A 55383-nucleotide genomic window follows, 5' to 3' on the forward strand; every position below is an offset into this window, starting at 1 on the left:
CGCCGTGGACGTGCAGGTCCACGAAGCCGGGGACGACGGTGTGGCCGGTCAGGTCGAGGTCGCCGGGCTCGGTCTCCCCGCCGCTCGTGCCGTTGGCGCCGTTGGCGCCGGAGGCGATGGCCGCGATCCGGGACCCTTCGACGGCGAGGCGGAAGCCCTCGACGACGCCGCCGGGCAGGACGAGCCGGGCGCCGGCCAGCGTGATGCGGTCCGTGGCGATCGCGACCTCCTCGGCGAATGCTCATAGATGAGCGAAGCGGGCCGATTATAAGCACGATCGAGCATGATGCATCAGTCTTGTGGAACGTCACCGTCTTCGGGCAGTCCGCGGGCGCCACGCTCACCTGCGCGCTGCTCGCGACGCCGGAGGCCCGCGGACTGTTCCGGCGGGCGATCGTCCAGAGCGGCAGCGGCACCGGCGCGTTCACCCCGGAGCAGGCGCGGCGGGTCACCACCGCCGCGGCCGCCGAGCCGGGCGTCGGACCCACCGCGGAGGGGTTCGCCGCGGTCCCGGACGAGCGCTTCCTGCCCGTGCTGCCCGCGCTGACCGGACTCGGCCTGCGCACCGACACCGCCACGGACCCGCTGGCCGGGCTCAGCCCGCTCGGCCTGGTCCTGCCGGTCCAGCCCGCGGACGTCCTCGCCGCCCTGCGCGCGGCACGGCCGCACGCCACCCCGGGCGAACTGGGCTCCGCCGTGCTCGCGCACGCCCTGTTCGAGGCCGGGACGACGCGCCTCGCAAGGGCCCACGCCCGGATCTCGGGCGGCCGCACCCACCGCTACTCCTTCGGGTACCGCTCGACGGCCCTGGACGGGCGCCTCGGCGCGGCCCACACCGTGGAACTGCCCTTCGTGTTCGACCTCGCCGACGAGCCCTGGCTGCACGGGTACGACGGCCTGCTCGGCCCGGACCCGGCCCTGGCCGGGCTCGCGGCCCGGGTGCACGGTGCCTGGACGGCCTTCGCCCGGACCGGCAGCCCGGGCTGGGCCGCGTACGACCCCGAGCACCCGGTGGCGGAGCCCCTCGGCGGCTGAGCACCCGCCCGCCGCCGCGTCCTAAGCTGGACGGCATGGGTGTGCCCCTGACGACTCCCGGCGGTACGGCGGCCGATGCGGCCGGCCTGGCGGTGCTGGTGCGGCTGCTGGCCGGGCGGGGGGTGGTGGTGCTCAGCGGGGCCGGGCTGTCGACCGAGTCCGGCATCCCGGACTACCGGGGTGAGACGGGCAGCAGGCGGCGCGGGGCGCCGATGACCTTCCAGGAGTTCACCGGGAGCGCGACGGCCCGGCAGCGGTACTGGGCGCGCAGCCACGCCGGGTGGCCGGCGATCGCCGGGGCCGAGCCCAACGCCGGGCACCGGGCGGTGGAGCGGCTGCGGCGCTCGGGGCACGTGTCGGCGGTGATCACCCAGAACGTGGACGGCCTGCACCGCGCGGCCGGCACCCGGACGGCGGTGGAACTGCACGGCGGGCTGCACCGGGTGGTGTGCCTGGGGTGCCGCCGGACCGGCTCACGGGCGGAGCTGGACCGGCGGCTGGAGGAGTTGAACGCCGGCTTCCGGGACGGCCCGGCGCGAGCCAACCCGGACGGCGACGCCGAGTTGGCGCCGGAGCTGGTGGCCGCCTTCCGGGTCGCCCCCTGCGCCGCGTGCGGGGGAGTGCTCAAGCCGGACGTGGTCTTCTTCGGTGAGAGCGTGCCCGAGCCGCGGGTCCGGCGCTGCTTCGAACTCGTGGACGCGGCCCAGGCATTGGTGGTGCTGGGCTCCTCGCTCACGGTCATGTCGGGGCTGCGCTTCGTCCGCCGGGCCGCCCGCGCGGGCACGCCGGTGGTGATCGTCAACCAGGGCGCGACCCGCGCGGACGAGCTGGCCGCCGCGAGGGTCGGCCTGCCGCTGGGCGCGGTGCTGACGGAGGCGGCCCGGCTGGTCAGGGCTTCGTAGCGAGAGTGTGCAGGGAGGCCTTGAGGGCGGCGGTGAACCGGTCCCGGGTGGCCTGGTCGACCAGGTCGAGGGAGAGGTAGGGGTTGAGGTCCTCCAGCTCGACCAGCAGGAGTCCGCCCTCGGGGGTGCGGCAGGCGTCCACCCGCTGGATGCCGTGCTCGACGGTGTTCCAGGCGATGAAGCGCCGGGCGAACTCCAGATCGGCGGCGCTGGGTTCGTACGGTTCGAGGCGCCAGCGCCGGTCGGGGTCGGGGGCGTGCAGGGCGTACTGGAAGGCGTCGTCGACGAAGTAGAAGGAGACCTCGTAGGCGAACCGGATCAGTGGCTGGACGAGGACGTCCTCGTCGTACGCGACGGTGTCGAGCTGCTCGCGGGGGACGATCCGCAGGCCGATGGAGTCGGCGCCGAGCTTCGGCTTGACGACGTACTCGGGCACCACGGGCAGCCGGCCGAGGTCCTCGGCGCGGTCGACGGTGGGGATGACGGGGTACCCGGCGGCGGTGAGGTCGAGCAGGTACTGCTTGCCGGCCATGTCGGCGCGCCCGGTCAGCTGGGTGTACACCCGGGCGCCGCGCTCCAGTGCCCGGCTGCGGAACTCCTCATACTCGGCGCGGTAGTTGAGCACCGGGCCGCTGTTACGGACGAGGACCACGTCGAAGGCGTCCAGCAGCCGGGCCGCGTCCAGCGGGTGGCACAGGGCGACGTCGAAGTCCTCGCGCAGGCGGGCGGAGAGCTGGATGTCCTCGTCGCAGTAGCGCCGCCCCCGGGCCTGGTAGGCGAGGTCGGTGACGAACAGGACGCGGGGGCGGGCGGCGGTCATGGCTCTCCTGAAGATCATCTGAGCAGCTCAGCCTACTGCGCGCCGGGTCGCGACCTGTCGCGCCCCTGACCAGACCTGCCCGCGACCTGGCCTCGACCTGGCCTACGGGTGGCTACGGCGGGGTGCGGCGGCCCCGGGGCGGTCGGGGCACACGGGGGTGCTCCCGGCCGTCCGGGCGCCGGGTGGGTGCCTCCGCCACGGGGATGCGCGGCAGCGCGTACGGGTGCTGGTCGCGCAGGTACCCGATGAGGTGCTCGCGCAGCCGGCAGCGGAGTTCGAAGGCGTCGCTGCCGTCGGCCGCCGTGGCCAGCACCCGGACCACGATGGTGGTGGGGGTGGTGTCGACCACCTGGAGGGCGCTGCCCTGGCCGTCCCACAGCTCGCTCTTGGCCAGGTAGTCCTCGAACTCCCCGCGCAGCAGCCCGACCGGCGCGTGGTGGTCCAGGTGGAGCAGCGCGGTGCCGGTGATCCGGCTGGAGCGGCGGGACCAGTTCTCGAACGGGCGACCGACGAAGTAGGACATCGGCATCATCAGCCGCCGCTGGTCCCAGGTCTCTATCACCACGGCCGTCAGGGTGATCTCCTCGACCGTCCCCCACTCACCGGCCACCACCACGACGTCGCCGATCCGGGCGAGGTCCCCGAAGGCCAGCTGCACCCCGGCGAAGACATTGGCGAGGGTGCTCTGCGCCGCCACACCCGCCACCACGCCGACCAGCCCGGCGGAGGCCAGCAGGCTGGTGCCGACCCCGCGCACCGCCGGGAAGGTCATCAGCACCGCGCCCAGCGTCACCAGGGCCACCACCGCCTGGCAGATCCGGCCGAGCAGACTGGCCTGGGTACGGGCCCGGCCCGCCCAGGCCGGCTCCCGGCGGTACACGGCCAGCCGGGCGGCGCCGTCCACCAGGACCGCCACCAGCCGGCCGCAGAGCCAGCCGCCGGCGGTGATCGCCAGGATCACCGCGAGGTGCCGCAGCCCGTCGCGGACGGCGGGCGGGGCGGCGATCCACGGCTGGGCGGCGGAGAGCAGCAGGCAGGCGGTCAGCGCCAGCACCGGGTGGCGGCACCGGCGCAGCACGTCCGGGACGCCGCCGGCGCCCCACGGGGCCGACAGCCGCCGGGCCACCAGCTGTACGGCCCGGTCGAGGCCGAAGGTGAGCAGGGCGGCCGCGACGCCGACGACGGCGAGGCGGAGCAGGCTCCACCACATGTCCTGCCGTCTCCTTTCCGCTTCGGGGTTCGGGGGGCTCCTGTGGTCCGGGCCCTAGTCGGGCGGCTCGACCGGGTGGGGGTGGCCCGGGTGCGGGGTGGCCGGTTCGGGGGCCGGTTCGGGGGCGGGCCGCGGGACCGGCGGGAGGACGGGCGAGCCGGGCGGGGGCGGCGGGTCGGGCACCAGCGGCGGGCCGGCGGGCCGCGGCGGCGCCGGGGGTTCCGGGGTCGGGGGCGGGAGGCCGGGTTGGGCGGGGGCGGTGTTCATGGGGGAGCACTCCTCTCGGTGCGGTGCGGTGCGGTGCGGTGCGGTTCCGCGTGGCGCGGATCCCTGCGGTGGTGCGGTGTCACGCGGCCAGCAGGTCCCTCAGGCCGCGGTCCCAGTCGAGCCGTTCGTGTTCCTGCCCCGGTGGGACGAGCCGCGTGGTGGCGGCCAGGAACTGGGCGACCGCCTCGGTGGAGGCGGCGAGCAGGGCCACGCCCTCGTCGCCGGCGAGCGCGATCAGCACGCGGGTGTCGTCGAACGGCGTGACGTGCACGTCCCCCTCACCGGCGGGCGCGTCCAGGCCGGCGAGCAGCAGGTCGCGGGAGAGCGACCACACCGCGTGCGGCTGGTAGGAGGTGAAGTCCAGCTCCGCCGCGTGGGGCTGGTCGGCGCGGTAGGACCAGTCGACGGCCAGGTCCCGGCTGCGTTCGTCGCCGGTGATCAGTCGCATGGTGATCCGGGTGGTGAGACGTTCCATGGAAGGGTTCCCCTTTCCCGGGTTCTTCGGGCGGGGACGGCCGCCGGGCCGTCCCCGCCCGCTCGTCTGTGGTGCCTGTCGGTCTGTCGGCCTGTCGGGCCCGTTACGGCTCGGGTGCCCCCGATGCCGGGGTTCATGCCCCCGGATCGGCGTCCGGTCGCTCGCTCCGCTCGACGTGGTCCTTGAAGTCGTTCAGGTCGTCGATGACCCGGCGGTCGACGAAGCCGAGCGCCTCGGCGAGGTGCGCCCAGAGCCCGTGGGGTTCGACCTCCAGCTGGAGCATCACCCGGGTGGTGCGGTCGTCCACGTGGTGGAAGGTCACCACGCCGCTGTGCCGCACCGGGTCGGCCCCGCCGTCCCAGGCGACCCGCTCGCCCTCCACCACCTCGGTGGTCACGGCCCGGAACTCCCGTCGGCCGCCCGCGGTTTCGACCACCCAGCTGCTGTTGCCGTCGCCGGAGACGTCCACGCTGACCACGCCGCGCATGAACTGGGGGAAGTCCTCGCAGTGCACCCAGCGTCGGTAGACCTCGCCGAGCGGTGCCGCTATCTCGACCGATTCCTCGATCCGTCCCATCGTCCGGTCCTCCTTCTCCTCGGCTCTGCCGTCCTGCACCCGGTCCGGGTGCCCCGTTCCCCGCCGGACATGCACGGCGGGCGGCAGGCGGCACCGCCGCACCGTCCGGGTCGTTCGTTCACGCAATCCTCACAACGGGAACCGACATGGAATCGGCCAGGGCGGGTACCGGGGGACGGACCGTACGCCGAGGGGAAAGGACCGACATGGCCACGACCAGTGACGAACTCCTCCACCGTGGGACAGCCCCGGCTCCGGACGGGGCCTCGACGGTCGACGCGTCCGGCGCCGACCGGGCCGCCGTCCGGGGGCTCCCGGGACACCCGGAGCTCTTGGAGCTCCTGGAGCTCCCGGAACTCGCCGACATCGAGGACCCGCGACAGGTCGCGCCCAGTGACGCGCGCGAGCTGACCCGCCTGCTGCTGGCCCGGCTCGCGACGCTGGAGGAGGGCACCCGCGCGTACTCGTACGTGCGGTCCACGCTGATCGAACTCAACCTGTCGCTGGTGCGGTTCGCGATCCGCCGGGTCGGCAACCGCCGCGAGCCCGAGGAGGACCTGATGCAGGTCGGCTCGGTCGGCCTGATCAAGGCGATCGACCGCTTCGACCCCGACCACGGCGCGGAGTTCGTCACCTTCGCGCTGCCGACCATCCTGGGCGAGATCCGCCGCCACTTCCGCGACTCCACCTGGGCCGTGCACGTGCCACGCCGCCTCCAGGAGCTGCGCATCACCCTCGCCAAGGCCCGCGACGTGCTGTTCCAGCGCCTGGGCCGGGCACCGACCGTGCCCGAGCTGGCCGAGCACCTCGACCTGACGGAGGAGCAGGTGATCGAGGGGCTCGCGGCCGCCAACGGTCACACCGCCGGGTCCCTGGACGCCCCCGCGACCGACGGCGAGGAGGACCCGGGCCCGCTCGCCCAGCGCCTCGGCGAGGAGGACCCGCGGTTCGGCACCCTGGAGAACCTGATCGTCCTCAAACCGCTCGTCGCCGCGCTGCCGGAACGCGACCGGCTCATCCTGGCGCTGCGCTTCGGCGAGGAACTCACCCAGTCCCAGATCGGCGCCCGACTGGGCCTGTCCCAGATGCACGTCTCCCGTCTCCTCAGCCGCATCCTGAAGAGCCTGCGCGCTGGCCTCACCGCCGACTGACCGGGTCGGTGGCCGGGCGGCCGGCCCGGCCACCCGGCCACCGACCCGGTCACACGGTCACCAGGAGCACCCACGACACCGCGCACGCCACCCGCGCCCGGGCCGCCCGGCCCACGGCCTGGCCCTGGGCCGGGTGGCGTGCGTAGTCTCGTGGAGCACACCCGTAGAGGGAACACGACGACGATGCCAGCCGAGAAGACGATGCCCGCAGAGAACGAGTCCGTGACCGTGCCGCCGACCACCACCCCCTCCGACCCCTCCCGGACGGGCGCCCCGTCCGGGCCCGACCTGGTCGTCCACACCTGGCACACCGACACCCGGGCCGCCGTCTGCGCGCTGGCGGGCGACCTCGACATCGAGACCCTGGCACCCGCCCGGGCCGCCCTCGACGAGCTGGTGGAGCAGCGCCCGCCGCTGCTCGTGGTCGACCTCGCCCGGGTCGACTTCTGCGACTCCTCCGGACTGAACCTGCTGCTGCAGACCCGGATGTCGGCCGCCGCGGCGGACATCGCCCTCCGGCTCGCGGCGCCCTCCGGCACGGTCCGGCGGCTGCTGGAACTGACCTGCACCGACACCGTGTTCGCGCTCCACCCGTCGGTGGACGCCGCACTCGCCGCACCCCGGTGACCGCCATGGCCGGCCGATGACACGCATAATTCGTCCGTGGTCGGGAACCGAGCAGACGAAGTGGAACACAGCGCCGGAACCGAGCGCGCCGGAACCGAAGGGGAGATCCCGCACATGACGACCAGCCGGGCCACCCTGGACGGCGACCGGCCGTGCGCCGGCCCCACCCTTCCGCCCGGCGGCCAGCGCCGGAGGCTGCACCTGGCCGGGCTGCCCAAGCCCGTCGCCCGCGCCCGGGCGTACACCGCGCAGGCCGTCGCCGACTGGTCGTGGCCGATGAGCGAGGCCGGCGTCGGGGACGACATCGTGCTCCTGGTCGCGGAACTGGTCGCCAACGCGATGCTGCACGCCGGCGGCCCCGTCGACCTCGTCCTGGACGCCTCCGAGGCCCGGTTGCGGATCGAGGTCAGCGACCGTTCGACCGACCTGCCCGAGCCGCGCCGGCCGCACCGCCCGGGCCTGCCCGGCGGGCACGGGCTGTTCATCGTGCAGAAGGCCGCCACCCGGTGGGGCGCCGTGCCGCACGACGACGGCAAGACGGTCTGGGCCGAGATCGACGCCCGGCCCGCGCGGCCCGGCGGCTGACGCCGACGGCGCCTCCCTGGCGTCACCTCGCATGACGGCGCCTCGCATGACGGCGCCTCGAACGCGCCATCGAATGGCGCACGGCCCGCGGGCCGACCGTTCGCCCGCGATGCGACTCTCGCCGAGGACGGGGGCCGACGGGCGTCCCGGTGTGCCGGGACGTCGGGCCGGGGGAGGCCGGATCCCGCCCGGCCGTTCCGGCCTCACACCACGAGGACCGCGAGGACCGCGAGGGTGGCGGCGCGGTGGAGGGCGTGGTGAATTGAGCTGCCGGGGTGTCAGGTTCCCGGTACGATCTGCGGGTTCGAGCCGGGCTGTACAGGTGGGACATGGGGGACGGGGTCGTGGCGGGAACCATCACGTTGTGGGTGTTCGGGCTGCTCTGCTTCGTGGTGGCGTTCGCCAAGGAGGCCGCGAGCGGGGCGGGGATCAACCTGCCCGGGCCGAAGAGCGGGGGCGCGCGGGTCGGGGTGGTCGCGGTCGGGGTGCTGGCGCTGCTCCTGGGGACGGCGGTCCGGCCGCAGGGCGGCGAGCCCGTGGCGCCGGCGGCGAACCCGGTGTCGAGTGCGCCGGCGGCCGGGCCGACCGGTGCGGCGCCCGCGCCCGCCACCGGTGCCGCCACGGCCGTGGCCACCGCCGCGCCGAACCCGCCCGCGCCGTCCTCGGCCGGGCCCGCCGTGGCCTGGAGCGGCCAGGTCGCCATCACGATGGAGGGCGGGGCCGACTTCGACCTCACCCCGCCGGGGCGCCACCCCGGGTTCCCGCAGGGCATCTACGCGACCGGGTTCAGCGCGACCTCGGCCATCCTGTACGACGAGATCCAGAACGACCACGACAGCTTCGGCATCTGGACCGGCCAGGCGCCGCCCTCCGGCGCCGCCTGCTCGGACTGGGCCGCGAGCCACCCGGGCACCTCCGCGCACGTGAACGTCGGGTCGCTGGTCTGTCTGAAGTCCCCCGGTGGCCGTACCGCCCTGATCAAGATCGACTCCATCGAACCGGCGGACTACCAGCTGGAAGCCACGGTGACCGTCTGGTCCGGCTGAGGGCCGTGAAACCGAGGGCCGTGAAACCGAGGGCTGCGAAGCCGAGGGCCATCGAGCGGACGGTCATGAATGGGCAATGTCTGGCGGGCGCGCGGTGTGCTTGACCGGTGTCCCCGGTGAGCTGATCTAGATTGCCCGACCATGAGCGAAAATGTCGGATTCAGTCGTCGATCGATGCTCAGGGCGATCCCGGCCGCCGTCCTGCTGGTGGCGTCCGACGGGATCCTCTCCCGGCGGTACGCCGCGGCCGCGCCCCTCCCCTTCCCGCAGCCGGCCGTACGGACCGCTCGACGGGTGCCCGGCGGCCCGGGGGCGGTGCTGGAGGAGACGCTCGACGTGCGGTTCACGGACACCGACGTCCCCGGCCACGGGACGGTCCACACCCGCACCTACAACGGGACGATCCCCGGCCCGACCCTGCGGGTGAGCGCCGGGGACACCCTGCGGCTGACCCAGGTCAACGGCCTGCCGCCGAACGCACCCCACAGCGGGGACCACAACCGGCCGCACGGCTTCAACAGCTTCAACCTGCACACCCACGGCCTGCACGTCGACCCGACCGGGGACGGCGACAACGTGCTCCGGGTGTTCGCGCCGCGCACCGCCGAGGAGGTCGAGGCCGGCGCCCCGGAGCCGCGGTACGTGACGACCATCGACATCCCGGCCGACCACCCGGCGGGCACCTTCTGGTACCACCCGCACCTGCACGGGGCCACCTCCACCCAACTCGTCGGCGGGATGGCCGGGGTGCTCATCGTCCGGGGCGACGTCGACGAGGTGCCCGAGATCGCGGCGGCCGCCGACCTCGTGGTGTGCGTCAACGAGCTCAGGCTCAAGGACGGCGAGGTCCCCGACTTCTCGTCCGGGAACGCGCTGGCCGCCGTGCCGCCGGTGCTGACCGTCAACGGTGCGGTCAACCCCACCGTCACCCTGCGCCCGGGCGAGGTGCAGCGCTGGCGGCTGGTCTGCGCCACCGCGTTCACCGCGCTGCCGCTGCGGCTCACCGGGGGCGGGCAGGACCAGACCCTCCACCAGATCGCCCAGGACGGCGTGACCTTCCCCGCCGTGGTCGCCACCGACACCGTCCGCCTGAGCATGGGCAACCGGGCCGACGTCCTGGTCCGGGGCGGCGATCCGGGCAGCTACGAACTGCGGGCGGACGGTGTCGCCGAGCCGCTGATGACGGTCGAGGTGACGGGCGAGCCCGTCGACCCGCCGATGGACCTGCCGACCGAGCTGCCGGCCGGCAAGCCCTTCCTGGACGAGAGCGATCTCACCGACCCGGACGCGGAGCGCGAGGTGGTCTTCCACGTCGACCCCAAGGTCTTCACCGGGCCGTTCGCCAACGCCTTCCGGATGCTGGGCAGCCACCCGACCCCCGCGGCCGACCCGGGCGGCGACCTCACCCGGGACGTGGCCTACGGCCTGTTCGACCCCGGCTACGTCAACCACACCCTGGAACTGGACACCGTCGAGCGCTGGACGCTGCGCACCGACGAGACCAGCGCGGCCTTCCACCACCCCTTCCACCTGCACACCAACCACGTCCTGGTGACCCACCGCGACGGCGTGCGGCTGGACCCGCCGGTCTGGCAGGACACCGTCGACCTGGCTGGCGGCCGGCCAGGGGAGACCGTCACCTTCCTGGTCCGGTACGAGGACTTCACCGGCCGGGTCGTCGCCCACTGCCACCAGCTCCAGCACGAGGACCTCGGGATGATGCAGGTCGTGGACTACGTCGAGTCGAGACGGCCCGGCTGCTAGGGCGGGTCCGACACGCGCCCTGCGACACGGGTACCCCGCCGCCCGATCGGCGGCGGGGCAGCGGTGCGTCAGCGCCCGGAGTGGGCCGGGGCGGGGTGAGCCGGGGCGCCCGGGGCCGGGACGGCGGCCCGGCGGGCGTGCAGGACGGCGGCGCCCAGCGGCAGCGGGGAGTGGCCGAGCAGGTGGAGCCCGGCGTCGGCGAGCAGCCGGGCGTAGTGGTCGGCGCGGCGTTCACGCCCGCCGGTGTTGCACATCATGTGGACGTCCCACGCGGTGGCCAGCGAGGCCGAGCCGTCGTCGGGCAGCAGCCGTTCGACGATCAGCAGGTCGGCGTGGGCGGGCATGGCGCGGGCGCAGTGGCGCAGGATCTCGGCGCAGCGCTCGTCGTCCCAGTCGTGCAGCACCCGGGACAGCAGGTAGACGTCCGCCGTGCCGGGGACATCCGCGAAGTCGCCCGGTACGTAGCCGCAGCGCCCGCCGAGCCCGGCGGCGTCGAGCCGGTGGCGGGCCGCCTCGACGGCGTGCGGGCGTTCCAGCAGGGTCCCGTGCAGCCCCGGGTGGGCGGACAGCAGACGGCCGAGCAGTTCGCCGTTGCCGCCCGCGATGTCGACGACGGTGCCGGCGGTGCCGGCGGCCGCCGTGATGACGGGGTGGGCCGGGAGCGGGTCGAACATCCGGGAGCTGGCGGCCATGGACTGGTCGAAGAGCTCGGCGAGTTCGGGGTCGCGGGCGAAGTGGTCGAAGTGGTTCTCGCCGAAGAGGTGGTCGAAGGCGGCCCCGCCGGTGCGCACGGTGTGCTCCAGCTCGGCGAAGGAGCGGTAGAACGGTCCGCCGTACATCAGCGCCAGCGGCCGCATCGAGCCGGGGGCGTCGGCGCGCAGCAGCGCGCCGGTGCCGGTGAGCCGGTAGCCGTCCTGGTCCTCGGCGACGATGCCCAGCATGGTGAGGTAGCGCAGCAGGGTGGTCAGGCTCTGCGGGTGGGCGTCGAGCGTGGCGGCGAGGTCCGCCGCCGTGGTGCCGGTCCGGGTGTCCAGGGCGTCGGGCAGCCCGATCCGCGCGCTGACCGCCAGGGCCTGGGTGGTCCAGGCGCCGGTCAGTTGCTGGAGCAGGGTCTCGGCGGAGTGCTGGGCGGGGTCTTGGCCCAGGTGGTCGGCGAGCACCGCGCGGTGGTCACCGTGGGCGTGCAGCTCCACCCGGCGGTAACCGGTGCGGGCGCGGGTGGGGGCGGTGAAGTAGAGGACGGTGGAGTCCTCGTGGGGGTTGTGGCCGCCGCCGTCGGGGGTGGCGCCGTGTCGGGCGAGCAGCGCGCACAGGCCGCGCAGCGCCAGTGGGTCCGGGTCGGTGACCTCGAAGGCGAGGTGCGCCTCGTGGTCGTGGGCGCGTTCGTGGTCGGCGAGGTCGGCGAGGTCCGAGCCGGGCGGCACGGTGAGGGCGAACACCTCGACGGTCCGCTCGCCGCCCGGGCCGGGCACCGGCGGGCGCAGGATGCTGACGTCGAGGTCGGCCTCGGTGCGGCCGTGGCGGCGGGCCAGCCGGCCGCGGACCACCACGCTGGGCTGCGGGGGTGCATCGAAGTCCAGTCCACAGGCGGCGAGTTGGGCGTGGAGTGTGGCGGCGTCCGGGGGCAGGAGGAGGAGGGCGGCGTGTGAGAAGCGGCAGCGTTCGGCCAGGGCCCGGCGTTCCGGGCCGTCGAGACCGGGCAGCAGGAGCGGGAACAGGTCGGCGGTGTCGTGCTCCCTGACGAAGTCGGCGGTGGCGCGCAGGCGGGCCGTGTCGTCCGGGGGAGTCGCGGTCATGGGAGGAGTCCTCGTTCCGGTGGGCGGGCCGGTCAGATGCCGACGTAGTTCTCGGCGAACCAGTCCTGGTGGGTGCGTGAGGTGCGCAGGGATTCGACGCGCGAGCGCCGCATGGATTCGTGGAAGAACGATTCCCCGTCCGGTCCGGCGGGGGAGTGCAGGAACTGGATCATCCAGTGGGCGAAGTCCTGGGCCCGCCATATGTGGGCGAGGCAGCGCGCGGAGTACCGGTCGAGCGCCCGGGAGTCGCCGTGGGCGAGGTCCTCGATCAGTGCCTCGGCGAGGAGTTCGGCCTCCAGGACGGCGAGGTTGGCGCCCTTGGCGGCGGCGGGGGCGGGCAGGCTCGCGGCGTCCCCGGCGAGCAGCAGCGAGCCGTGCCGCAGCGGCTCGATCACGTCGGACTCCAGGTCGATGACGGTGCGTTGGACGATCCGGCCGTGGTGCAGCGGCCCGTGTTCGGCGGTGCGCATCCGCAGGTCGAGTTCGGCCCGGATCCGTTCCTCCGGCCAGGCGTCGGCCGGGGTGCCGCGCTCGTACTGGAGGTAGTAGCGGGTGATGTCGGCGGTGCGGGCCATGTGGCCGGCGAAGCCGGCGGGGTGCATCGCGTAGCCGACGGCGTCCATGCTCGGGGGCGCCTCGGCGAGCAGGCCGAGCCAGCTGACGCCGTGGTCGCGGTGGTACCGGCGGGTGCCGGCGGGCAGGGAGCGGCGGGCGGCGCCGTGGCGGCCGTCGCAGCCGGCCACGTACCGGGCCGACCACCGGCCGGGGCGGCCCTCGGCGTCGCGGACGGTGACGGTGGGGCGCGGGCCGGCGGCCTCCTGGACGGACTGGGCCTCGGTCTCGAAGGCGATCCGGCCGCCGGCGTCCAGGTAGTGGGTCAGCAGGTCGGTGACCAGGTCCTGCTGGGGGTAGACGGTGTGCTGCTCGCGGCGGCCGAGGGCGCCGTAGTCGAGCCGGAAGCTGCCGTCCTCGGTGCGGAACTCGCAGACGCCGTGCGGCCGGCCGTGCCGGCGCAGGCCCTCGGCGAGGCCGTGGCGGTCCAGGACGCGGACGGTGTTGGCGGCGAGGAAGCCGGCCCGGGCCCTGGTCTGGACGTGGGTGCGGTCGGCGCGTTCGAGGACGACGCAGTCGACCCCGGCGGCGTGGAGGAGGTTTCCGAGGGTGAGTCCGGCCGGTCCGGCGCCGAGGATGACGACGTCGGCGGTTTCCAGGACTGTTGGGCTTGTCTGACGTTCGGTCACAGAACGGTGAGCTTAGCCACCGCCGGATACATCGAAGCGCCGGAATAGCTCGGATCGGTGAATAGGGTGATGATCTTCACCACTCCTTTGCGGGGTCGGGCAGTTCGGCGGCAGAGGGGGTGCCCCGGTCGGCGGGGCGGGTTCGGGGCGGACGGGCTGCTCGAAGGTGATCGAGGATGCGCACTATTGCGCACTGTGCGAGAACTGGACTATAAATCGAGCATCTTCACGCACGATCGTGCAGTCCCGCGCAGGAGGACCTGATGGCCCACGTCGACGAAGAGATCGCCAGCCAGCCCGAATGCTGGCAGCGCGCCCTGGAACTGACCCCGCGCCACCTGCCCGATCCCGGCGAACGGGTGGCCGTCCTCGGCTGCGGCACCTCGCTCTACATCGCCCAGGCCTACGCGGCGCTGCGCGAATCCCTCGGACTCGGCGAGACCGACGCCTTCGCAGCCTCCGAGTTCCCGGCCGGGCGCCGCTACGACCGGGTCGTCGCGCTCTCCCGCTCCGGCACCACCACCGAGGTGCTCGACGCCCTCGCCGCGCTGGGCGCGACCGAGACGGTGGCGATCACCGCCGACCCGCGCACCCCGATCGGCGCCGCCGCCCGCCACCTGGTGCCGCTGGAGTTCGCCGACGAGCGGTCCGTCGTCCAGACCAGGTTCGCCACCACCGCCCTCGCGCTGCTGCGCGCCCACCTGGGCGCCGCACCGGCGGACCTGCCCGCCCAGGCCCGTACGGCGATCGACGCCCCGCTGCCCCGAGGAGCCCTGGAGGCGCGGCAGTTCACCTTCCTCGGGACGGGCTGGGGCTGCGGGGTGGCGAACGAGGCCGCGCTCAAGGTCCGGGAGGCCTCCGCCTCCTGGACCGAGTCCTACCCGGCCATGGAGTACCGCCACGGCCCGATCAGCGTCAGCGGCCCGGAAGGCCTGGTGTGGTTCCTCGACGCCCCGCCCGCCGGGCTGGTCCAGCAGGCCGAGGCGACCGGGGCGGCGGTCAGCGTGCCGCGGCTGGACCCGCTGGCCGAACTGGTCCGGGTCCAGCGCCTGGCCGTCGGCCTCGCCGTCCGGCGCGGCCTCGACCCCGACCGGCCGCGCCACCTCACCCGCTCGATCGTGCTGGACCAGCCGTGACCGGTCGTCCCGGGGCGCACCCGCCGGAGCCCGGCGGCGGTCGCCGGTGATCCTCACGGTGACGCTCAACCCCGCGCTGGACCTCACCTACCGGCTCGACGCCGTCCGCGAGCACGCCGTCAACCGGGTGGCGAGCGTCCGCCGGCAGGCCGGCGGCAAGGGCGTCAACGTCGCCCGGGTGCTCGCCGCGCTCGGCCGCACCGCGATCGTCACCGGCCTGGCCGGCGGACCGAGCGGCCACGCCCTGCGGGCGGACCTCGCCGCCGCCGGGCTGCACGACGAACTGGTCGAGGTCGCGGGGGAGACCCGCCGCACCGTCGCGGTCGCGGACGACCGGGACACCACCGTCTTCCTGGAGCCCGGACCCCCCGTCACGGCGCCCGAGTGGCGGCGTTTCCTGGCCCACTACGAGCGGCTGCTGCCCGGCACCTCGGTCGCCGTGCTCTCCGGCAGCCTGCCGCCCGGACTGCCTCCGGACGCCTACGCCGTCCTGATCGAACTGGCCCGCTCCCACGGAGTGCCGGCCGTGCTCGACGCGGACGGGCCGGCGCTGCTGCGGGCCCTGCCCGCCGGGCCGGCCGTGGTGAAGCCCAACGCGCCCGAACTCGCCGCGGCCACCGGCACCGAGGACCCGGTGCGGGGCGTCGAGCGGCTGCGCGCGGCCGGGGCCGGTGCGGTGGTGGCCTCGCTCGGCCCGGACGGCCTGCTCGCCGGCACGGCCGAGGGCACCTGGCGGGCCCGCCCGCCCGAGGCGCTCTCCGGCAATCCGACCGGGGCGGGCGATTCGGCGGTCGCCGCGCTCGCCGTCGGCCTGGCGGACGGGACGCCCTGGCCCGAGCGGCTGCGGCAGGCGGTGGCGCTGTCCGCGGCCACCGTGCTCGCCCCGCAGGCCGGCCGCTACGACGCCGAGGCCTACCGGCGGCTGCTCGGCCTGGTCCGGATCGAGCGGCTCGACCCGGAGCGGGCCGAGCCGCCGGCACCGCGGTCGACGCGGCTCCGGTCCGCACAGCTCCAGTCCGTAAAGCCGCAGTCGGCACCGCCCCAGTCGGCACCGCCCCAGTCGGCACAGCCCCAAGGAGAACCGTGACCCTCGTCGGAACCGGAGAGATCGTCGGGCCCGCGCTGCGCGGCGGCCACGGCGTCGGAGCGTTCAACGTCATCCAGCTGGAGCACGCCGAGGCGATCGTCGCCGGGGCGGAGGCGGCCGGGGCGCCGGTGGTGCTGCAGATCAGCCAGAACGCGGTGCGCTACCACGGCGGCCTGGCACCGATCGGCACCGCGACGCTGGCGGTGGCCCGGGCCGCGGCCGTGCCGGTGGCGGTCCACCTGGACCACGCCACCGAGCGGTCCCTGGTGGAGCAGGCGCTCCGGCTGGGCTTCGGCTCGGTGATGTTCGACGCGTCGGTGCTGCCGTACGAGCGGAACGTGCGCGCCACCGCCGAGGTGGCCCGGGTGTGCCACGACGAGGGGGTGTGGGTGGAGGCCGAGTTGGGCGAGGTCGGCGGGAAGGACGGCGTGCACGCCCCGGGGGCCAGGACGGATCCGTCGGAGGCCGCCGGATTCGTGGCGCGGACCGGGGTCGACGCGCTGGCCGTGGCCGTCGGCACCTCGCACGCCATGCTGACCCGCACCGCCGCCCTGGACCTCGGCCTGATCGCCGAGCTGCGGGCGGCGGTGCCGGTGCCGCTGGTGCTGCACGGCTCCTCCGGGGTCGCGGAGGACGCGCTGGCGGCGGCCGTCGCCCACGGCATGACGAAGATCAACATTGCCACCCACCTCAACAAGGCCTTCACCGAGGCGGTCCGCCGCCGCCTCGCCGCCGACCCCGCACTGGTCGACACCCGGGCGTACCTGGGCGACGGCCGCGAGGCGGTGACCCGGGAGGTGGCCCGGCTGCTCGGCGTCCTGACCGCGCCGCGGCGGGTCGACCCGGCCGCCGTCGCCCCCTGACCCCCCGAGCCTCTCTGAGCCCCGCTGAGCCCCGCTGAGTCCCGCTGAACCGCTCTCCCGCGAACCCCTCTCCCGCCTCCCGCGATGAGCGGTCCGCTGCTCGGAGCTGCTCGTACGACCGTCGACCGGGGCTGAACTACACTCCGTCCATGCTCAAAGCTGATCGCGCCGCCAGGATCGTGTCGCACATCGCCGAGGCGGGGAGCGCGGACGTGCGGACGCTCTCCGAACTGCTCGGGGTGTCGGACGCGACCGTGCGCCGGGACCTGCAGGAACTGCAGGACCAGGGACTGCTGCAGCGCACCCGCGGCGGCGCGGTGACCGGGGCCGTCAACCTGGAGATCCCGCTGCGGCACCGGGGCGACCAGCAGCAGGAGGAGAAGCGCCGGATCGCCCGGGCCGCCGCCGAACTGGTGCCGGACGGCGCGGTGGTCGGCCTGACCGGCGGCACCACCACCACCGAACTGGCCAGGGTGCTGGCCGAGCGCGGCAACCTCACCGTGGTCACCAACGCCGTCAACATCGCCGCCGAGCTGATCGTCCGCCCCGAGGTCCGGCTGGTCGTGATCGGCGGCCTGGCCCGCTCGGCGAGCTACGAACTGGTCGGCCCGGCCGCCGAGCGGATGCTCGACCAGTACCACCTCGACCTCGCCTTCATCGGCGTCGACGGGCTGACGGTGCGGCAGGGCTGCACCACCCACGACGAGATGGAGGCCCAGACCGACCGGGCCTTCCTGCGCAGCAGCGCCCACACCGTGGTGCTCGCCGACCGCACCAAGGTCGGCCGGGTCACCTTCGCCTCGATCTGCCCGCTCACCGATGTCCACGACCTGGTGACCGACGCGGGGCTCCCGGACGCCCAGGAGCAGGCGATCGCCGAGTCCGGCGTCCGGGTGCGGCGGGCCTGAACCGCCCCGGGCGGACCTGAACCACCGCGTGGACGGGGCGTTCGGCCCCGGCACCCAGGCCGGGGTGACGTCCTTCCAGTCCTCGGCCGGGCTGCCGGCCGACGGCGTGGTGGACGCCCGCACCTGGAGCCGGCTGCTCGCCTGGCCTTCGCGCCGGTGACCGGTCCCGCCCGTACGGAGCGGGCCGGTCACCGGCGGTTCCGGCACCCGGCCCGCACCCCGCCGGTACCAGGCCCGCACCCCGCAACCCGCACCCGGCCCGGTACCGCGCCGGCGCCCCGCCGGGCCGTCCCGGAGCCGTCCCCGCCACGTCTCAGGCCCGTCTCACCGCCGTCCCGGGCGTCCCCGGAGTGCCCGGGACGTCCCCGGTCTCGCCGATCTGCTGGCGGGACGGCCGACCGCCCCCGAGAGTGGGCGGCACCAACTGATCACCCGACAGGCACCGGAGGGGATGGGAAGACCGTGAAGAAAACCTCGGCCCTGCGCGCACTCGCCGCGGCCGTACTGGCCTTCGTCGCACTGGCCCTGCTGCCCGCGCAGGCGCAGGCACTCGACGCCACCACCTGGATCCAGCGCAACCTGGTGGGCATCGGCTACCTGGCGAGCAGCGGCGTCGACGGCAACTACGGGCCGCAGACCACCGCCGCCGTCCGCAGCTTCCAGCACGACAACGGCCTCGACGAGGACGGCGTCTACGGCGCCCGCACCGAACTCGCCCTGCACAACAAGGTCGCCGAGGTCCAGCGGGTGGCCGGCTCGGGCGCGGACGGCGCCTACGGCTCGGGCACGACCAGCGCCGTCAGCAACTGGCAGCACGCGCACAACCTGAGCAACGACGGCATCGCCGGCCCGGCCACCATGAACGCGATGGGCGTCGCCCGGACGGTGCAGATCACCGCCCAGTGGAAGTTCCCCAGCCACGGCTGGAGCGTGAGCGGCCAGTTCGGCTGCCTGGACCAGATCTACGTCCACGAGAGCGGCTGGAAGGTGTACGCCACCAACCCGTCGTCCGGGGCGTACGGCATCCCGCAGTCGCTGCCGGGCGACAAGATGGCCAGTGCCGGCTCCGACTGGCAGACCAACCCGGCCACCCAGCTCCAGTGGGGCCTGGACTACATCGCGAGCCGCTACGGCGACCCGTGCTCGGCCTGGAGCTTCTGGCAGGCCCACAACTGGTACTGACGGGGGCCGGCGCCATCGGCCTTCCAGGGTGCTCTGACGGCCCCTCACAGGGCCTGACGGGCCTCCCGTACCGCCCTGTTCGGCGTCTTCCCGTGCCGACTCCTCGAAGGAGCACGTTGTGAACAGCTCTTCCCTCGACCGCCGCGCCCTCCTGCGCTACGGCACCGGCGCCGTGGCCGCCGCCGGGCTCGCCGCGGTCGCCAACATCGGGTTCGCCCGCCCCGCGGCCGCCTACGGCTGGTCCGGCAACCTCGGCCAGGGCTCCTCCGGCTCGGCCGTGGTCGAGCTGCAGATCCGCGTCGCGGGCTGGGCGGCGGACTCCGCCTCGCAGACCTACGTGTCCGTGGACGGCTCGTTCGGCCCCGGCACCGCGGCCGCGGTGCGCCGGTTCCAGGCCGCCTACGGGCTGAGCGCGGACGGCGTGGCCGGCCCGCAGACCTTCGGCGTGCTCAACTCGCTGGAGAAGTCGGACGGTTCCACCGCGCACTTCAACTGGTCCGAGTTCACCAGCCACGACGGCTCGGGCTTCGGCGGCGGCAACGTCGGTGCCGACGAGGTCAAGGAGAACGTCCGCCGCACCATGTACAAGCTGGAGGCCCTGCGGAAGAAGGCCGGCGACCGCGCGGTCACCATCAACTCCGGCTTCCGCAGCACCGCGTACAACGCCTCGGTGGGCGGGGCGGGCAACTCCATGCACACCTACGGGGTGGCGGCCGACACCGCGGTCTCCGGCCTGTCGACGCTCGACGTCTACCGGATCGCCGAGACCTGCGGCTTCTCCGGCCTGGAGACCCACACCGTCTCCTGGCAGCACGTGGACAGCCGGATCGAGCACTCCAACTACGGCTCCGGCTTCTGGTGGTGGCAGGACGGCGTCGCGTAGCGGCGAGCGCCCACCGAGAGCGGCACCGCGCCCTCCCCACGGGGCGCGGTGCCGCTGTCCTTGTTCGTGGTGCCGTGTACCTGTGCCGCTGCTGCGGCGGTCGGTCAGACCTCTCGGCGCAGGCCCCGGCGGCCGGCGGCGGCCAGGACCCCGCCCGCGCCGAGTGCCAGCGAGACCAGGGCCAACCCCCGCAGCAGGGCGGCCTCCCGGCGGTGCGGGCACTCGGCGTGCGCTTCCTCGGTCGGCCCGCTCTCGGTCGGCCCGATCGCCGGCGGCCCGCTCTCGGTCTGGCCGTTCTCGGTCGGCCCGCTCTCCGGCGACCCGCCCCCGACGGGCCCGTCGGCCGGGCCGGTGCCGGGCGCCTCGACGCCGGGCGCGGGGGTGCCCGGGGTGAGGAGCGTGACGCGCCGGCTCTCCGCGAGGTGCCAGAGCTCCAGCAGGTGCTCGACATCGCCCCCGCAGACGGACGCGATGCTCTGCACCGCGTCCCGCGGGGGGAACTGCTTCCCGTTCACCCAGCGCTCCCACGAGGACTTCGCGTAGTGGGTGCGTTCACTGAGCCGGACGTAGGTGAGGCCGGACAGGTTCTTCAGCGACTGCAACTCGTCGGCGAGCCGGTCGGCAGGTGATGGTGATGTGATTCCGGACGCGTGGTGGCGGCCCATGAGGTTCTCCCCGAACTTCCTCTGAGATGACCGTTGTGGTGCGTGAGTCCCGTTGCACCGGGGCGCCCTCGTCTGCTTCGACTTCTACGAGGTCTTTGCCCGGACCAGACCCGGTGTTGACTTCAGGGCACCCGGCGCGGCCAACTCTGCGCGATCGTGCCTCGATGTTCGACCGTCTCCGAAGGTTCTGAGACGATGCGCCTCGTCACCAGGCCTCTGAGCTGGGAGTTGGGACGCCAGGGTGGAGACGGTTGAGACGATCGTGTGGGCGCGGTGGGAAACTGGCGGGGGCGGAGGGGAGAACGCGACTAAACTGATCATCCTAAAGAAGATGAGTTCTTGTCTGCCGCCGACCCGCCAGAGGTGCCCCCCACGATGAGTCAGTCCTGGAAGCCGCTCCCTGACGACCTCTCGGAGCCCGCCCGGCGTCTCGCCGAGGAGCTGCGAGCGGTCAAGGACGCGCACCGGATCTCGCTCGCCGAACTCGGCAAGCGGACCTACCTCAGCAAGGCCTCCTGGGAACGCTGGCTGAACGGCAAGCGTCTGATCACCTCCCAGGCACTGGACGGCCTGATCGCCGCGGTGGACTGCGACGCCGTGCTGCTGACCTCCCTGTTGCGGCAGGCCGAGGCCGCCCGCGACGCGAGCGAGTCGACCGGGCCCGCGCCTGCCTCCCCGCCCGCACCCGTAGCCGCACCGGCGTCCGCGTCCGCGTCCGCCGCCAAGCCCGTCCCCTTCCCGCTGCCCGTCCCCGCCGCGCTGCCGGTGGCCGCACGCCTCGCCGGGTGGCGCCGGCCGCAGACCCTGATCGCCGTCGCCGCCGTCGCGGTGCTCGTCCTGGTCGCGGGCCTCTACGTGCACGGCCGCGGCGGCGACAGCAGCGCCGCGGCGGCGACCGCCGGGCGTCCGGCCACCACCCCGACCGCGACCGCGGTGAGCACCAGCGCGCTGCCCGCCCGGCTCTGCCAGGGCCTCGGCTGCGCCGGCAAGGACCCGGCGGCCATGGGGTGCGAGGCCGACGACCGCACCCTGCTGACCGGCAACATCGGCAAGGTCGTCCTGTACGTCCACTACAGCCCCCGCTGCCGGGCCGCCTGGGCGGGGATCACCGACGGCGCCCCCGGGGACACCGCCACCATCACCACCGGCGCCGGCGGGCAGGAGACCGCCCTGATCCACTGGGGCTTCGACAACTACTCGATGATGGTCGACGCCGCCGCGCCCGACACCACCCTGCGGGTCTGCGGCCACCAGCAGGACGGCGACGGCTGCACCGGACTCGTCACCGACCCCGCCGGCGGCGCGAGCGTCCTGGTCCCGCCCACCCCGGATCCGGCGAGCGCCACCCCGAGCGCGACCCCGACCTCCTGAGCCGCCCCGACCTCCTGAGCCGCCCCCGGAGGGCCCCGGCGGCCGGGGCCCTCCGGGGCCGCTAGACGAAGTTCTTGTCGATGAGCATCTGCAGCACGTTCACATGGAAGTCCGGGAAGTCCATCGGCACGATGCCGAACCGGGCCCGCTGCCCGGTGCGGGCGTTCAGGTACGGGTAGACGGCGCGGTCCATCAGGGTCTGGGAGCTGGTCTTGGGCCAGTAGCCGCCGGCGTAGCTGAGGAAGTTCACGAACATCCTCGGGTAGGTCGGATTGAGGAAGGCCTTGTCGAACTGGGCGACGATGTCCCGGCCCTTCTCGCCCAGCGGGTCGAGTCCGCTGATCTGCCAGACGTCCTGGGTGTCGAACCAGTCGTTCTGGCCGCTGGACCAGCCGATCAGGCCCCACGGGTTGGCGAAGTCGGCGATCAGCACGACCTTGCCGCGGGCCGCGCCCAGGGTGGGCCAGCCGTAGAGGTGGAACAGGGCGCGGTAGCCCAGGTCGTCCAGGTAGTGGTTCACCCGCCGCTGGAACTCCGTGTCGTCCAGGGCCTGGCCGCCGGCGTGCTCGTTCCTCAGCCGCATCAGGACCGTCTCGCCCGGGTGCGCCTGGAGGAAGGACCGGCACTGGTCGAGCACGTCCTGGAGCCGGAGGTGCTGGTAGGCGTCGGCGTGGTAGATCCCCAGTTCGTCGGGCGCCCCCTCCAGGCCGTTGCAGCGGATGTCCAGGAAGCGGACGCCCTCCTGCAACTGCTGGGGCAGGCCCCAGTTCTGGGTGTGCGACCACTCGGTGCCGTACCAGGGGTTCTGGCAGCAGGAGTCGTGGGTGCCGGGGACGGTGAGGTCGAGCAGGGACAGGTTCCCGTCCAGCCGGCCCATCCAACTGTCCGTCGCCAGCCCGCCCGGGGTGGTCGAGGTGCCCGACGCCCGGGCGGCGGATGGCACCCCGAAGAGGCTCCCGACCGCGGCCGCACCACCGGCCCCGGCGCCCCACCTGAGAAGATCACGACGTGCGATGCCCATGGACCGGCTCCCTCTGCTCCGCGCGCGGCTGTGACGACTTGACCCGACACTCCTCGAACGAGCCCGCCGCGTCAACGGGTTCAGCGCGGCGCCGGCTCCCGCCCGTCCGGGCCGACCACCAGCCACCAGGCCGGCAGCTCGATCCGCTCGCCGTCCGGGGTGAACTCGGTCAGGGACAGCGGCAGTTCGCCGGAGGTCAGGACGGTGAGGCCGGCCGAGCGGAACAGCCCGTCGAAGGCCGCGTCGGCCACCTCGGCGGGGGCGAGGCCGTGGGCGAAGACCGGGCGCAGCTTGGCGGGCGGCCCGGCCGGGGACTGGGCGAGCTCCCGCAGGACGGCCTTGGCGGCCTCGGCCAGTTCGACGACGAAGGCCCGGCCGCGCGACCCGAGCAGGGTGGCGACGGCCTCGGCGACCGGGCCGCGGTCGGCCGGGTCGCTCTGGTGGATCACCCCGCGCACATACACGTCGGCGTCGCCCAGGCGCTCGTGCAGGGCCCGGACGGCGGCCGGGTCGGTGGCGTCCAGCTGGGCGAACTCGGCCTGGCCCGACCGGTCCTGGCGCCGGGCGAGCCCGACGGCGGTGTCGGAGAGGTCGACCCCGACGGCCCGGGGGAAGTGCTCGGCGAGGAAGCGGGTCTGCCGGCCGTTGCCGCAGCCCAGGTCGACCACGGGCAGCCGGGGCTCGCTCAAGTAGGGCGCGAACAGGGCGAGGTGGCGCTCCGCGGTGAGGGCCGGCTCGGCATCCCAGATCACCGAGCCGGGCGCCTCGGGGGCCTCGCCCCAGAAGCCCTCCCAGGCGTCCCGGTACCGATTCGTCACGCTCATGGCTGGGCCTCCGGATGTCACGCACAGTGCCGGAGTCGTGTCTATCGGTTGTGGGCGCGACAGGGCAAGGACCTCGGGCCCGACCGCTCGCGTGGCGTCGGGCCCGAGGTCGTCCGCCGACCGCCGCCCCCGGGAGGCCCGTTGACGGCGCTCGCGCTCAGCAGCCGGGGTGCCAGTCGGCCTCGAGTGCGGCAGCCCCGTCCTCGCGGGTGACGGGGTGCCAGTGGGCGTGCAGCCCGGCCGGGCGGGCGGTCGAGCGCGGCGCGCCCATCGCCCCCAGGACGGAGTTGTCCAGCGGGCTGGCGGACAGCCGCTCCAGCACCTGCGCGAACGCGGCGCGCAGCCCGTGGCCCCGGTGGCGCACGTCGGGGACGACGGAATGGAACGCAGCGACGACGGACATGCGGATCACCTCCGGAAGGACCTGCGGACCTGCAGGTACGCCCCCCAGCTTGCGCCGGTCCGCCCGTGCCCACGCCTGGATTGACGCACTGCTGACGCACCGCTGACGGGGTCCTGATGGCGGGGCCTCGTCCGTGTGCCACCCGGCGGCGCCGGCGGCCGGGTGGACGGGCCTTCGCGCGGAGTGCCCGAATGTGACCTGGCCGGTATTCCGGAGGTGGTTGCGGAAAAGCCCGGTCGGCGTGCGCCGGCGGGTATTGTCAGGCGCCCGCCAGAACCGGGGGGCAGCAGCCCCGGGGAGGGTGATCGGAAGGGCATCACCGCCGGTCAGAGCCACTTGTTCAGGTTTTCATCAAATTCCGTTCACGCTACGGACATTGACCTGGAGCCAGCCCCCGGGAGGTCTATCGTCAGCAATTCCCCAGCCCTTGGTAAATCCTGTTCCCAGGCGGCTGCGCGGGGCCGATCAGAGCGGGCATTATCGGCTGCCATGAGTCGACTCACCGCAATACCGCAGGGGGCTTTCGCGTGAAAGCCTTCCGCTTCCTCCCCGTCGTCGCGCTGGCCGTCGCCACCGCGGTGATCGGGTTGGCCACCGTCGTACCCGCCTCCGCGACGACCTCGCGGGTGGACCTGAACGTCCTGGTGGTCACCGACGGCAACCCCTGGGTCGAGGGCATCCGGCAGCAGCTCTCCGCCGAGGGCGTGCCGACCACCGTCATCGACCTGACCAGCACCAGCCGTGCCACCATCACCGCCGGCTTCCTGGCCGACACCCTGGCCGACGGCACCCCGCACGGGCACTTCGAGGGCGTCGTGCTGCCCAACGACGCGCCGGCCCAGCTCTCCGCGGCCGAACTCGGCACGCTGAGCGGGTACGAGCAGACCTACCAGGTCCGCCAGGTGGACGCCTACGTCTGGCCCGGCGCCGGCACCGGCCTCAACGCGCCCACCTGGTCCGGCTCGATGGACGCCACCACCGCCACCGCGACCGCCTCCGCCCGGGCCGACGCCTTCCACTACCTCAACGGCCCGGTGACCTTCGAGGGCACCGCCGGCGGCAGCGGATCGTACGGCTACCTGCCCACCCCGCTGCCCGACAACCCGGCCACCGGCTCGCACTTCGAGCCGTACCTGACCGAGACCATCCCCGGCACCGGCACCCAGGGCACCCTCGCCGGGGTGTACACCTCCGGCGGCCGCCAGCAGCTGGTGCTGACCTTCGCCTACAACTCCTACCAGCAGCAGTTCCGGCTGCTGGCACACGGCATCGTGGACTGGGTCACCAAGGGCGTCCACCTCGGCTACTGGCGCAACTACTTCTCCGCCCACATCGACGACCTCTTCAACGCCAACTCCCGGTGGAGCCAGAGCGGTCACTGCACCCCCGGCGAGGGCGACTGCGTCGGCAGCGTCCCGGCGACCACCGCGATCCGGATGACACCCGCGGACGTCACCGCCACCGTCGCCTGGGAGCAGCAGAACGACTACACCCTGGACTTCCTGTTCAACGGCGGCCCCAGCCTGGACTACGCGGAGGCCGACGGCGGCACCGACCCGCTGACCACCGCCCTGCTGGCGAACAAGAACAGCTTCATGTGGCTCGACCACACCTACCAGCACCCGTTCCTGGGCTGCGTGCAGAACTTCACCGTGATCCCGTGGAAGTGCCAGACCGACTCCACCGGCGCCACCCAGTACGTCGACCAGGCCACCGTCAACAGCCAGATCCAGCAGAACATCCAGTTCGGCCAGGCCAACGGGCTGCCGTTCCGGCCGGGCGAACTGGTCGCCGGCGAGCACTCCGGCACGGTGATGCTGCCGCAGCAGCCCAACGACAACCCGAACTTCCTCGCCGCCCTCAGCCAGAACAACATCCAGTGGCTCGGCGTGGACGCCTCCCGGGAGACCGGCCAGCGGCAGATCGCCTCGGCGCTCGGCGTGCCCCGCCACCCGGTCAACGTCTTCTACAACGTCTCCACCGAGTCCGACGAGGTGAGCGAGTACAACTGGCTCTACACCTCCAAGGCCAACGGCGGCAGCGGCAACTGCGAGGCCAACCCGGCCACCACCACCTGCATCCCGCCGCTGGACCTGAACGTCGGCTGGGCGGACTACGTGCTGCCGATGCAGGTGAGGATCACCCTCGGGTACGTGCTCGGCAACGACCCCCGGCCGTTCTTCATGCACCAGTCGAACCTGACCGACGACCGGCTCGCCCTGCAGACCCTGACGAACATCCTGTCCACCTACCGCGGTTGGTACACGGCCGACACCCCGATGGTCAACCAGACCCTCACCGACGCCGGCACCACCCTCCGGCAGCAGGCCACCTGGCAGCAGACCCGGAACGCCGGCACCGTCAGCGGCTACGTCCAGGGTGGCGTGGTCACCGTCCAGGGCCCGGCCGGCACCAGCGTGCCGGTCACCGTGCCCACCGGCACCACCGTGACCGGCGGCGCCGCCTTCGGCAGCGGCTACGCCGGCGAACAGTCCGCCTACACCACCCTCGGCACGGCGCCGACCAGCCTCACCGTCGCCAACGCCCTCTTCGGCACCACCACCAGCGCCAGTCCGACCCCGAGCACCGGGCTCGCCCTCGCCTCCTATGCGATCGGCTCGCCGCACGAGGTGCGCCGCACCGGCACCACCGTGACCGTCACCGACCCGTTCGGCACCCACGTGCTGCCCAAGCTCGCCGCCAAGCCCGACGAGGAACTGCACGTCGGCGGCACCCACCACCACCCGTACCAGACCCCGGTGGCGCAGACGAAGAAGTAGGGCCCGCCCGGCACCCACGGCCGGCCGGGGGCACCCGCCCCCGGCCGGCCCGCCACTGTCGGCGGCGCTCGCTACGCTCCCGCCATGACGCACACGACACATGCCCGCCTGGCGGCGGATCAGGATGAACGGGCGCTGCTGGAGGCGGTCTTCGTCCCCGGCGAGGGTCTGGGGGTGCGGGGGAGCGACCCGCTGACGGTCGTCCAGACGGTCGAGGTGACGGAGGTGACCACGATCCGGGTGCCCAGCGGACGGCTGGTGGTGAGCACGCCGTGGCCGGATGACGACTACGAACTGAACACGCCGGAGGGGCGGGAGTTGGCCGAGCGGATCCCGTCCGGCAGCTACCGGGTGGAGGCCGCGTGGGTACCCGCGTCCTACGGGGACGGGGAGGATTGCGAGGTGGCCGCTGTACGGCTGCGCGTGACCGAGGCGCCGGTGGTCGCCTGGGAGAACGCCCTCGGGGTGGGCGAGGACCTTGAGTTCCTCCGTCCGGGTCGGCGGTTCCGCTTCCCGGTGTCCGACATCCCCGTGGCGTGTTTCGCCGACGCCACGGCCTGGGAGGAACTGACCCTTCCGTTCCGGCAGTTCCAGCAGGACCTGCGCGACGGCACCGACCTGGCACAGCCCAGGGAGGAGCTGGGCGCAGGCCGGTTCGAGCGGGTGCGCCACGACGGATTCGGGGCCGACCTCGTGACCTTCACGGCGGACTACGACAATGTGGTCTGGCTCGGCCGGGCGGCGGACGGGACGGTCGCATCGGTGGTCGTGGTCGGCGGTTTCCGGCCGTACCCGTACTGACGGGGCGGCCACCCGCGGGCTGCGGCTGAACCCCGTTCGGCGGGCGCAACGTTGAGCGGGACGGAACGGGAGGAACACGGGATGGAAGCGGACGGGCCGGAGCTGCGGGCGTACGTCGCGGCGCTGGTGCGGATGGGCGCGCCGGTGCTGCCGGGGCCGTCCGGGCTGGCGGTGCCGGCGGGCAGTGCGGCCGAGGTGACGGCGGTCGCCCGGCGGCTGGCGCTGGGGGTACTGCCGGATCGGGGGTGCCGGCCGGAGCCGACGCCGGGGCTGCTGGGGCTGGCACGGGCGCTGGTGGTGGACGAGCACCCGTCGGCGCCGGGGTGGACGGTGGCGCAGCGGGAGCGGCTGGCGGGGTGGGTCGCGGTGCTGATCGAGCACCGGGGCGAGGACGGGGTGCAGGAGCTGGTGCGGGCGCTGAACGGGGACTGAACGGGGACTGAGCTGGGACTGAGCGGGGGCTGGGCAGGGACCGGGTGCGGCACCCGTCGACGGGGCGGGTGCCCGGCGCGGCGGGGCGGGGCGTTGGCGGATCGTTGGCAGGTCCTTGGCGGCGCCCGGCAGGCTGGGGTGAACCGCCACGGGGGATGTCCGGCGGAAGCCCTGCCATGTGCCCTTGCCCGACCTGAGAGGTAGCGCGTGTCGATGCAGTCCGTCGCTCAGCCCACGCCCGTAGTCCAGCCGCCCGCGGGCCCCCCGGCCGTCCCCGCGGCGACCCCGGAGCCGGCCCCGGCCCGACCGACCCTCGACCCCGACTCCCTGGCCGAGATCCACCGGCTGCACGGGGGTTACCTGCTGCGCGCCCTGCTACGGGCCACCCGCGGCGACCACGGCAAGGCCGAGGACATCCTCCAGGAGACCCTGCTGCGCGCCTGGCAGAACCCGGCGGCGCTCGCGGCCGGCCCGGAGCACAGCCGCCCCTGGCTGTTCACCGTCGCCCGGCGGATCGCGATCGACCACTACCGGATGGCCGCCGCCCGCGCCAAGGAGGTCTTCGGCGAGCCGGTGGAGGACCGGCCGGTCGCCGACGACCCGTACGAGCAGGTGCTGGTCGCCCGGGACATCGCGCTGGCGCTGCGGCGGGTGCAGAAGCACCACCGCGAGGTGCTGGTCGAGCTGCACCTGAAGGACCGTTCGGTGCTGGAGGCCTCGGTCGAGCTGGGGGTGCCGCCGGGGACGGTCAAGTCCCGGAACTTCTACGCCGTCCGGGCGCTGCGGCCGGTCCTGGCGGCGGAGCACGGGTACGCGCCGGTCACCAACTGAGTGCCCGGCCGCTGTCGCGCGGGTCGCCGGCGTGCGGGGCGCCGGCGTGCGGCCGGTCGTCGGCGGCCGGCCCGGCGTCGGCGCGCAGGCTGAGCGAGGCCTCCAGCCCGGCGGTGAACTCGCTGCGCCGGCCCGCCAGCCGGTCGTGCCGCCGGAACCGCTCCAGCGCCGAGGCCAGCCGCGCGCGCACCTCCGGCGTGCGGCCCCGGGCCACCAGGTGGGCCGCGTAGGAGTGCTCGGTGACGGCGTGCAGGTAGAGCAGGCCGGCCTCCTCGCAGGCGGCCAGCAGCCGGTGCCAGGCGAGGTTCGCGGCCTCGTCCCGGACGGTCGGCGGCAGGGCCTGGGCCTCGGTCAGCAGTGACCACAGGTGCACCTGGGTGACCGGGCGGGGCGGCAGCAGTTCCCGGGCCTCCCGGGAGTGGAGCCGGGCGTTCGCCGGGTCACCGGTCGCCAGGCTCACCCAGCCCTGGTGGACCAGGGCGTCGACCAGCCGGTTCCGGTTGCCCGAGTCGACGGCGAGCGCGGTCGCGTCCGCCGTCAGCCGCCGCGCCGTGGCGCCGTCCCCGAGCATCGCCGTGACCAGTCCCAGGGTGGCCAGCGCGCGGACGCGCGCCGAGTCGGCGGCGGGCCCCTCGGCGGACTCGGCGGCGGCCACCCCCTGACGGGCCGCCGCGGCGGCCTCGTGGCGGCGCTCCAGGCCGACCAGCGCCTGCGCCCGGCAGTTGTGCAGGAAGGCCGCCGCGACCGGGTCGGCGCAGCGCTCGGCGGCCGCCAGGCCGGTCTCGGCGCGGGCCAGCCAGTCGGTGAAGCGGCTGGCGCCGTAGTAGAGCGAACCGGTGGTCAGGGCGAGCCGCCAGGCCCGGTCGGGGCGGGTGGCGGCGCTCTCCTCGATCAGTGCCCGGACGGCGGGCTCCTCGGCGCGGAACCAGTCGAGCGCGGTGCGGATGTCCGCGGCGGGCGGGACGGGCCGGCCCGGCCGGTCGGGCGCCCCGGTGTCCTCCTGGCCGGGGTCGAGGTAGCGGCCGCAGTGCTGCAGCGCGGCCTGGTAGTGGTCCAGCAGACGGGTGCGGGCCTGCTCCCGGTGCTGTTCGGACCGCTCGGCGAGCAGGTCGGCGGAGAACAGCCGGACCAGGTCGGTGCGGTGGTAGCGGCCGGGGGCGGCGCCGGTGAGCAGGTGGCGGGAGGCCAGGTCGCCCAGCGCCCGGTGGGCGGTCGCGGCGTCGGTGCCGAGCAGCGCGGCGGCGGCCAGACCGTCCACCTCGCGGCCGGGGTGGACGGCCAGCAGGGCGAGCAGTTCGGCTGCCTCGTGCGGTAGTTGACGGCACGTCAGCAACAGCTCCTGGCGCAGGCCGGTGTCACCGTCGACCTCCAGGGCGGCCAGCCGGGTGTGCTCGTCCGCGAGTTCGGCGACCAGGTCGGCGACCGTCCAGCCCGGGTGGGCGGCCAGCCGGGCGGCGGCGAGCCGCAGGGCCAGCGGCAGGTGCTCGCAGAGGCGGACGAGTTCGGCGGCCGCCGCCGGCTCGGCGGCCACCCGCCCGGGCGTCAGCAGGTGCTCCAGCAGGGCCAGGGCGTCGTCCTCGGGCAGCGCGGTCAGCCGCAGCAGGGTGGCGTCGTCGGTGGCGACCAGCTTCTCCAGGGAGCCGCGGGCGGTCACCACGGCGGCGCAGTCCGGCCCCTCGGGCAGCAGGTCGGCGAGCTGGTCGGCGTCGGCGGCGTCGTCCAGGACCACCAGCAGCCGGCGGCCCCTGGTGCGTTCGCGGTAGCGCGCGGCGCGGCCGGCCCGGTCGGCGGGCAGCGCGTCGTCCGGGACGCCGAGGGCGCGCAGGAACCGGCCGAGGACGGCCCCCGGGTCGGCCGGGCCGGCCGGGTCGAGGCCGCGCAGGTCCGCGTACAGCAGGCCGTCCGGGAAGCGGTCGGCGGCCCGGTGGGCCCAGGCGGTGACCAGGGTGCTCTTCCCGCTGCCGGCCGGGCCGACCACCAGGGCCGGTCCGTCGGTGGCCCGGTCGGCGGCGCAGGCGCGGTCCAGCCACCGCGTCTCGGCGGTGCGGCCGATCAGCGCGACGCGTTGGCGGGGCAGCTGGCGGGGGGCCCGCTGGAACGGTACGGCGACCGGGGGAGCGGGCGCCGGGGCGGCGGTCACCTGCACCGCCTCCGGCCGGTCGTCCGCCAGCACCTCGGCGAACGCGGCCCGCAGCGCCGGTCCGGGGCGAATGCCCAACTCGCGGTCCAGCCGCAGCCTGGTCCGGTGGAAGGCGTTCAGCGCGTCCGCGGGCCGTCCGGCCTGGTGCAGGCAGCGCATCAGCAGGGCCACCAGCTCCTCGCGCAGGCCGTCCCGCCGCACGTTCTGCTCCAGCACCGCCACCGCCGCCGCCCCCGTGCCCTGCCGCAGCCGCAGCCCGGCCCAGTGGAGCAGCGCGGCGGTGGAGGACTGCTTCAGGTGGTTCACCGTGGCGGCCCGCAGCGGGGTGTCCGGCAGGTCCGCCAGGGCCTCGCCGCGCCACAGCTGCAACGCCTCCTCCAGCAGCGCGATCGCCTCCCCGTCGGCCTCGCGCTCGGCGCACTCCCCGGCCAGCCCGGCCAGCCGGGCGAACCGCAGCGCGTCCACCTCCTCGGCCGGCCCGCTCAGCAGGTAGCCGCAGGCCCGGGTGTGCAGCTCGAACGGGGAGTCCGCCAGCACCTTGCGCAGCGCCGCCACGTGCCCCTGCACCGCCGCCCGGGCACTGGCGGGCGGACGCTCGCCCCACAGCAGCTCGCAGAACTGGTCCATGGTCACGACCTGGCCCAGCCGCAGCGCCGGCAGCGCCAGCACCGCCCGCCGCTGCGCCCCCGCCAGGGTGGCCAGACCGCCCGTCGCGACCTGCAGTTCCACCGGCCCGAGCAGCCGAATCCGCACCAGTACCCCCACCTCGCCGCACCCGAGAACCGTCGGCGGCCTGCGGGGTGGAGCAGTGTAGTGCGCACACGTGTCCTGCCCCTATCCGGACGGTGGTCGTCGGTGGGGCCGCCGTGGGTAGAGAGTCCGTCGGGGTGGGGGATGGTTGCCTGCGGGGGCGCAGTGGTGTGGTGGGTGGGGCTCGGGTGGGCGGGGGCGTTGTCGGTGCGGCGGCCGAAGGGGCGGGTGCTGCGGGGTGGTGCGCACACGTGTCCGGCCGGTGTGCGGGCGTTCGTCGGCGGTGGGGAGCCGGCCGGGGCGGGGGGACGGTTGCCCGCCGGGGCGGAGCCCGAGGGGGCGGTCGCCTGCGGGCGGTCGGGCCGTCCCGGTAGCGTGCGGGCATGGACGAGACTCACGGGAGACACGTGAACGCCCGGTTCGAGCGGCTGGCCCAGCGGGTCCGCGACGAACTCGCCGCCGCCGGGCTGCCAGTGGTGGCCCCGGGCCTGGACGCGGCGCTGGCCGTCGGCGCGGAGGTCCGGGTGAGCACCTGGAACCAGCACTTCGGCGAGGAGCCGGAGGTGCTGGTGAGCTGGCACCTCAGTCCCCGGCTGCGGTGCAGGGCGACGGCGGACCTGGAGCGGGGCGGGGAGCCGACCGCGGCGGCCCGGCAGGCCGGCGGGATCCACACGGCGATGGCGGCGGCGGTGATCGCGGTCCTGTCCGCGGCCGGCTTCACCGCCCGGGACCGGGCGGACGACTACGCGCCGTTCGACGTGCTGGTCCTGGACGGCCCGGACGTCAGGACGCCGCCGGTCTGGTCCGAGCAGGCGGAGCGCCCGCGGCGGACGGCCGGCGAGTCCGTCAGCTGAACCGCCGGGCCTCGGCCCGTCGTCCTCTCCTAGGGACCGTCTTCGCACTCCCGTCCGTCCGCCCGGGCGGACGGACGGGGCGGCGTCGGGGGCACCGGGGAGCGTCGGCCCGCAGGCGGGAGTTCGAAGCCGGGCCCGGGACGGGCCCGACGCCCGTGGCACGGGGGAAGGGAAGCATGGAGATCGAGCTGCTCGGGCCGATGGTGGTCCGGCGGGCCGACGGCACCGAGGTCACGCCCTCGGCCCCGAAGCGGCGCGCCCTGCTGGGGGCGCTGGCCGCCCGGCTGAACCAGCCGGTGGGCGCCGAGGAGCTGATCGAGCTGGTCTGGGACGGCACCGCGCCGCCGACCGCGCGGGCCGCCCTGCAGGGCCATGTGGCCGCACTGCGGCAGCAGTTGGACGATCCCCGGCTGGTCCTGGGCACCCGCGGCGGCGGGTACGTCCTGGAGGGCGACGCGGACCGGGTGGACCTGGTGCGGTTCGGCGCGCTCTGCGACCGGGCGGGCCTCCTGCTGCCGGAGACCGTCGCCGGGGTGGGGGCGCACGCCGCGGCCGTCCCGCTGCTGCGCGCGGCCCTCGACCTGTGGCGCGGGCCGGCGCTGGTCGACTGCGGGTCCGCCCTGCTGCGCGAACGCACCCTCCCGTACCTGACCGACCTGCGGCTGCGCGCCCTGGACCGGCTGGCGCAGGAACTGGTGCTGGCCGGTCGCGGCGGCGAACTGGTGGCCGAGCTGACCGAGGCGGCCGACGCCCACCCCAGCCGGCAGCCGCTGACCGCCCGGCTGGTCCAGTGCCTGGAGCAGGCCGGGCGCGGGCCGGAGGCACGGGCCCGCTACGACCACGCGGTGGCCCGGCTGGTCGGTCCGCCGGGGCCGGAGCTACGGCTGGCGGGTGAGCAGCTGGCGCGCCACGCGGCGCCCGACCGGCGCTTCATCGGCCGCACCGCCGAACTCGCCCGGCTGCACGAGGCACTGGCCGTGGCCGCCCGGACCGGCCGCCCGATCCTGGTCACCGGCCCGGCCGGGGTGGGCAAGACGTCGCTGGTCCAGCACTGGGCGGCGCAGCGCTTCCCCGAGGGCGTGCTGCGCGCCGACCTGCGCGGCACCGACCCGAACGGCCCGCGCGAGCCCGCCGACGTCCTGGCCGGCTTCCTCACGGACCTCGGCATCGCCCCCGGGGCCGTCCCCGCCGATCCCGCCGAGCGCGCGGCCCACTACCGCGAACTCCTCGCCGACCGCCGGATCCTGATCCTGCTGGACGACGCCGCCTGCTACCGGCAGCTCGCCCCGCTGCTGCCCGGCCTGCCCTCGGCGGAGAGCACCGCCCTGGGCCCGGTCACCGTCGTCACCAGCCGCAACCGGCTGCGCGACCTGCTGGTCCACGAGGACGCGCTGGCGCTCCCGCTCGGCCCGCTCGCCGCAGCGGACGCCCACGCGCTGCTCGCCCGCGCCCTCGGCCCGGACCGCCACGCCGCCGCTCCCGAGACGGCCGCCGAACTCACCGACCTCGCCGAGCGCTGCGACCACCTGCCGCTGGCCCTGCGCCTGGCCGCGGCGCGGCTGGCCGCCCGCCCGGACTGGTCGCCGGCCGACCTCGCCGCCGACCTCGCCGACGAGCAGACCGGCCTGGCCGCCCTGGCGGGCGTCGGCACCGAATGCGGCCCGACCGGCGTCACCGCCGCCCTGGACCGCACCTACCGGACCCTGCCGCCCCCCGCCGCCCGGCTGTTCACCCTGCTGGGGCTGCACCCCGGCGCGGAGATCGACACCGCCACCGCCGCCGCCCTCGCCGACCTGCCGCCCGCCGCCGTCCGTACCCAGCTGACCGCCCTCGACGCCGTCCACCTGCTGGCGGAGACCACCCCCGGCCGCTACGCCCGCCGTGAGCTGGTCCGCCGCTACGCCGCCGGGCAGGCCGCCGCGCTGGACTGCACCGAGCGCTTCGGTGCGCTCGACCGGCTGATCGCCCACTACCTGGAGCTCACCGCCCCCTGGGGCGGCGACCAGGCGGACGGGGCCGCCACCGCCCGGCCACCGGCCTGGTTCCGCCGGGAGGAGAGCGCCCTGCGCGCCGTCGTCCTCTGCGCCGAACAGTACGGCCGCACCGGCGCCGCCTGGCAACTCGCCCACCGGATCAGCCTGTTGCACGAACGGTCGGACGAGGCCGCCGGCCGGGACCGGACGCACTGGCGGGCCGTCGCCGAGATCGGGCTGCGCGCCGCGCACGCCGACCGGGACGACGCCGCCCTCGCCCGGCTGGGCACCGACCTCGCCGTCCTGCACGTCCGCCGGGCGGCCCACCGCACCGCCCTGGAACAGCTGGACGCGGCCGTCGCGGCCGCCGACCGGGCCGCCGACGCCCTGCTGCGCCACCACTGCCGTGACCGGGTGGCGGCCGCCCTGGTGCGGGCCGGACAGTACGACCGGGCACTGCCGCTGCTCACCGACCTGGTGACCGCCGCCCGCACTCCGACGGCCGGCCACCTGCTGGTCCGCGCGCTGACCGGGCTCGCCGAGGCGCTGGTGCTGGTCGGCGCTCCGGAGAAGGCGCTCGCCCACGCCGACGAGGCGGTCCGCCTCGCCACCGCCGGGACGGCCGGTTCCGCCGGTGACCGTCCGGGCGGCGTGGCGGCGGTGCTCGCCACCCACGGCCGGGCCCGCGCCCTGTACGCCCTCGGCCGCCGGGACGCCGCACTGTCCTCGGCCCAGCTCGCCGTGGCGCTCGGCCGCACCGTCGGCGACGCCGCCGTGGAGGCCCGCTCGCACGGGCTGCTCGCCGACCTGCTGACCGAACTCGGCCGCGGCGTGGAGGGGGCGGAGGCCAGACGGCGGGAAGAGCTGCTGGGCCGGGTCTGAGGCCGGGCCGTCGCGTTCCCGCTCCTCCGCACGGGGGAGCCGGCGGCGGAGGCGGGACAGGTCCCGGTCGGCGGCCGGGGGCGCGGCGGCCCGCAGGCGGGAACGTCGACGACGGTCCCAGCGCACAACTGCCTCCCGCACCAGCGCCGCAGGCGGAACTACCGGCGGTTCTGGCGGGCGGAGCCGGCCGCCGGGCGGCCGCGTCCCGGGCGTCCCCGCAGGCGGAGGCCTGGTACGCGCGGTACTTCCGCCGGGGCATACTTCTGCCTGAGGGGATCTGCCCGGCACGCTGTCCGGCAGAAACTGCGGCAGAACCGCGTGCGCGCGGACCAGGGGCGGGGCGGGCAGATGACGGTTGCGAGCGGAACCGGGGAGTTCGGCTACCTGCTGGCCGGGCACCGGGTGGCGGCGGGCCTGACCCAGGAGGACCTGGCCGCGACAGCCGGGGTCAGCCTGCGCGCCCTCGGCGACATGGAGCGCGGCCGCACCCGGGGGCCGCAGCGGCGCACCGTCCAGGCGCTGGCCGCCGCGCTGGGGCTGGACGGCCCGCAGACCGCCGCCCTGGAGCGGGCCGCGCAGTCCGGCCGCCCCCGGGGCGTGCGGCAGGTGCCGCCGCAGGGCGGGGCCGTACACCCGGCCGTACCGGAAGCCGTACCGGAAGCCGCGTTGGAGGCCGTCCCGGAGACCGCCGGAAGCCCCAAGCCCCCCGCAGCTCCCGCGCCCCCCGCAGCTCCCGCGTTCCCGGTGCCCGGGGGTGACCCCGCGCCGCCGGGCGCGCTCGCCCTGCCGCGCGACCTCGCCGACTTCACCGCCCGCGAGCAGGCCCTCGCCGAACTCGCCGCGCTCACCGCCGACCGGCACCCCGTCCACCCCCGGGTGGTGCTGATCAGCGGTCAGCCCGGTCTCGGCAAGACCGCCTTCGCCCTGCACGCCGCCCACTCCCTCGCCCAGGACTTCCCGGACGGTCAGCTCTCGCTCGACCTCGGCGGTACGGCGGCCACCCCGCTGCCCGCCCGGGAGGCGCTCGGCCAGGTGCTGCGCGCCCTCGGGGTGGAGGACAGCGCGGTGCCGGCCGGGACGGAGGAGCGGGCCGGGCTGTTCCGCGCCCTGGTGCGCGAGCGCCGGCTGGTCCTGGTGCTGGACAACGCCGTCGACGAGAGTCAGGTGCGTCCGCTGCTGCCCGGTTCGGGGCCGGCGGTGACCATCGTGACCAGTCGGCACGTCCTGTCCGGTCTGGAGGCGGTGCACCGGTTGCGGCTCGATGTGCTCTCCCCGGTGGAGGCCGCCGCCCTGCTCGCCCGGATCGCCGGGCCCGAGCGGGTCGAGGCCGCGCCGGACGCCGCCGCCGAACTGGCCCGGCTGTGCGGCTACCTGCCGCTGGCGCTGCGGATCGCCGGGCAGCGACTGGTCGCCCGTCCGCAGCAGCCGGTGGCCCAGCTGGTGCGTCAGCTGGCCGCCGAGGAGAACCGCCTGGACCTGCTGGAGACGGGGGACCTGGCGGTCCGCCCGGCCTTCGAGCTGTCCTACCGCCGGCTGCCCGCCGAGTCCCAACGGGTGCTCCGGCGTTGCGCGTTGACCGTCGGCCAGGACTTCACGGCGGCCGTGCTGGCCCGCTACGCGGGGCTGTCGGCCACTCGTACCGAGCTGGTCCTGGAGCAGCTGGTCGACGCCGGCCTGGTGCAGCCGGCCACCCCGGAGCGCTACCGGCTGCACGACCTGGTGCGGCTCTACGCGGGCGAGCGGCTGGCCGCCGACGAGACGGCCGAGGCGGTGGCCGGAGCCCGCACGGAGGCCGGGAGCTGGCTGTTGCGCGAGGCGGCGGCCCGGGGCCTGCGGTTCGACCCGGACCACACGGCGGCCGGTCACGAGGAGGCCGGCCACGGGAGGACCGCCGGTGATCCGTCGGTGCCGCTGACCGAGGCGGCGCGCTGGCTGGAGGAGGAGTACCCGGAGTGGCTGGCGGCGCTGTACCGGGCGCAGCGGGAAGGCCGGCACCGGGAGGTGATCGACACCGCCGAGGCGATGCACTGGTTCTCCGACCGCCTGCTGAGCTGGGACCTCTGGGCCGAGGTGTTCCAGCTGTCGGTGGACTCGGCCCGGGCGAGCGGGGACCGGCGGGCCGAGGCGGTGCACGTGAACTACCTGGCCTGGACGTACGTCACCTGTCTGCACCGCTACCAGCGCGGCGTCGAACTCGCCGGCGAGGGCCTGGAGTTGGCCCGGAGTCTGGGTGACCACGAGCAGCAGGGCTGGGCGCTCACCTACCTGGGCTCCGGGCTGCGGCACCTGCAGCGCTACCGGGAGGCAAGCGACAGCTACCAGCGGGCGGCGGACGCCTTCGCCGAGGTCGACAACCGGGCCGCGATGATCGGCCGGCTGGTCACCCTGCGCGGCGCCGCGACCTGCCTGCGCCACCTCGGCCGGGCCGAGGAGGCGGTGGACTCCCGCCGCCGCGCGCTGGCGGGCGCGCTGGAGCTGGTGGAGCGCTGGTCCTCGCCGCTGATGCACCTGCTGGCGGCCATGACGGCGCACGAACTCGGCCAGGACCGGGCGGCGTTGAAGCGCTGGTCGGCCGCCGAGAAGGCCTACCGGCAGGCGCTGGTGCACTACGAGGCGATCGGGCGCCCGGACAGCATGACCAAGACGCTGACCGAGCTCGGCACCGCGCTGATCGAGCAGGGGCGGGCGGACGAGGCCCGGGAGATCCTCACCGAGGCGCTGACCGACCTCAGCGCGGACGGCCGCCGCGGCCGGCTCTCCCCGTAGCGGGGCCCGGCCGCGGCGCACCGGTCAGATCCGGGTGTCCTCGACCACCGGCAGGCCGCGGTCGACCTGGACGCTGCGCTGGTTCTGGACGCCGCGGTGGTCCTGCACGGCCGGCTTCTTGCCGCAGAAGGCCGGCTCCAGCGCGTTCATCAGCCCCTGGGTGACCGAGCCGTTGTTGGAGGCGTTGGCGAAGACCACCACCGAGCGCCGCCCGTCCGGGGTGGTGAAGGACTGGGTCTGGAAGCCCTGGACGATGCCGCCGTGCCCGTACACGTCCCCGCAGGTGAGCGAGATGCGGCGGAGCCCCAGCCCGTAGGAGATCTTGGCGGTCGGGGTGGGCAGGGCGGCCTCCATCTGGTGCAGCGAGTCGTCGGAGACGAGGCCGCCCGAGCCGCCCGCCATCAGCGCGGTGAGGAAGCGGTCGAGGTCCTCGGCGGAGGAGATGACGGCGCCGGCGCTCCACACCCAGGAGCCGGTCTGCTCGGTGGAGTCCAGCAGCGGCTTGGTGCGGTCGTCGTTGGTGAGGTAGCCGGTGATGTGGTCGCCCGCGATCCGCTGGTCGGGGACGACGAAGGAGGTCTGCTCCAGGCCGAGCGGTTCGATGATCCGCTCGCGCAGCACGTCGGCGTACGGGCGGCCGGTGAGGTGCTCGACGGCGAGGCCCAGCAGCACGAAGTCGGTGTTGGAGTAGGAGTAGCGGCTGCCGGGGGTGTACTGGATTCCGTGCTTGACGGACATGGCGACCATCTCGGCCGGGGTGTAGACCTTGGAGCGGATGCGGGCCTCGAAGGCGGCCGTGGTCTCCTCGCCGGACTGCTCCAGCAGGTCGTTGGTGTGGTCGTAGATGCCGGCCCGGTGTTCCATCACCTGACGGCCGGTCATCGTCCAGCCGTCCGGGAGGGTGCCGGCCGGGAGGTAGTCGCGCAGCGGCTTGTCGAGGTCGATGCGGCCCTCCTCCACCAGCTGCATCACGAGAACGGCGTTGAACATCTTGCTGTTGCTGCCGACCCGGAACCTCCACGCGGAGTTCATCGCGGTCCCGTCCAGGTCGGCCTTGCCGACGGTGAGGGAGCGGGTCCGGTCGTCGTCGCCGTGGTCGCGGATCACCGCGAAGGCGCCCGGGGCGCCCGCGCCGGTGGTGGCCTGAAGCGCACTGAGCACGCCGGCCGTGTCGGGGGTGGGCAGGGCCGGGGCGTCGCGGTCGGCGGCCAGGGCGGGGGTGGCTGCGGTCGCCGCCAGGACGGCAGCGGCGGCGGCCACCGCGAAGGGGCGCAGCAGGCGGGTCTTGGCCATGTTCCTCGACTTTCTCGTGAGCTGACGCGCTGTCGGGATCGCGTCGTATGAAGATCACTATCACCGGTTGAGGGGGATCGGGGCAATGTGAACGCGATTGCCCGCATCATCCGTTGTCGGGTCCTTTCGTCACCCGCACCGTTCGTTTCCCGGCCCGGGGGCAAGGTTTTACCTCCCGTCGTCTACCCGCGTCGACCGGCGCGCCCGCATCCTGTTCGAGCGCCCGTTCGTCGTGTCCACGCCGTGCGCCGCGTGCTCCCCGGTGCCTCCACGCGCCGACTTCCCCCTCACCGACCATGGAGTCCCCATGCCCCTGGCCACGTTCGCGCGCCGTGCCGGTGCGCTGCTGCTCGTCGGCACCGGACTGATATCCGCCTCCGGCGCCGCCCACGCCGACGCCGTCACCGGCACGTACTCGACGATCGTCTTCCCGGACCAGGACCACGGCGCGGTCTACAGCCTCATCGGCTCGGCCACGACGTCCGTCGACGTCACCATGTACGAGCTGCGCGACACCACGGCGGTGAACGCCCTGATCGCCCGTCAGCACGCCGGGGTGCGGGTCCGGGTGATCCTGGACGGGAAGCACAGTTCGGTCAACGGCGCCGCCTACTCCGCTCTGAAGGCCGGGGGCGTCGGGGTGACGTACTCCTCCTCGGCGTTCGTCTACACCCACCAGAAGACCGTCACCGTGGACGGCGCCAAGTCCCTGATCCTGACCGGGAACCTGGACTCCACGTACTACTCCAGCAGCCGCGACTACGGGGTCTTCGACACCGACGCCAACGACGTGGCCGCGATCGAGGGGGTCTTCGCCGCCGACTACGCCAAGACCTCGATCACCCCCTCCGACGGCGACAACCTGGTGTGGTCGCCCACCGACTCCCAGGACCGCCTGCTGGCGCTGATCAACGGCGCGCAGACCTCCCTGGACGTCCAGCAGCTGGAGTTCGGCGACCCGGCCCTGGTGGACGCCATCACCGCCGCCGCCAACCGCGGCGTCACCGTGCGCGTCGTCGGCATGAACCCGAGCTCGTACGGCTCCTACTTCGACGAGGTCACCGGGGCCGGCGCCAAGGTGGTCACCTACTCCTCGACCACCGGCCTGTACATCCACGCCAAGGCCGTCGTCGCCGACTACGGCACCGCCACCGCCAAGGTGTTCGCCGGCTCGGAGAACTTCTCCGACAACTCGCTGAACAACAACCGCGAGCTGGGCCTGATCGTCTCCGACTCCGGGGTGCTCAACACGATCGAGTCGACCTTCGCCACAGACTTCGCCAACGGCACGGCCTACTAGGCCCGTTCCGGCCGGTCGGCACTCCGGGTAGTTCCGTCACCTCCCGTCCGGGTGGCCCCGTGCCGGGGCCGCCCTCCACCCGAGGAAACGTCATGTCTTCGTCCGCGAAGCCCCTGAACGAGCCCTTGAACGACGCCCCCCGCTCCCGCCGCACCGCGACCGCGATCGGCTCGGCCGTCGCGCTGGTCGCGGCCTCCGCCGGGCTGTGGGCGGCCACCGCCACCACCGCCCAGGCAGCCGGGCTGCCCACTCCCGACCACATCGTGGTCGTGGTGCTGGAGAACCACGCCTTCGGCCAGGTGATCGGCAGCAGCAGCGCCCCGTACCTCAACAACACCCTGAAGGCGGGCGGCGCCAGCCTCACCCAGTCCTACGCGATCACCCACCCGAGCGAGCCGAACTACTACGCCCTGTTCTCCGGCTCCACCCAGGGCAGGGTCGACGACAGCTGCGTGACGGTCGGCGGGTTCCAGTCCCCGAACCTGGCCTCCGAGGTGCTCGCCGCCGGGAAGACCTGGGCGAGCTACAACGAGACCCTGCCCAGCCAGGGCAGCACGGTGTGCAGCAGCGGCAAGTACGCGCAGAAGCACAACCCCTGGTTCGGCTTCGGGAACGTGCCGGTCAACAGCGCCAAGACCTTCACCCAGTTCCCGACCGACTACACCACGCTGCCCAACGTGTCGTTCGTGGTGCCGAACCTCTGCAACGACATGCACGACTGCTCGGTCGGCACCGGGGACACCTGGACCAAGAACAACCTCGGTGCGTACGCCACCTGGGCGCAGAGCCACAACAGCCTGCTGGTGGTCACCTTCGACGAGGACAACAGCCTGTCCGGGAACCGGATCCCGACCCTGTTCTACGGCGCCCACGTCACCCCGGGCAGCAGCAGCGCCACCACCTACAACCACTACAACGTGCTGCGCACCCTGGAGGACCTCTCCGGGGCGAGCGGCCACGCGGGCAACGCGGCCGGCGTGACGGACATCACCGGCATCTGGAACTGACCCTCCGCAAGGGGTGCTGTCCACCCCGGACCGGCGGCCGCCCCGCGGTCGCCGGTCCGGCGTCCCGGGGCACTCGACCGGGGGCCCGCCCGCCTGGTATCGATAGGGGCGTGCGATTCGAACAGGTCCCGATGCCGGACGAGGTGGGGGAGCGCCCCCGGGACGGGCGCGGGTACCCGGTGCCGGCGATCACGCCGTGGCAGGACGGGCGGCCGCAGTTCGCCCTGACCGACCACGGGCGCAGCGCCCACTGCGCGCTGGAGCGCCGCTGCTCGGTGTGCGGGGCGTTCATGCCGCGCGGGCCGGTGTGGCGGGTGGTCGGTCCGGCGGAGAGCGCCGCGATCGCGGAGGCGCTCGCGGCCGGGCGCCCCTACCGCAACCTCGCGCCGACCATGGAGGGCCCGGGGCACCGCGCCTGCATGCTGTACGCGTCGATGGTGTGCCCGTACCTGGCCCTGCCCAACGCCCGCCGGAAGGTCACCGCCGAGGGCGCGGCGGACGGGCTGACCGCCGCCGCCGTCCGTGGCGCGGCGCGCGGCGGGACGGGGGCGGTGGTCGGGTTCGGTGACTACGAGTACGCCGTCACCGAGACCCGGGTGCTGTTCCGCTTCCTGGACGTGGTGGAGTTCCGGCCGCACGAGTCGGCCGACGAGCACCTCGCGGAGCTGCGCGCCGAGCTGGCCCGCACGGCCGGAACGTCCTAGCCGGAGGGTCCTGGCCGGAGCGCCCCAGCCGGAGCACCCCAGCTGGAACGTCCCAGCCGGAGCGTTCTGGCCGGAGCGCCCCGGCTGGATTGCCCCAGGGTCCGTCAGGGCCGGTAGGAGGGCAGGCCCTTGATGGTGGAGACCTGGGCCGGCGCCGCCGAGCCGTCGGCCGGCACGGTGCTGACGCCGTCCGGGGTGCGGGCCGCGACGGTCTTGCCGTCGGGGGACCACGCGGGCTCGGTGTAGTCGGTGGTGGCCGAGGGGGTGAGGTCCTTCTCGGCCGACTTCCCGTGCTCGGTGGCGCGGGTGAACAGGTGGTCGTGGCCGTTCACCGAGCGGACGAAGACGATCGCCCGGCCGTCCGCGGACAGCGCCGGCTGGGAGCCCTTGCCGATGTCCTGGGTGGCCGGGCGGATGTAGTCGTCGTAGATGTACACCTCGTCGGCCGGGGTGTTGGCGTACGCGATCTCCGCCTGTTGGCCGCCCGCGTTGGCCCAGGTGTTGCCGGTCTGCGGCGGCTGCGGTTCGCTGCCGGCGTCGCCGCCCTCGGAGTTGTGCGGGGTGAGGTCCGCGACGGTGCCGCCCTTGGCGGGGACGGTCGCCAGCCGCAGCACACCGCCCTTGGCGGCGGCGAACACGATGTTGTTGTAGCGCTCGGTCTCGTTGGGCACGGAGTCCCCGCTGGGTCCCTTGGCGGCGTGCTGCCAGGTCGGGTGGGACCAGGCCTCGCCGCTGGGGGCCTTGGCCAGGGTGGACTTGCCGCTGCCGTCCGGGTTGGCGGTGACCAGGTCGCCGTCGCCGTTGACGAAGACGACCTTCTTGCCGTCGGGGGACCACGCGAGGTCACGGACCACCGTGCCGAAGTCGACGGTGGTGCCGTTCATCGCGACGGTCTTGGTGCCCGTGCTGATCGTGAGGTGGTTGGCCGCGGAGGTGCCGTTGACCTCCTTGCCGCCCGGCGCGGGGCTGCCCGAGTGGGCTCCGCCGCCCGGCGCCGCCGTGCCCGGGGCCGCCGAGCCGGTCGCGCTCGGCGCGGCGGAGCCGGGGTCGCTGTTGTCGGGGCCGCAGGCGGCGAGCAGGACGGCGCTCGCGGTGGTCATCAGGGCGATGGCGGCGGCGGTGCCGAATCTGTTGCGCACGGGCATGGCAGGGTCCCCCTCGGATGGTGCTGTCGCTTTCGACAAGGAGGTTGCCAGTCCGAGGTCAGCACCCGGTGCGTGCTGTGTCACAGCCCTGGAACAGTGCTGCCGGACACGGCGTCAGCCCGCTTGCTCCGTAGGGCCGGGAGCGTTCAGAGGCCGAGTTCGGTGAGGCACGGGTGCCCGTCCGGGCGGGGTCCGGCGGGCCAGTGGAGGAGGCGCTCGTCGGCGGTGATCGGCAGGTCGTTGATGGAGGCGAGGCGGCGGGCCATCAGGCCGTGCTCGTCGAACTCCCAGTTCTCGTTGCCGTAGGAGCGGTACCACTGGCCGTCGTCGTCGTGCCACTCGTAGGCGAAGCGGACCGCGATCCGGTCGCCGCCGTACGCCCACAGCTCCTTGACCAGGCGGTAGTCGAGTTCGCGCTGCCACTTGCGGGTGAGGAAGGCGGCGATCCGCTCGCGCCCGGTGAGGAACTCGGCGCGGTTGCGCCAGCTGCTGTCGGGTGTGTACGCGAGGGCGACGCGCTGCGGGTCGCGGGTGTTCCAGGCGTCCTCGGCGGCCCGGACCTTGCGGCGGGCGGACTCCTCGGTGAAGGGCGGTACGGGAGGGCGCTGTTCGGTCACGGGGTGTCTCCTCGGGAACGGGTGCTCCAACAGTGAGAACGATCGTTCTCGCTTCAGTCGCTACCCTAGGAGAATCATCGTTCTCACGCAAAGGGCACGGCAGATGGAACAGGTGGACCCGCGGACCCGGATCCTCGACGCGGCCGAGGAGCTGTTCTACGGACGGGGCGTCCAGGCGGTCGGGATGGACGCCGTCCGGGCCGCCTCCGGGCTGACCATGCGCCGCGTCTACCAGCAGTTCCCGTCCAAGGACGAGCTGGTCGAGGCCTATCTGCTGCGCCGCGACGCGCGCTGGCGGGCGAGCCTGGCCGTCCACGTCGCGCGCACCGGCGGCACACCCCGGGACCAGCTGCTCTCGGTGTTCGACTGGCTCGGCCGGTGGTTCGCCGAGCCAGGCTTCCGCGGCTGCGCCTTCGTGAACGCCTTCGGCGAACTGGGCGCCGGCACCCCGGCGGTGGCGGCCGCCGCCCGGCACCACAAGGCGGAGTTCGCCGGCTACCTGGCCGGGCTGGCCGAGGCGGCCGGCGCCCCGCCCGCCACCGCCGCCCAGTTGGCCCTGCTCGCCGAGGGCGCGATCACCGTCGCGGCCGTGCACGGGGATCCGAGCGCCGCCGCCGACGCCCGGGAGGCCGCCCGGCTGCTCCTGGACGCCGCCCTGGCGGGACGGGGCTGAAGGGGGCCGGGGCAGCAGAGGAGGCGTCGGAGCGGTCGGCGATGCATATCGTAAGGAAAGGTTCCTCATAACATTGCCCTCCTGGAGCGGCTGTTCCCGGAGGGGTGGGGCGGCAGGGTGGGGCGGGCGGGTCCCGGGGCCGGAACCCGCCCGCCGCTACGGACGTCGCCGTCCGGTGTCCGGGCTCAGGGTGCGTCGGTGTGGGTGAGGGTCTCCCAGCCGATGAAGTAGTTCGCCCCGAACGGGCTGTGCGCCGCCACGTACTGCTCGGTCTGCGGCATCGCCAGGCCCTCGCGCAGGTGGTACTCGTTGTAGGCGAGCTGCACGGCCGGGCCGAGCCCGGTGTTCAGCGAGCCGTCGCACAGCCAGTCCGGGGCGCTCGCGCCGTTGTCGTAGCCGGTGTGGAACTCCAGGGCCTTGAGCAGTCGTTCGCGCCCCTCGCCCCACAGGTCGAGACCCTGGAGCCGGGCCGTCTCGGCGGTCTGGGCGGCGGCCTCCAGGCCCCAGCCGGTGTGGCCGAAGTCCCGGCAGGTCTCCTGGGAGAGTCCGTCCACGAAGGTGGACTGGCCGTTCCAGTACGTGACCAGTGCGGACTGTCCCTGGATCCCGGCCTTCGGCGGCGGCACCGGGAGGTCCCCGTCGGAGGAGAGGTAGACGTAGGCGGGCAGCCGGTGCCGCCACAGGTCGGTGGCTCGGTCGAACAGGTCATGGTCGTCGAGGAAGACGGCGATGCCCATCAGGGCGTCGGTCTGGATCAGCTCCCAGTTGCCGTTCTTGCGCGGGCTGCCGGGCGTCAGCAGCGGCACGTAGACGGTGCGCAGCATGGTGGCGAAGCGGTCGACCGAGCCGGTGGACCAGCCGGCGCCCGAGTGGCGGATCAGCTCGGCGGCGCGGGCCCAGTTGTTGCCCGACCAGCCGGTCTGCAGCGGGGCGTTGGTGTTGGTGTGCTCGCGGATCACGCCCGACCAGGCGTCCATGAGGGAGATCGCCTTGTCGGCGTCCCGCTGGTCGCCGGTGAGCGTCCACAGGAGGGCGTGGGCGTAGGCGGCCATCGAGTCGTCGCGCTCGTCCGAACAGCCGTTGTTTGGGTGCGAACTGGACCCGCACTCGACGGTGGCGCGCGGCTTGGGCTGCCAGTCGGGCGAGGCGTACTTGCTCGCCCGCAGGTCCGCGAGGGCGGAGGTCCAGGGCTCGGCTCCGGCGGCCAGCTTGCCCTTGACGAAGGCCAGTTGCCGCGCGCCGACCAGTACTCCGGGGTGCTGGAAGGCGGCGGCGGGCCGGGCGGCGGGCACCGGGGTACGGGCCTCGGCGGGGCCGGTGGCGGTCGGCAGGAGGAGGGCGGCGAGGGCGGCACCGGCGATCAGCGTTCGGGCGGTGCGGCGGGCGGTGTTCCTGGTGGTGCTACGACCCATGGGAAAGTCACCTCTCGGTGGGGGAGGAGGTCGTGCTCAGGTCCGGTGGTGGGGTGTTAGGAAACCTTCCTAACGAGTGGCATTGAACCACCGACGCGTGAACACGCCAAGCCGCCCCACACCGCGCGGTCCGGCGGCGTCCGACCCCTTGCGCCCCACCCGCCTCTCGTTTATCGCCCGTTGATCGCCGCCGCCTAACGTCGGGCCCATGGACGACAGGACGGCCGAGTGGTCGGGGGCGGCGCCCGAGGGGCGGATGACGGAGCAGGACACCGAGCGGTTCCGCCAGTTGCTGGCCGGGCTGGAGAGCTCGCTGGCGGCGGACCGGGAAGTGGCGGGGCGTGATGCCTGAGGTCGTCGAGCCGCCCGGCCCGGTGGCGGTGCTGCCGCTGTGGCGGCGCGGCCCGGAACGGCACGACGCGCACCGGCCCGGGGTGCTGCGGGGGCACCCCGGGCCGGTGGCGCCCGATCAGCCGCAGGCGGGGTCCGACGAGCGCTGACCGTACGCGCGTCTTGACCGTTCACGGCGCCGTGACGGCTCACGAACGGCGACGGCTCACGAGAAGTCGCAGCAGCAGCCGTCACAGCCGCAGTCGCAGTTGTCGCACCCGCAGTTGTCACACCCGCAGCCGTCGCATCCGCAGCCGTCGCACCCGCCGGTTCCGGAGCCGTGGGAGTCGCCGCCGCCGCATCCGCACCTGCAGCAGTTGCCACAGGTGCCGCAGCTGTCGGAGTCACAGACGTCGCAGCAGTCGCAGCAGTCGTGCCGCTCGCAGAAGCCCTTGCGCCGCTCCCGGCTGAACGGGTCCTCGTGCTCGCAGCAGAGCAGCCGGCAGGTGCAGGCCATCAGGGCCCACATCGCGCACCCGGCGAGCAGGTCGCGCGGCTGCGGCGGCTTCCCGCCGGGCGGCGGGAAGCCCGGGCCCTGGGGCCCTTGCGGGTGCTCGGCGGCGGCCCCGCCGGTGGCACCGTGGCGGCAGCCCGCGCCGTGTCTGGCCCGGCCGAAGACCCGGTCCACCGCGCTCTCCGTCTCGTGCCCGAGCAGGACGTGCACCAGTGCCCGGTCGGTCAGTTCGACCTCGCGCAGTGCGAGCCGGATGCCGTGCACGGCGTCCCGGCAGAGCCGCTCGGCCTCGGCACGGTCGGTGCCGGTGGCGGTCAGCGGGTTCCAGGCGCCCGAGGCGGCGTCGGCGGTCTGGTCCTCGGCGGCGTCGAGAAGGTGGGCGAGCCGGCCGAACAGCCGCCCGGCCTCGGCGAGCGGGGCGGCGTTGCCGGGGCGGCCGGCGATCACGGCGGTGTGGGCGAAGGCGGCCGAGGTGGCGGTCTCGGTGGGCTCGGTGACCAGCAGGACGGAGCTGCCGGGCAGCAGTGAGCGCTCCAACTCGCCCTGCCGGGAGGCCGCGTCGAGCAGGACGGCGGTGTCGAAGCCGACCGTGGAGGCGCTGCCCGCGCTCTTGCGGTCCCAACGCCTGGTCACCGCGCGGGCCCCGGCGGCGACCGGCCGGCGGGCGAACACGCCGTCCCGGTCCTCGACGTGGTCGCGGATCTTCACCGAGGCGAGCGCCAGCGAGACGGCGGCCGCCAGCCGGGCGCCCTCACCCTTGGCGACCGAGGCGCTCCGCATGCCGCGCAGCGGGCAGGGCCCGGCGGTGCGGCGCCAGGAGGAGTCCTCCCGCTCGGCCTGGGCCTCGACCAGGACGGAGATGATCAGCCCGTCGTAGTTGGTGGCGGTCCGGGCGAGCTGCCCGTGGTCGTCCCGCAGGGCGAGGCAGAGTCCGCAGAGGTGCGCCATCCAGGAGGTCTGGAGCTGCTCGGACAGTCGGTGCCTGCACGGTCTGATGATGCCGAACACGATCGTGGTCCCCCTCGCCCGATGGGCCGCTGACCGGCCCTTTTGTCGGCGCACATCATATGATCGCCGGCCGGTCGGGGGCGGGGGTGGGCTGATGCGGAGCCGAGCCGACGTCAGATCTTCACCAAGCTCCCGAACTCCCCGGCAGGCCATCCCATATCCGGGATAGCATCACGGATATGGGAATCGACATCGCCGCCGACGAGCGGCTGGCCGGGCGGCTCGCCGAGTTGCGGGTCGAACGCGGCTGGACCCTGGAGGAGTTGGCGCGGCTCGCCGACGTCAGCCGCTCCACCCTGTCCCGGGTGGAGCGGGCCGAGGTCAGCCCGACCGCCGCGCTGCTCGGGCGGTTGTGCGCCGTGTACGGGCGGACGATGTCCCGGCTGCTCGCCGAGGTGGAGTCCGGCCCGGCCCGGCTGGTCCGGGCCGACGACCAACAGCGGTGGCAGGACGAGGCCACCGGTTTCGTCCGCCGCTCGGTCTCCCCACCGCACGGCTCACTGCACGCGGAGATCATCGAAGGCCGCCTCCCGGCCGGCGCCGACATCGCCTACGACCGCCCCTGTCCACCCGGACTGGAGCACCACCTCTGGCTGTTCGAGGGGCAGTTGGAGCTGAGCCTGGACGGCGAGGCACAACTGCTCGGCCCCGGCGACTGCCTGCGCTACGGCTCCGGCACCAGCCGCTTCCGCAGCCTCGGCCCTGGTGAGGCCCGCTACGCCCTCGTGGTGGTCGAGCCGTGAGCGCCGCCGACGGCCCCACCGGGCCGATAGCCGGGCGCCCGGCCGCCGAACCGCCGAAGGAGCGCTTCGACGCCGCCGGGCGCCGCGTGCTGCTGGTCTGCGTCGCGGGCGGCTTCACCACCCTGCTCGACCAGTCCGTGCTGAACACCTCCATCCCCGCCCTGCGCGAGACCCTGCACGCCCAGCCCGCCCACCTCCAGTGGATCGTCGCCGGGTACTCGCTCGCCTTCGGCCTCGCGCTGATCCCCGGCGGGCGGCTGGGCGACGTCAAGGGCCGCAAGTGGTTCTTCGTCACCGGCCTCGCCCTGTTCACCCTGGTCAGCCTGGTCTCCGCGACCGCCACCGACCCGACGGTGCTGATCGCCGCCCGGCTCCTCCAGGGTGTCGGCGCGGGCCTGGTCAACTCCCAGATGATCGGCACCCTCCAGGACGTCTTCGACGGCCAGCTGCGCGCCCGCGCCCTCGGCATGTACGCCGTCACCGGCAGCCTCGCCTTCGCCCTCGGCCCGCCGGTCGGCGGCCTGGTGCTGGCGGCGGCCGGCCCGGAACTCGGCTGGCGGCTCACCTTCCTGCTCAACGTCCCGTTCGGCCTGGCGACCGTCCTGCTGGCCGTCCGTCACCTGCCCAAGCCCCGCCCCGCCAGCCGCAACGCCGATGCAGGCCCTGTCCGGCGGATCTTGCCGGGTCCGCCAACATCCGCCGGACAGGACCTCGACCTGCTCGGCCTGCTGCTGGTCGGTGCGCTCACCCTGCTCCTGATGCTGCCCTTCGTCCAGCCGCCCGGCCCGGCGGGCTGGCTGGCCTTCGCGGCCGGCGCGCTGGCACTGCTCGGCGCACTCGTCGGGTGGCAGCGCCGCTACGCCCGCACTGGCGGGAACCCGCTGATCCACCCCGCGCTCACCCGCTCCGCGCCGTACGCGCTCGGCACGGCCACCGCGATGGCCCAGTTCGGCTCCTCACTGGCCGCCTCGCTCGTCCTGACCATGTTCCTCCAGGACGGCCTGGGCCTGTCCCCGATGGGCGCCGCCCTGGTCTCGCTGCCCTCGGCGCTGGCCATGGCGACGGCCTCCGCGCTCGCCTGGCGGGTGGTGCGGCGGCTCGGCCGGCGCACCGTCACCATCGGGATGATCGGGTCCGCGCTGGCCATGCTGCTCAGCGGAGCCGTCGCCCACTGGGCGCCCGTCGCCGTGCTGCCCTGGCTGCTCGCCCTGCTCCAACTGCTCAGCGGCGCCTCGGTCGGACTGATGGGCTCCACCAACCAGGCCTACGTGCTGCGCCACGCGCCCGCCGAGGCGGCCGGGGTGAGCGGGGCGATCCTGCAGATGGCGCAGCGGATCGCGGCGGCCGTCGCGGTCTCCGCCCTGTCCGGGGTGTACCTGCGGGAGACCGCCGGGGGCGGCGGCCACCGCTCCGCGTACCTGGCGGCCAGTCTGGTCTGCGCGGCGGTGGCCGGACTCGCCGTGCTGGCCTCGGTGTTCGCCGGCCGGGCGACCGGGCCGGAACGGACCCCCGTCCCGGTGAGCCGAGGGCGAACAGCCGTCCGTTAGGGCCCGGCCGGCGCGTACGGTGGCGGGCATGACGACAGTACGAACGGTGCAGCTTCCCGAGGTCACGCTCGCCTACCGCGAGAGCGGACATCCCGACGGCCCGCCGCTGGTGCTGCTGCACGCCCTCGGCGAGCGCGCCGCCGACTGGGACGCAGTGCTGCCCGACCTCGCCCCCGGCCACCACGTGTACGCGCTCGACCTGCGCGGCCACGGGGACAGCGGCCGCACCGCCGACTACGGCCTGGAGCGGATGCGCGAGGACGTGCTCGCCTTCCTGGACGCGCTCGGCCTGGACCGGGTCGACCTGGTCGGCCACTCGATGGGCGGGGCGGTCGCCTATCTGCTCGCCCAGGCCGCGCCGGAGCGGGTGAACCGGCTGGTCCTGGAGGAGATCCCCGCCCTGTACCCGCGCCCGGCCAGCGTGCCGACCGAGGGCGCGGAGGAACCGGCGCACTTCGACTGGGCGATGGTCCGGGCGATCAAGGCGCAGATCGACACCCCGGACCCGGCCTGGCGGGAGGGTCTGGCCCGGATCACCGCCCCGACCCTGGCCGTCGCGGGCGCGGGGGACAGCCACGTCCCGCAGGAGCGGATCGCCGAACTCGCCCGGCTGATCCCGGACTGCCGGCTGGTCACCATCGAGGCCGGGCATCTGGTGCACAGCGCCCGGCCCGCCGAGTACATCGCCGCCGTGGCGCCGTTCCTGGCCGGCTGAACGGGCGGGCCGTCACCCGGAGACGACCGCCTGCCTGCCTGCCTGCCCGCCCGGCGGGCAGGCAGGCAGGCAGGCGAAGAGCCTAGACCCCCTGCTCGGCGGGGAGGCGGCCGTTGCGGATCGCGGTGAGGAGGTCGGCGTGGTCGGCCTCGGTGCGGTCGGCGTAGCCGACGGCGAAGGCGGCGACCGCCTCGTCGAGGGCCTCGCTCTTGCCGCAGTAGCCGGCCAGCAGGCCCGGGTCGGCCGTGTGGGCGTGGGCGCGGGCGAGCAGGGCGCCGGTGATCCGGGCGTAGTCGTCGACCTGGGCCGGGAGCAGGGCGGCCGGGTCGACACTGCCCTTGCGGTTGCGGAACTGCCGTACCTGGTAGGGGAGTCCGTCGACGGTCGTCCAGCCGAGCAGGGTGTCGCTGACCACCTGCATGTGCTTCTGGCCGAGCACCACGCGCCGGCCCTCGTGCCCGTCCGGCTGCTGCCCGCTGCCGCCGTCCAGGTAGGGCAGCAGGGCGGACGGCCGGGCCTCCTTCACCTGGAGCACCAGCGGCTGGTCCCGGTGGTCGGTGAGCAGTACCACGTACGAGCGGGTGCCGACGCTGCCGGTGCCGACCACCCGGAATGCCACGTCCTGCACCCGGTAGCGGGACAGCAGGGTGCGCACCTCGGCGGGCACCGTGGCCACGTACGGGCCGAGCGACTCGGCCACCGCCCGGGCGGTCGCGTCGGTGACCCGGGTGAGCACCGGCGGGGCGGCCGTGAAGCGCCAACCGCCGTCCGTGGTGCGGGTGGTGCTGCGGGCGGCGAAGCGGGCGCTGGTGTTGCCCAGGGCCTTCGCCCCGACCTTCCGCAGTACCTCGGCGAGGTCGTGTGCCTCGGTGAAGACCACCAACTGCTCGTCGGCCACGGCGTTCCAGGCGTCCAGGGCGGGCAGTCTGGCCAGGGTGCGCATGGTGCGGCGGTAGGAGCCGGCCGCGTGCTGGGCGGCCGCCCGGGCCGTGGTCTCGCCGGCCCCGGTCTCCCGCCCGGCCAGCACCAGGCTGGTGGCGAGCCGCTTGAGGTCCCACTCCCAGGGGCCGGGCACGGTCTCGTCGAAGTCGTTGATATCCATGACGAGTTGGCCGCGCGCGTCGCCGTACAGCCCGAAGTTGGCGGCGTGGGCGTCCCCGCACAGCTGCGCGCTGACGCCGGTCACCGGGGTGCCCGCGAGGTCGGCGGCCATCAGTCCGGCCGAGCCGCGCAGGAAGGCGAACGGGGTGGCGGCCATCCGGCCCACCCGGATCGGCACCAGCCCGGGGATCCGGCCCGCGTTGGAGGCCTCGATGGCCGCCACGGCGGTGGGCCGGTCGGGTGCGGGCGCGAACTCCGAGTGCCGCTCCCGGGGGACGCGCCCCCGCAGCGCCTTGCCCTGCTCGCGGGCCCGCAGGGCCCGGCCGTCCGGTCCGGTCGCGAATCCGGGGACGGTGAACTGCCGCCGCGTCGTGGTGTTCCCGTGGTCCGTCACTGTTCCCCGCCCGCCTTGCTCGAACTCCCGCCCGTGACCTGCACGGATGGCTCATCAGGGGGAGTGACGTCCGGCGTCGCGCGGTGGTTCCTGGGGCGGGGGTGCGGATGTGACGGGTGGGCCGGGCCGTACGGTGGGGCGGGTGGATGATCTTCGGAGGGGACCGGCTGCCCGGCTGTCCGCGGCCGGCGCCGCGCTGCTGACCGTGGCGGCGGGCCTGGGCGTGCGCGCCGTGCTGTCCGGCGACGTGGCCAAGTACGCGGGCGACGCGCTCTACACGGTGCTGGTGTACGCCTTGGTGGTGCTGGTCGCGCCGGGGGTGCGGCCGGTGCGGGCGGCCCTGGGGGCGGCGGGGGTGAGCGGGGCGGTGGAGCTGTTCCAGGCCACCGGGCTACCGGACGCCTGGGGGCGGCACAGCGGGCTGGTGCACCTGGTGCTCGGGTCGACCTTCCATCCGCCGGACCTGTTCTGGTACCTGGTCGGCGCGGCGGGCGCCGCGCTGCCGCACCGGGCCCTGCTGCGCCGGACACGGCGGTCCTGCGGGACCGCCGCACCCGGCGCCGCTGACTGACGGAGCGTCAGAGCGGAAGCAGGTCAGGCCGCTTGGCCTCGACGTGGTCGCCCGAGGACTCGCCGCGCAGGCGCCGCCCGACCCAGGGGATCAGGTACTCCCGGGCCCACTGGAGGTTCTCCCGCCGCTGGTCGGCGGGGGTGAGGGTCCGGGTGGTCGGCCACGGGGCCTCCGGGTCCTCCTGGGTGCGCAGGCCCAGCGAGCGGGCGGCCAGCAGGGCGACCCGCTGGTGGCCCTCCGGGGAGAGGTGCAGCCGGTCCTCGCTCCAGGCACGGCGGTCCTGCACCGCACGCAGCGACCACAGGTCGGCGACCTTGCAGTCGTAGCGGTCGGCGACCGCCCGCATGTGGCCGTTGTAGGTGGCGATCTTGCCGCGCAGGTGCTTGAGCAACGGCACCTCGCGGGTGTCGAAGCCGGTGCAGATCAGCACCGTCCCGGCGTTCTCGGTGAGTTGGGCGATCGCGGCCTCGAAGCGGCCGGCCACCTCGTCCGGGTCGCTGCCGGGCCGCAGGATGTCGTTGCCGCCGGCGCAGAAGGTGACCAGGTCGGGCTGGAGCCGACGGACCTCCGGCACCTGCTCGGCCACGATCTGGTCCAGCAGCCGTCCGCGCACCGCCAGGTTGGCGTAGCGGAACCCGCCCGGCGGCCGGCCGTCGGCGAGCAGCCCGGCCAGGCGGTCGGCCCAGCCGGCGAAGGCGCCGTCAGCACCGGGGTCGTTCAGGCCCTCGGTGAAGCTGTCCCCGAGGGCGGCGTACGAACTGAGGTCAAGGGTCTCCTGGAGGTTCGGCATGAAAGAGATAGTTCACCTCTTCAAGTGACCTACGCCACCGTAGGTGACCCTGGCGGCACGTGAGATGGGCCACGTGCCCTGCCCTGCCCTGCCCGGCCCGCAGAGCGGCGGGCCCGGAAAACCACAAGATCCGCGCCCCCTTCCGATTTCCGGACCGCCAGGACGATGCTCGAAGCACGGCGCGTCGCTGCGGCCGCCGTTCCTTCCTGGGGGACACCTGCCATGAACCGCTCCGAGAACTGGACCGTCGACGACCGCTGCACCAACTGCGACGTCGCCCGACAGCTCGCGCCCGACCTGATCCGCGAGCACGCCCGCAAGTCCGAGCTGATCCGCCAGCCGCGCGACGACGCCGAACGCCGTCAACTGCTCGCCGCCGCCCACGCCTGCCCGACCCGCTCGATCCGCCCCGGCACCGGCCGGCTCGACCCGGCGACCGACCCGTTCCCGCTCGCCCTCGACGAGGACGAGAAGAGGGACGTGCTGATGCTCGGCCACAACTCCCGGCAGACGGCGGGCGCCACCGCCTACCTCTGCCGCCGCCCCACCGGCTGGGTCATGATCGACACCCCCCGCTACAGCGAGGCGCTCGCCGCCCGCTACGAGGCGCTCGGCCCGGTCACCGACGTCCTGCTCACCCACCGGGACCACGCCGCCCACGGCCGGGAGTACGCCGACCGGCTGGGCGCCCGGCTCTGGATCCACGAGGGCGACCTCGCCGCCGCGCCGGACGCCGACCGGGTGCTGCGCGGCACCGACCCGGTGGAGATCTCGCCCGGCCTGGTCGCCCATCCCTTCCCCGGCCACACCCTCGGCAGCGTGCTCTACGTCGCCGACCGGCACTACTGCTTCAGCGGCGACAGCCTCTACTGGTCCCGTACCAACCAGGACATCGAGGTGCAGGAGGCGGTCACCTGGTACTCGATCGAGGAACAGTCCGCCTCCCTGGACCGCAGCCTGGACGCGCTGCGCTTCGAGTGGCTGCTGCCGGGCCACGGCGACAAGCACCGGATGCCCGCCGAGGAGGCGGACCGCCGGCTGCGCGCCCTGGCCGTCCGCGCCCGGGCGCTGCGGACCGAGCCGGTGGACTTCGCGGCGGTGCGCTGGTAACCGGTCCGCGCGGTGACCAGGCCGCACCGGTGACCGGGGCGGGCTGAGGGTCGGGCGGGGGCTCGGCCCGAGGCCGAGCGGGTTCCCGTGCGCCGGGGCTCGCGCCGGGTGCGCGGGGGGTTGCGCCCGCCGGGGGCGTCCGCGCGGGTGTGCGAACGGGGGCGGCGGGGCAGCGGCCTCTGGAAAGACGCGGTCCCCGCACACACCAACTCCCCGCGATCCGAGGACGGTTGAGCAATGCCCACGCACACCCCGGCACGTACGGCGCGACCCCGGCGCTACCTGATGTGCCGGCCGACGTACTTCACGGTGGACTACGCGATCAACCCGTGGATGGACCCGGCGCAGCCCACCGACACCG

Annotated in this window: 53 protein-coding genes and 1 pseudogene (1 of these 54 only partly in view); 35 read left to right on the plus strand and 19 right to left on the minus strand. The window is 74.6% G+C overall.

Features of this window, described 5'->3' with window-relative positions:
• The 3 genes and pseudogenes from ACZ3YL_RS16155 to ACZ3YL_RS16165 form a co-directional block, all read left to right on the plus strand.
• Positions 1 to 247, plus strand: a 247-nt coding sequence (locus ACZ3YL_RS16155; RefSeq protein ID WP_465657881.1) for a hypothetical protein, incomplete at its 5' end; no start/stop codon positions are given.
• A gap of 56 nt (positions 248 to 303) precedes the next feature.
• Positions 304 to 1035, plus strand: a pseudogene (locus ACZ3YL_RS16160) (carboxylesterase family protein); the annotation flags it as partial.
• A gap of 35 nt (positions 1036 to 1070) precedes the next feature.
• Positions 1071 to 1937 (plus strand): NAD-dependent protein deacetylase, encoded by an 867-nt coding sequence (locus ACZ3YL_RS16165; RefSeq protein WP_465657883.1) that lies wholly within the window; start codon positions 1071 to 1073, stop codon positions 1935 to 1937.
• Here ACZ3YL_RS16165 and ACZ3YL_RS16170 read toward each other — a convergent pair.
• The 5 genes from ACZ3YL_RS16170 to ACZ3YL_RS16190 all read right to left on the minus strand — a co-directional run bounded on the left by ACZ3YL_RS16170 (position 1924) and on the right by ACZ3YL_RS16190 (position 5286).
• A complete protein-coding gene (locus ACZ3YL_RS16170) occupies positions 1924 to 2757 on the minus strand; it encodes an ATP-grasp domain-containing protein (protein ID WP_188307606.1) in 834 nt (277 codons plus the stop codon). The two genes, ACZ3YL_RS16165 and ACZ3YL_RS16170, sit on opposite strands and share 14 nt — an antisense overlap.
• A gap of 112 nt (positions 2758 to 2869) precedes the next feature.
• A complete protein-coding gene (locus ACZ3YL_RS16175) occupies positions 2870 to 3967 on the minus strand; it encodes a mechanosensitive ion channel family protein (protein WP_188307605.1) in 1098 nt (365 codons plus the stop codon).
• 54 nt (positions 3968 to 4021) lie between these two features.
• Positions 4022 to 4234: a hypothetical protein gene (locus ACZ3YL_RS16180; RefSeq protein ID WP_465657885.1), complete on the minus strand. Its 213-nt coding sequence runs from the start codon at positions 4232 to 4234 to the stop codon at positions 4022 to 4024.
• A 79-nt stretch (positions 4235 to 4313) separates the two neighbouring features.
• Positions 4314 to 4709 carry an SsgA family sporulation/cell division regulator gene (locus tag ACZ3YL_RS16185; protein ID WP_188307662.1) on the minus strand — a complete coding sequence of 132 codons (396 nt, stop codon included), beginning with the start codon at positions 4707 to 4709 and terminating at the stop codon, positions 4314 to 4316.
• Positions 4710 to 4842: 133 nt separating this feature from the next.
• Positions 4843 to 5286 carry an SRPBCC family protein gene (locus tag ACZ3YL_RS16190; RefSeq protein WP_188307663.1) on the minus strand — a complete coding sequence of 148 codons (444 nt, stop codon included), beginning with the start codon at positions 5284 to 5286 and terminating at the stop codon, positions 4843 to 4845.
• Positions 5287 to 5492: 206 nt separating this feature from the next.
• Between ACZ3YL_RS16190 and ACZ3YL_RS16195 the strand changes: the two genes are divergently transcribed.
• The 5 genes from ACZ3YL_RS16195 (at position 5493) to ACZ3YL_RS16215 (ending at position 10459) form a co-directional block, all read left to right on the plus strand.
• The gene (locus ACZ3YL_RS16195) at positions 5493 to 6437 is read left to right on the plus strand and encodes a SigB/SigF/SigG family RNA polymerase sigma factor (protein WP_465657887.1); all 945 of its coding nucleotides are present in this window, start codon (positions 5493 to 5495) and stop codon (positions 6435 to 6437) included.
• A gap of 183 nt (positions 6438 to 6620) precedes the next feature.
• On the plus strand, positions 6621 to 7064 hold the full coding sequence (locus ACZ3YL_RS16200) for an STAS domain-containing protein (protein ID WP_465657889.1): 444 nt from the start codon (positions 6621 to 6623) through the stop codon (positions 7062 to 7064).
• Positions 7065 to 7178: 114 nt separating this feature from the next.
• A complete protein-coding gene (locus ACZ3YL_RS16205; RefSeq protein ID WP_188307665.1) occupies positions 7179 to 7649 on the plus strand; it encodes an ATP-binding protein in 471 nt (156 codons plus the stop codon).
• A gap of 344 nt (positions 7650 to 7993) precedes the next feature.
• Complete coding sequence (locus ACZ3YL_RS16210) at positions 7994 to 8695, plus strand: hypothetical protein (protein WP_465657891.1); 702 nt, start codon at positions 7994 to 7996, stop codon at positions 8693 to 8695.
• Positions 8696 to 8836: 141 nt separating this feature from the next.
• Positions 8837 to 10459: a multicopper oxidase family protein gene (locus tag ACZ3YL_RS16215; RefSeq protein WP_465657894.1), complete on the plus strand. Its 1623-nt coding sequence runs from the start codon at positions 8837 to 8839 to the stop codon at positions 10457 to 10459.
• A gap of 68 nt (positions 10460 to 10527) precedes the next feature.
• Here the strand turns inward: ACZ3YL_RS16215 and ACZ3YL_RS16220 are convergent, their stop codons facing one another.
• Complete coding sequence (locus ACZ3YL_RS16220; RefSeq protein WP_465657896.1) at positions 10528 to 12255, minus strand: methyltransferase; 1728 nt, start codon at positions 12253 to 12255, stop codon at positions 10528 to 10530.
• Between the two features lie 32 nt (positions 12256 to 12287).
• Entirely contained in the window at positions 12288 to 13496 is a 1209-nt protein-coding gene (locus ACZ3YL_RS16225) for a 4-hydroxybenzoate 3-monooxygenase (RefSeq protein ID WP_465657898.1), read from the minus strand.
• A 263-nt stretch (positions 13497 to 13759) separates the two neighbouring features.
• Here ACZ3YL_RS16225 and ACZ3YL_RS16230 point away from each other — a divergent pair, with 263 nt between their 5' ends.
• The 7 genes from ACZ3YL_RS16230 (at position 13760) to ACZ3YL_RS16260 (ending at position 19555) form a co-directional block, all read left to right on the plus strand.
• On the plus strand, positions 13760 to 14632 hold the full coding sequence (locus ACZ3YL_RS16230) for an SIS domain-containing protein (RefSeq protein WP_188306827.1): 873 nt from the start codon (positions 13760 to 13762) through the stop codon (positions 14630 to 14632).
• A 46-nt stretch (positions 14633 to 14678) separates the two neighbouring features.
• Positions 14679 to 15719 carry a 1-phosphofructokinase family hexose kinase gene (locus ACZ3YL_RS16235; protein WP_465657903.1) on the plus strand — a complete coding sequence of 347 codons (1041 nt, stop codon included), beginning with the start codon at positions 14679 to 14681 and terminating at the stop codon, positions 15717 to 15719.
• The gene (locus ACZ3YL_RS16240) at positions 15716 to 16582 is read left to right on the plus strand and encodes a class II fructose-bisphosphate aldolase (RefSeq protein ID WP_188307270.1); all 867 of its coding nucleotides are present in this window, start codon (positions 15716 to 15718) and stop codon (positions 16580 to 16582) included. The genes ACZ3YL_RS16235 and ACZ3YL_RS16240 overlap by 4 nt, the downstream gene beginning before the upstream one ends.
• Before the next feature lie 149 nt (positions 16583 to 16731).
• Positions 16732 to 17490 carry a DeoR/GlpR family DNA-binding transcription regulator gene (locus ACZ3YL_RS16245; protein WP_188307271.1) on the plus strand — a complete coding sequence of 253 codons (759 nt, stop codon included), beginning with the start codon at positions 16732 to 16734 and terminating at the stop codon, positions 17488 to 17490.
• A gap of 28 nt (positions 17491 to 17518) precedes the next feature.
• Positions 17519 to 17650, plus strand: a complete 132-nt coding sequence (locus ACZ3YL_RS16250) for a peptidoglycan-binding domain-containing protein (RefSeq protein WP_317621274.1) — start codon at positions 17519 to 17521, stop codon at positions 17648 to 17650.
• Between the two features lie 302 nt (positions 17651 to 17952).
• Complete coding sequence (locus ACZ3YL_RS16255; RefSeq protein WP_188307272.1) at positions 17953 to 18672, plus strand: peptidoglycan-binding domain-containing protein; 720 nt, start codon at positions 17953 to 17955, stop codon at positions 18670 to 18672.
• Positions 18673 to 18790: 118 nt separating this feature from the next.
• A complete protein-coding gene (locus ACZ3YL_RS16260; protein ID WP_188307273.1) occupies positions 18791 to 19555 on the plus strand; it encodes a D-Ala-D-Ala carboxypeptidase family metallohydrolase in 765 nt (254 codons plus the stop codon).
• Positions 19556 to 19659: 104 nt separating this feature from the next.
• Here ACZ3YL_RS16260 and ACZ3YL_RS16265 read toward each other — a convergent pair whose 3' ends face one another.
• The gene (locus ACZ3YL_RS16265) at positions 19660 to 20220 is read right to left on the minus strand and encodes a helix-turn-helix domain-containing protein (RefSeq protein WP_465657910.1); all 561 of its coding nucleotides are present in this window, start codon (positions 20218 to 20220) and stop codon (positions 19660 to 19662) included.
• A gap of 375 nt (positions 20221 to 20595) precedes the next feature.
• Here ACZ3YL_RS16265 and ACZ3YL_RS16270 point away from each other — a divergent pair, with 375 nt between their 5' ends.
• Complete coding sequence (locus tag ACZ3YL_RS16270; protein ID WP_465657914.1) at positions 20596 to 21591, plus strand: DUF2690 domain-containing protein; 996 nt, start codon at positions 20596 to 20598, stop codon at positions 21589 to 21591.
• A 61-nt stretch (positions 21592 to 21652) separates the two neighbouring features.
• On the opposite strand, the gene ACZ3YL_RS16275 is transcribed toward ACZ3YL_RS16270, so the two are convergent.
• The 3 genes from ACZ3YL_RS16275 to ACZ3YL_RS16285 all read right to left on the minus strand — a co-directional run bounded on the left by ACZ3YL_RS16275 (position 21653) and on the right by ACZ3YL_RS16285 (position 23839).
• Positions 21653 to 22612: a phosphatidylinositol-specific phospholipase C gene (locus ACZ3YL_RS16275; protein ID WP_465657918.1), complete on the minus strand. Its 960-nt coding sequence runs from the start codon at positions 22610 to 22612 to the stop codon at positions 21653 to 21655.
• An 80-nt stretch (positions 22613 to 22692) separates the two neighbouring features.
• Positions 22693 to 23436 (minus strand): class I SAM-dependent methyltransferase, encoded by a 744-nt coding sequence (locus ACZ3YL_RS16280; protein WP_465657921.1) that lies wholly within the window; start codon positions 23434 to 23436, stop codon positions 22693 to 22695.
• A 157-nt stretch (positions 23437 to 23593) separates the two neighbouring features.
• Positions 23594 to 23839, minus strand: a complete 246-nt coding sequence (locus tag ACZ3YL_RS16285) for a hypothetical protein (RefSeq protein WP_465657923.1) — start codon at positions 23837 to 23839, stop codon at positions 23594 to 23596.
• Between the two features lie 527 nt (positions 23840 to 24366).
• On the opposite strand from ACZ3YL_RS16285, the gene ACZ3YL_RS16290 reads away from it, so the two are divergent.
• From ACZ3YL_RS16290 to ACZ3YL_RS16305, 4 genes are all read left to right on the plus strand, one after another.
• A complete protein-coding gene (locus ACZ3YL_RS16290; RefSeq protein ID WP_465657925.1) occupies positions 24367 to 26619 on the plus strand; it encodes a hypothetical protein in 2253 nt (750 codons plus the stop codon).
• 84 nt (positions 26620 to 26703) lie between these two features.
• Positions 26704 to 27420, plus strand: coding sequence for a DUF4241 domain-containing protein (locus ACZ3YL_RS16295; protein ID WP_465657927.1), 717 nt, complete (start codon positions 26704 to 26706; stop codon positions 27418 to 27420).
• A gap of 81 nt (positions 27421 to 27501) precedes the next feature.
• Complete coding sequence (locus ACZ3YL_RS16300) at positions 27502 to 27852, plus strand: hypothetical protein (RefSeq protein WP_465657930.1); 351 nt, start codon at positions 27502 to 27504, stop codon at positions 27850 to 27852.
• A gap of 213 nt (positions 27853 to 28065) precedes the next feature.
• The gene (locus ACZ3YL_RS16305; RefSeq protein WP_188306695.1) at positions 28066 to 28683 is read left to right on the plus strand and encodes a sigma-70 family RNA polymerase sigma factor; all 618 of its coding nucleotides are present in this window, start codon (positions 28066 to 28068) and stop codon (positions 28681 to 28683) included.
• On the opposite strand, the gene ACZ3YL_RS16310 is transcribed toward ACZ3YL_RS16305, so the two are convergent.
• Positions 28673 to 31576 (minus strand): AfsR/SARP family transcriptional regulator, encoded by a 2904-nt coding sequence (locus ACZ3YL_RS16310; RefSeq protein WP_465657932.1) that lies wholly within the window; start codon positions 31574 to 31576, stop codon positions 28673 to 28675. The two genes, ACZ3YL_RS16305 and ACZ3YL_RS16310, sit on opposite strands and share 11 nt — an antisense overlap.
• A gap of 380 nt (positions 31577 to 31956) precedes the next feature.
• On the opposite strand from ACZ3YL_RS16310, the gene ACZ3YL_RS16315 reads away from it, so the two are divergent.
• The 3 genes from ACZ3YL_RS16315 to ACZ3YL_RS16325 all read left to right on the plus strand — a co-directional run bounded on the left by ACZ3YL_RS16315 (position 31957) and on the right by ACZ3YL_RS16325 (position 38048).
• On the plus strand, positions 31957 to 32427 hold the full coding sequence (locus tag ACZ3YL_RS16315; protein ID WP_188307550.1) for a hypothetical protein: 471 nt from the start codon (positions 31957 to 31959) through the stop codon (positions 32425 to 32427).
• Positions 32428 to 32603: 176 nt separating this feature from the next.
• Complete coding sequence (locus ACZ3YL_RS16320; protein WP_465657934.1) at positions 32604 to 35282, plus strand: AfsR/SARP family transcriptional regulator; 2679 nt, start codon at positions 32604 to 32606, stop codon at positions 35280 to 35282.
• 348 nt (positions 35283 to 35630) lie between these two features.
• On the plus strand, positions 35631 to 38048 hold the full coding sequence (locus ACZ3YL_RS16325) for an ATP-binding protein (protein WP_465657936.1): 2418 nt from the start codon (positions 35631 to 35633) through the stop codon (positions 38046 to 38048).
• A 24-nt stretch (positions 38049 to 38072) separates the two neighbouring features.
• On the opposite strand, the gene ACZ3YL_RS16330 is transcribed toward ACZ3YL_RS16325, so the two are convergent.
• Positions 38073 to 39341, minus strand: coding sequence for a serine hydrolase domain-containing protein (locus ACZ3YL_RS16330; RefSeq protein WP_465657938.1), 1269 nt, complete (start codon positions 39339 to 39341; stop codon positions 38073 to 38075).
• A 307-nt stretch (positions 39342 to 39648) separates the two neighbouring features.
• Here ACZ3YL_RS16330 and ACZ3YL_RS16335 point away from each other — a divergent pair, with 307 nt between their 5' ends.
• From ACZ3YL_RS16335 to ACZ3YL_RS16345, 3 genes are all read left to right on the plus strand, one after another.
• The gene (locus ACZ3YL_RS16335; RefSeq protein ID WP_188304042.1) at positions 39649 to 40641 is read left to right on the plus strand and encodes a phospholipase D-like domain-containing protein; all 993 of its coding nucleotides are present in this window, start codon (positions 39649 to 39651) and stop codon (positions 40639 to 40641) included.
• Positions 40642 to 40733: 92 nt separating this feature from the next.
• Positions 40734 to 41648: an alkaline phosphatase family protein gene (locus ACZ3YL_RS16340; protein ID WP_465657940.1), complete on the plus strand. Its 915-nt coding sequence runs from the start codon at positions 40734 to 40736 to the stop codon at positions 41646 to 41648.
• Between the two features lie 110 nt (positions 41649 to 41758).
• Complete coding sequence (locus tag ACZ3YL_RS16345) at positions 41759 to 42352, plus strand: hypothetical protein (protein ID WP_317620983.1); 594 nt, start codon at positions 41759 to 41761, stop codon at positions 42350 to 42352.
• 104 nt (positions 42353 to 42456) lie between these two features.
• Here ACZ3YL_RS16345 and ACZ3YL_RS16350 read toward each other — a convergent pair whose 3' ends face one another.
• Together ACZ3YL_RS16350 and ACZ3YL_RS16355 are read right to left on the minus strand one after the other, a co-directional pair.
• On the minus strand, positions 42457 to 43497 hold the full coding sequence (locus ACZ3YL_RS16350) for a PD40 domain-containing protein (RefSeq protein WP_188304040.1): 1041 nt from the start codon (positions 43495 to 43497) through the stop codon (positions 42457 to 42459).
• 146 nt (positions 43498 to 43643) lie between these two features.
• Entirely contained in the window at positions 43644 to 44114 is a 471-nt protein-coding gene (locus ACZ3YL_RS16355; RefSeq protein WP_465657943.1) for a nuclear transport factor 2 family protein, read from the minus strand.
• Between the two features lie 103 nt (positions 44115 to 44217).
• On the opposite strand from ACZ3YL_RS16355, the gene ACZ3YL_RS16360 reads away from it, so the two are divergent.
• Positions 44218 to 44787 carry a TetR/AcrR family transcriptional regulator gene (locus ACZ3YL_RS16360; protein WP_465657945.1) on the plus strand — a complete coding sequence of 190 codons (570 nt, stop codon included), beginning with the start codon at positions 44218 to 44220 and terminating at the stop codon, positions 44785 to 44787.
• 185 nt (positions 44788 to 44972) lie between these two features.
• Here the strand turns inward: ACZ3YL_RS16360 and ACZ3YL_RS16365 are convergent, their stop codons facing one another.
• Entirely contained in the window at positions 44973 to 46199 is a 1227-nt protein-coding gene (locus ACZ3YL_RS16365; RefSeq protein ID WP_465657947.1) for an alginate lyase family protein, read from the minus strand.
• A 208-nt stretch (positions 46200 to 46407) separates the two neighbouring features.
• On the opposite strand from ACZ3YL_RS16365, the gene ACZ3YL_RS16370 reads away from it, so the two are divergent.
• Entirely contained in the window at positions 46408 to 46551 is a 144-nt protein-coding gene (locus ACZ3YL_RS16370) for a hypothetical protein (protein WP_188304036.1), read from the plus strand.
• On the plus strand, positions 46544 to 46699 hold the full coding sequence (locus tag ACZ3YL_RS16375) for a hypothetical protein (RefSeq protein WP_188304035.1): 156 nt from the start codon (positions 46544 to 46546) through the stop codon (positions 46697 to 46699). The genes ACZ3YL_RS16370 and ACZ3YL_RS16375 overlap by 8 nt, the downstream gene beginning before the upstream one ends.
• A gap of 56 nt (positions 46700 to 46755) precedes the next feature.
• On the opposite strand, the gene ACZ3YL_RS16380 is transcribed toward ACZ3YL_RS16375, so the two are convergent.
• Positions 46756 to 48051: a DUF5685 family protein gene (locus tag ACZ3YL_RS16380; RefSeq protein WP_465657949.1), complete on the minus strand. Its 1296-nt coding sequence runs from the start codon at positions 48049 to 48051 to the stop codon at positions 46756 to 46758.
• Positions 48052 to 48230: 179 nt separating this feature from the next.
• On the opposite strand from ACZ3YL_RS16380, the gene ACZ3YL_RS16385 reads away from it, so the two are divergent.
• The 3 genes from ACZ3YL_RS16385 to ACZ3YL_RS16395 are packed head-to-tail and all read left to right on the plus strand — an operon-like array spanning position 48231 to position 51056.
• Positions 48231 to 48794, plus strand: coding sequence for a helix-turn-helix domain-containing protein (locus tag ACZ3YL_RS16385; RefSeq protein ID WP_188304033.1), 564 nt, complete (start codon positions 48231 to 48233; stop codon positions 48792 to 48794).
• Positions 48791 to 50341 (plus strand): MFS transporter, encoded by a 1551-nt coding sequence (locus ACZ3YL_RS16390; RefSeq protein WP_465657951.1) that lies wholly within the window; start codon positions 48791 to 48793, stop codon positions 50339 to 50341. Before ACZ3YL_RS16385 ends, ACZ3YL_RS16390 begins: the two co-directional genes overlap by 4 nt.
• A 28-nt stretch (positions 50342 to 50369) precedes the next feature.
• Positions 50370 to 51056: an alpha/beta fold hydrolase gene (locus tag ACZ3YL_RS16395; RefSeq protein ID WP_188304032.1), complete on the plus strand. Its 687-nt coding sequence runs from the start codon at positions 50370 to 50372 to the stop codon at positions 51054 to 51056.
• Between the two features lie 82 nt (positions 51057 to 51138).
• Here ACZ3YL_RS16395 and ACZ3YL_RS16400 read toward each other — a convergent pair whose 3' ends face one another.
• Positions 51139 to 52551 (minus strand): DUF2252 domain-containing protein, encoded by a 1413-nt coding sequence (locus ACZ3YL_RS16400; protein ID WP_465657953.1) that lies wholly within the window; start codon positions 52549 to 52551, stop codon positions 51139 to 51141.
• Between the two features lie 142 nt (positions 52552 to 52693).
• Here ACZ3YL_RS16400 and ACZ3YL_RS16405 point away from each other — a divergent pair, with 142 nt between their 5' ends.
• A complete protein-coding gene (locus tag ACZ3YL_RS16405; RefSeq protein ID WP_465657955.1) occupies positions 52694 to 53122 on the plus strand; it encodes a ribosomal maturation YjgA family protein in 429 nt (142 codons plus the stop codon).
• Positions 53123 to 53129: 7 nt separating this feature from the next.
• Here the strand turns inward: ACZ3YL_RS16405 and ACZ3YL_RS16410 are convergent, their stop codons facing one another.
• Positions 53130 to 53912, minus strand: a complete 783-nt coding sequence (locus ACZ3YL_RS16410) for an SGNH/GDSL hydrolase family protein (RefSeq protein WP_188304029.1) — start codon at positions 53910 to 53912, stop codon at positions 53130 to 53132.
• A 222-nt stretch (positions 53913 to 54134) separates the two neighbouring features.
• On the opposite strand from ACZ3YL_RS16410, the gene ACZ3YL_RS16415 reads away from it, so the two are divergent.
• Both ACZ3YL_RS16415 and ddaH read left to right on the plus strand, forming a co-directional pair.
• Positions 54135 to 55022, plus strand: a complete 888-nt coding sequence (locus ACZ3YL_RS16415; RefSeq protein ID WP_465657958.1) for an MBL fold metallo-hydrolase — start codon at positions 54135 to 54137, stop codon at positions 55020 to 55022.
• A 237-nt stretch (positions 55023 to 55259) separates the two neighbouring features.
• Positions 55260 to 55383, plus strand: partial view of a dimethylargininase gene (ddaH, locus tag ACZ3YL_RS16420; RefSeq protein WP_188306021.1) — the 5' end (the start) only. 701 nt of this gene lie beyond the right edge of the window; the window shows 124 of its 825 coding nt (coding positions 1-124); the start codon lies at positions 55260 to 55262; its stop codon lies off the right edge, out of view.

Source organism: Kitasatospora sp. NPDC023176, assembly GCF_055560495.1.

Bases quoted from the DNA above. Each gene is read 5' to 3' on its own strand.
- ACZ3YL_RS16165 (WP_465657883.1), top strand. From the start codon at position 1,071: ATGGGTGTGCCCCTGACGACTCCCGGCGGTACGGCGGCCGATGCGGCC.
- ACZ3YL_RS16170 (WP_188307606.1), bottom strand. From the start codon at position 2,757: ATGACCGCCGCCCGCCCCCGCGTCCTGTTCGTCACCGACCTCGCCTAC.
- ACZ3YL_RS16175 (WP_188307605.1), bottom strand. From the start codon at position 3,967: ATGTGGTGGAGCCTGCTCCGCCTCGCCGTCGTCGGCGTCGCGGCCGCC.
- ACZ3YL_RS16180 (WP_465657885.1), bottom strand. From the start codon at position 4,234: ATGAACACCGCCCCCGCCCAACCCGGCCTCCCGCCCCCGACCCCGGAA.
- ACZ3YL_RS16185 (WP_188307662.1), bottom strand. From the start codon at position 4,709: ATGGAACGTCTCACCACCCGGATCACCATGCGACTGATCACCGGCGAC.
- ACZ3YL_RS16190 (WP_188307663.1), bottom strand. From the start codon at position 5,286: ATGGGACGGATCGAGGAATCGGTCGAGATAGCGGCACCGCTCGGCGAG.
- ACZ3YL_RS16195 (WP_465657887.1), top strand. From the start codon at position 5,493: ATGGCCACGACCAGTGACGAACTCCTCCACCGTGGGACAGCCCCGGCT.
- ACZ3YL_RS16200 (WP_465657889.1), top strand. From the start codon at position 6,621: ATGCCAGCCGAGAAGACGATGCCCGCAGAGAACGAGTCCGTGACCGTG.
- ACZ3YL_RS16205 (WP_188307665.1), top strand. From the start codon at position 7,179: ATGACGACCAGCCGGGCCACCCTGGACGGCGACCGGCCGTGCGCCGGC.
- ACZ3YL_RS16215 (WP_465657894.1), top strand. From the start codon at position 8,837: ATGAGCGAAAATGTCGGATTCAGTCGTCGATCGATGCTCAGGGCGATC.
- ACZ3YL_RS16220 (WP_465657896.1), bottom strand. From the start codon at position 12,255: ATGACCGCGACTCCCCCGGACGACACGGCCCGCCTGCGCGCCACCGCC.
- ACZ3YL_RS16230 (WP_188306827.1), top strand. From the start codon at position 13,760: ATGGCCCACGTCGACGAAGAGATCGCCAGCCAGCCCGAATGCTGGCAG.
- ACZ3YL_RS16245 (WP_188307271.1), top strand. From the start codon at position 16,732: ATGCTCAAAGCTGATCGCGCCGCCAGGATCGTGTCGCACATCGCCGAG.
- ACZ3YL_RS16265 (WP_465657910.1), bottom strand. From the start codon at position 20,220: ATGGGCCGCCACCACGCGTCCGGAATCACATCACCATCACCTGCCGAC.
- ACZ3YL_RS16270 (WP_465657914.1), top strand. From the start codon at position 20,596: ATGAGTCAGTCCTGGAAGCCGCTCCCTGACGACCTCTCGGAGCCCGCC.
- ACZ3YL_RS16275 (WP_465657918.1), bottom strand. From the start codon at position 22,612: ATGGGCATCGCACGTCGTGATCTTCTCAGGTGGGGCGCCGGGGCCGGT.
- ACZ3YL_RS16280 (WP_465657921.1), bottom strand. From the start codon at position 23,436: ATGAGCGTGACGAATCGGTACCGGGACGCCTGGGAGGGCTTCTGGGGC.
- ACZ3YL_RS16285 (WP_465657923.1), bottom strand. From the start codon at position 23,839: ATGTCCGTCGTCGCTGCGTTCCATTCCGTCGTCCCCGACGTGCGCCAC.
- ACZ3YL_RS16295 (WP_465657927.1), top strand. From the start codon at position 26,704: ATGACGCACACGACACATGCCCGCCTGGCGGCGGATCAGGATGAACGG.
- ACZ3YL_RS16300 (WP_465657930.1), top strand. From the start codon at position 27,502: ATGGAAGCGGACGGGCCGGAGCTGCGGGCGTACGTCGCGGCGCTGGTG.
- ACZ3YL_RS16305 (WP_188306695.1), top strand. From the start codon at position 28,066: ATGCAGTCCGTCGCTCAGCCCACGCCCGTAGTCCAGCCGCCCGCGGGC.
- ACZ3YL_RS16315 (WP_188307550.1), top strand. From the start codon at position 31,957: ATGGACGAGACTCACGGGAGACACGTGAACGCCCGGTTCGAGCGGCTG.
- ACZ3YL_RS16320 (WP_465657934.1), top strand. From the start codon at position 32,604: ATGGAGATCGAGCTGCTCGGGCCGATGGTGGTCCGGCGGGCCGACGGC.
- ACZ3YL_RS16325 (WP_465657936.1), top strand. From the start codon at position 35,631: ATGACGGTTGCGAGCGGAACCGGGGAGTTCGGCTACCTGCTGGCCGGG.
- ACZ3YL_RS16330 (WP_465657938.1), bottom strand. From the start codon at position 39,341: ATGGCCAAGACCCGCCTGCTGCGCCCCTTCGCGGTGGCCGCCGCCGCT.
- ACZ3YL_RS16335 (WP_188304042.1), top strand. From the start codon at position 39,649: ATGCCCCTGGCCACGTTCGCGCGCCGTGCCGGTGCGCTGCTGCTCGTC.
- ACZ3YL_RS16340 (WP_465657940.1), top strand. From the start codon at position 40,734: ATGTCTTCGTCCGCGAAGCCCCTGAACGAGCCCTTGAACGACGCCCCC.
- ACZ3YL_RS16350 (WP_188304040.1), bottom strand. From the start codon at position 43,497: ATGCCCGTGCGCAACAGATTCGGCACCGCCGCCGCCATCGCCCTGATG.
- ACZ3YL_RS16360 (WP_465657945.1), top strand. From the start codon at position 44,218: ATGGAACAGGTGGACCCGCGGACCCGGATCCTCGACGCGGCCGAGGAG.
- ACZ3YL_RS16365 (WP_465657947.1), bottom strand. From the start codon at position 46,199: ATGGGTCGTAGCACCACCAGGAACACCGCCCGCCGCACCGCCCGAACG.
- ACZ3YL_RS16370 (WP_188304036.1), top strand. From the start codon at position 46,408: ATGGACGACAGGACGGCCGAGTGGTCGGGGGCGGCGCCCGAGGGGCGG.
- ACZ3YL_RS16375 (WP_188304035.1), top strand. From the start codon at position 46,544: ATGCCTGAGGTCGTCGAGCCGCCCGGCCCGGTGGCGGTGCTGCCGCTG.
- ACZ3YL_RS16385 (WP_188304033.1), top strand. From the start codon at position 48,231: ATGGGAATCGACATCGCCGCCGACGAGCGGCTGGCCGGGCGGCTCGCC.
- ACZ3YL_RS16395 (WP_188304032.1), top strand. From the start codon at position 50,370: ATGACGACAGTACGAACGGTGCAGCTTCCCGAGGTCACGCTCGCCTAC.
- ACZ3YL_RS16410 (WP_188304029.1), bottom strand. From the start codon at position 53,912: ATGCCGAACCTCCAGGAGACCCTTGACCTCAGTTCGTACGCCGCCCTC.
- ACZ3YL_RS16415 (WP_465657958.1), top strand. From the start codon at position 54,135: ATGAACCGCTCCGAGAACTGGACCGTCGACGACCGCTGCACCAACTGC.